This window comes from Chitinophaga silvatica (assembly GCF_003419895.1).
In the GTDB taxonomy this organism is placed as follows: domain Bacteria; phylum Bacteroidota; class Bacteroidia; order Chitinophagales; family Chitinophagaceae; genus Chitinophaga; species Chitinophaga silvatica.
Map to the genome: position 1 here is coordinate 57672 of NZ_QPMM01000018.1, position 57671 is coordinate 115342.

A 57671-nucleotide genomic window follows, 5' to 3' on the forward strand; every position below is an offset into this window, starting at 1 on the left:
AAATATTGTAAGGCTTCAGAATCCTTCACCACAAATGGCAGTACATAATGCGGTTGCAGAATGCTGGTAGTTTGAGAGGTATCTACGACCAGCGGAGAGGCACAGAACGGACAGGAATCGGCTGTTACATTCGGCAACATGGTTGTAGAAGCTCCGCAACCCGTGCATTTTACAACAACAGCATCCTGGGTAGCGCCGGTGTGATTATGCAGATCGGAAATGAATGACTCATAATCGACAGGTGCAATCAGCAGCGGATCGGTAGTATCTTCAATCTGATTAACAGTTCCACAATACTCGCATTGCAGGCTGTTGGTACCTGGAGCATAATGCAGAATAGCGCCACAATTCTGGCACTTCAGGGTATTGACCGTCTCACTTGTTTTTTCCTCAAAAGACATAGGAATATATTGCCAGAGAAAGAAATTCACGCATTAAGCATTGATGCCATTGTGCGTGAACTTCATTCTTCAATTCTATAATTAATTACGGTAAAGGTGGAGGAATAGTTGCCAGAACAGGGGCCAGATCAGGCACTGTAGAAGCAGCCGCCCACGCAGCCATACCATTTTTCCAAACCAGTGTTTGTCCGTTAAGGTTTCCGGCAGCAGCTAATTGGCGAAGTTGCTCCACCTCGAAAGGTCCGTTTTGCTTACCATCAATAGCCACGTAATACGGTCCTACTGTTGGCAATGGCGGAGGAGCTCCGGCCCCACCAGCATTGGCAGCAGCCTGATTATTATTATTCTGGAAGATATTTCCAACCTGTCCCATCATTGCAGCACCCATACCGGCACCCAGACCAGCGGCTGCCAGTCCGCCGCCTGAAGGATTTTCGGCTGCTTTTTCCATTGCACTGGCAGCCTGGAATTGTGCATAGGCACCCAGGTTACCAACAATTCCGATGCTGCTACGTTTATCGAGTGCTGCTTCCACTTCAGGTGGTAAGGAGATATTTTCGATAAGGAACTTGGTAAGTTCAAGTCCGAGTTCATTAAACTCGCTACCTATTTTACCAGTAATCTGCGTAGATACTTCCTCGTAGTTTGCGGCAAGGTCTAATACCGGAATTTTAGCTTCAGCGATAGCCTCCATACCACGGGAAACGGCGAGGTTACGGAGTTGTTCATTGATACCTTCAACAGTAAATTCAGGATTTGTAGCTGCCACTTCTTTCAGGAATTGAGCACCATCTTTTACCCGGAAGCTGTAGCTACCGAAAGCCCTGAGCCTGAGCGGCCCAAACTCGGCATCTCTAAGCATCACCGGATTTTTAGTACCCCATTTCTGGTTAGTGAACTGGCGCATGCTGATAAAGAAGATATCAGCTTTAAATGGACTGTTGAATCCATATTTCCATCCCTGCAATGTGCTAAGGATAGGCATATTCTGAGTAGTCAGCGAATACATTCCTGGTTGAAAGACATCCGCAATCTTACCTTCATTCATAAATACAGCTATCTGAGATTCGCGAACCGTCAGTTTAGCATTCATCTTTATTTCATTCTGGTAGCGGGGAAACTTCCACACAATCAAGTCAGATGAGGGGTCTGTCCACTCAATAATATCAATAAATTCATTTCTGAGTTTATCAAATAGTCCCATAGTTTCAGATTTTATCGTCGCTCAAATTTAGAGAATTATTTTTTCGAAAAAATGATAATAAAAAGTTAATTAATAACCGATGGAAACCAACCATTTTTCTAGTAGCAATGGCCAGGTTGCCCCGGCAGCATTATTTGTTCTCAGGCCATAGCCATGCCCTCCTTTGGGATACAGATGCTGTTCCACGTTTACCTTCGCATTACGAAGGGCTGCAGCCATTACCAAAGCACTATTGGCATAAGGGTCATCGGCCGTTGCAAACAAAAAGGCAGGTGGCGTTTGTGCATCTACCAATAATTCGGGTGTCAATGAATTACCCGGCCCTTTATCCAGATAAGCCGGATAAATAAGCACTGAGAAATTTGGTTTGGCAGAAGCACTATCTGCTTTATCTACCGGCGTATATGTTGGCTCGTTATACCTGGTTGAAGCACGGGCAGTAAGACTGCCACCAGCAGAAAACCCCAGCATCCCGATCTTATCGGGATCGAGTTTCCATTCAGCAGCCCTGCTACGTACTATCCGCATAGCACGCTGGGCATCCTGGAGGGCGCCTGATTCTTTTTTAGGAACCCTGTACTGTAATACAAAAGCGGTATAGCCAAGTTTATTAAGCCATTCAGCCACTTCATAGCCTTCATGATTAATTGCCAAAATAGCATAACCACCACCCGGACAAATTACAACAGCTTTACCATTTCTGTTTTTTGAAGAAGCCGGGAATACTTCCAGAATGGGGTCGGTAACGTCGGTTAGTCTTACAATATTATTACTGGTATCCGGAGTTACTACCGCAGCGTGTTTGGCGGCGGATTCGTCTGGCACTGTATCAGGCCATAAATGGATGGTTGTTTTCTTTTGAGCATTGACTACTACATTCAAACCTAACATCATTAAAATGGTACATAATTGTTTCATAACTGGAATTTACAAGTATGAACAAATGTAATAAATGTCGGGGGCAGATAAAAGAACAGCCTCCCAAAAGGGAAGCCGTAGTTGCCAATCTAACCGACAGGAAATGCAGCTCCTGTCCGGTGTCCTTGCTTAATAGTTAAATATGATTGAGATTTCTCTTGTTAAAATGTGTCGACTGTTGCAATAATTGTTCTGACAACATCAGCTTTAGAAGAATTTGTTCCGGGATGCTGGCAACCGGTTAACTAAGTAAACCGGAGCATAGCAATAAAAAAACTAAACCGCCAGAAGTGCAATCATAAGATTGTTGTTTCATACATCAACTTTATGACAGCAAAACTAGCGGCTAGAGTGCATTTGTGCTTCAGTAGAAACACTGAATTAGAAAAATCAGGACTGTTATTATACAAAAGCGCTGAAGCCGGTAATACCTCTTCCAACTATCAGGGAATTAATTTCTTTAGTTCCTTCATAAGAGTAAATGGCTTCTGCGTCGGCAACGAATCGGGCAACATTATATTCCAGTAAAATACCATTCCCTCCCATTACTTCTCTGGCGCGGCTTACCACATCGCGGGTACGCAGTGTACAAAACACCTTAGCCAGTGAGGCATGTTCATCTGTCAACTGGCCAGCATCCTGGAGTTCAGATAAGCGATAGCAGAGTGTTTGCATTGCAGTAAGATTTGAGAGCATTTCAACAAGGTGGCCCTGAATTAACTGAAATGCAGCAATTGGTTTTCCAAATTGTTTACGCTGGCGAGTATAGGCCAGGGCATTTTCGTATGCACCCCGTGCGCATCCAACAGCTTCCCAGGCAACACCAGCCCTGGTCATACGCAAAACTTTGGCTGTATCTTTAAATGAATTGGCCAGTTGTAAGCGATCTTTTTCGGCAACCTGGCAATTATCGAGTGTAATTAATCCATTCTGAACAATCCGGAGTGCCATCTTATCCTCAATCTTAGCTACACTGAAGCCGGGAGTACCTTTTCTTACAAGAAAACCTTTCACCTGATTATCATCCAGATCCCTTGCCCAAATGATATTTACATCAGCAAAAGTAGCATTGCCTATCCACTTCTTTTGGCCATTAATAACCCAGGTATCCCCTTCCCGTTTAGCCGTGGTAGTGAGTCCGCCTGCTGTAGCAGATCCAACTTCAGGTTCGGTAAGACCGAAAGACCCGATAATGTTTAGCTGTTGCATGCCAGGTAGCCACTCCTGCTTTTGTTCTTCAGATCCCAGCAGATAAATTGATCCCATGGCCAAGCCGCTTTGAACACCAAAGAAAGTGGCAATAGAAGCATCTACCCTGGCCATTTCCATGGCAATAATTCCTTCCATCAAAAAGGACCTGTTAGGGCAGCCATATCCTTTATAGGTAACACCGCAGATATTTAGTTCTCTGAATTTGGGAATGATGTCAAAAGGGAAAGATGCTTTTAACCAATGTTCATTTACTATAGGTTTAATTTCTTTTTCCATGAAAGCGCGAACCTGGAGCTGCAAAGCCCTGTCTTCCTCATTAAGCTTACCGCCAAGGTCATAGAAGTCGCCATCGATGGGTGGAAGTTCCTTTTTCTTACCGGAGCCACCAGTCAACATTTTCATTAAGCCATTCAATTGTGTATCATCCATATGGCCCACAGCATGCATAACCTTGGCGAGGTCCACTTTTTCGGATAATCGGGAAAGTGCTGCCAGATCAATATTTTTTAATAAATGGTATGCCTGCTTAAGTTTAGAGAAAGTTCCTGCCATGACAATTAGTATTTCTTTTAAAAATACAGTGTTTCGGATAGCTTGCAAAGATAAAAGTTGGGGTTTGGTAGGTTTAAAATGAAAAGGGTGCCTCAAAAATTGAGACACCCACTGGTTTATTAAAAAACACAACTAAAAGAAAAATTGAAAGAAAGCAGCAAACAAAAAATAGTCTACTGCTTTAAAACTATCTATCATGGCTGATATTAGAGTTATAACGCAGGATTTTTGCAATCCCTCTATTTTTATTTTCATCAAGATAAGAATGTAAAACAGGTTATTTGAGAATTAAAAATCTACTCTTGATTTAAAATTTATAATTGTTTGATTACATTCGCAGCTACGTATTCATATATCAAAATATTCTGAAGGTTAAATGGTTACGACGCCTTCTTACGCGGCATATAAAGAATTGTTTCATTCGCAGTATAGTGACTTATGTAACTATGCCCATAGTTATTTAAAGGACGATGCTGTTGCAGAGGATGTAGTACAGGAAACATTCATCAAACTTTGGGAAAAGCATCCCGAACTGATAGAAATGCCCAATATCAAGGCATACCTCTACAGAGCCGTCAGGAATAACTCTATATCGGTACTCAGAAAGCAGTCGACTGAAGACAATGGAAATAAAGGCTATGAATGGTTGCAGGATAGTTCAGAAGACCCTGATGCAAATGAAATAGCAGCCAGCAAACCGCATTATGATAAATTAATTTACGAAGCAATTGCGCAATTACCACCACAATGCAGGGAAGTATTCACTTGTTGCCGGGTTCAGGGGATGACGCATCAACAAACTGCACAGAAATTAGGATTATCGCCTAAAACTGTTGAAAACTATATGGGAAGGGCCTTGAAACTGTTACGGAAGTATCTTTATAAATACGGTCTGCCAATTGGAATATTATTTTTATTAAAAATATTAGAGACACATTAGAGGGTTTTACGATAGAAAGACGTTATACAAGCAGAGCACAATATTATTATGGAGCAATTTGACACTTATTACTACGATCTGATGGCCAAAAAGCTATCTGGCCACTGTACTGCAGCAGAACTTTCTGAACTGGAGCAATGGCTGGCTGCTTCCCCTGACCACCAGGCAGAATATGATATTTTGTCGAAACTCTGGCAAGATAGTCTGCCTGTCGCGAAACCAAGAGCATATGATGCGGCCAATGCATGGAAAAAGGTAGAACTGGCAACTGCGCCTGCAGCTGTTATTAAACCTATTTTTAACTGGAAGAAACTTAGTGTGGCAGCGGCTGTGCTGGCTGTTATTGGTTCTGCATCCTGGTTTATCTTTAGCCATAATTCCATCAAAAAACATGAATTGGTGGCGAATGAAGGGAAAATAAAAAGCCTGGAACTTCCCGATAAATCCTTAGTGACCCTTCGCCAGGGCGCCAGAATAAAATATATAAACGGCTATCACAATCAAAACAGGTTAGTGGAACTCGAAGGAGAAGCATTCTTTGAGGTAGCAAATGATCCTGACCATCCTTTTCTTATAAGAACAGCCAATCAATCATTCGTAGAAGTACTGGGTACTTCTTTTACCGTACAAACAGATAAAGATAGTACTGCTGTTATTGTTGCTTCAGGAAAAGTACGACTTGGCGCAGAAAACGATACTGCTGCCGTTATACTCAGCTCCGGCCAAAGAGGTGTATGGGGAAATGGACAAATTTATTCCCGAAATAATACGAACCCCAACTTTATTGCCTGGAAAACAGGGGTTTTGCAATTTAATGACCAATCACTTCTTGAAATATTGCCACAATTAGCCGACTTTTACGCAAAAGATATCAGGGTTGATGCCAACTACAGGGAGACCGCTGCGAAGCAAAAAGCTACGATAACGTTCTCTAATCAGTCCTGTGACGACGTTTTGCATGAATTACAACTATTGCTTGGGTTCAACTATAAACAAACTGAAGACACCATCGTCATCAGTCAGTAGTATAAAAAAGGGCTATTTTCTAATTTTTTATTTGCTGTTCCTTTTTCCAGCAGCCAGCCTAACTGCTCAAACCAGTAAAGACAACCTACTTTACCTTAAATATATACCTCCCCTCAACCAGGGAACTATTCTCTTTTATATTCAGGATCTCCAAAAACAAACCGGGATATCTGTATCCTATAGTTCCAGTTTTCTTCACCTAAATAAAAAAGTACAGTTAACCGGTAAGGAAAATACCACAGGACAGGTACTTGCAGCAATTTTACAGGGAACAGGTATACAGGCAGCATCTTTAAACGGGAAGATTTTCCTGCTTCGGGAACAATCCCAGACACAATATTATACGATCAGTGGGTTTGTAAAAGAGAGCAATAGTAATGAATTGATCATTGGAGCCTCTGTATATGATCCTGTTACCAGAAAGGGAACTGAAACCAATGCATACGGGTTCTATACTTTACAGGTGCCAGATACCTGTACGGGCATTGTATTTTCTCATATCGCCTATCAGACACTTTACCAGCATCTCCCACCACCAGACGATGGGCAGCTGAATGTTTACCTTGCTCCGCATGGAATGCTGCAAACGGTTAACGTAAATGCTGATAGAGGAAACGTTTCATCTCAGGCTGGCTATCTGAATATGCCAGTAGGTTATGTTTCCAATTTCCCGGCTCTGCTTGGAGAGAAAGACGTATTAAAATCATTGCAGCTCTACCCTGGTACCAGTAGTTCATTGGAAAGCAGCAGTAACCTATTGATCAGAGGAGGAGGAAGTGATCAGAATTTATACCTCCTTGATGGAGTTCCTTTATATCATACCGGTCATTTATTCGGGTTATTTTCAATCTTTAATGGCGATGCAGTAAAAGATGTGTCATTGTATAAAGATGCCTTCCCTGCAAAATATGGAGGCAGGCTTTCCTCGGTAGTTGATATCCGTACCCGGGATGGTAATATGAAAGAATGGCATGGTAGTACCACTGTTAGCCCGGTATCGGCAAGTATACTATTGGAAGGACCCATAAAGAAAGACAAGAGTTCAGCATCCTTATCTATCCGCCGCTCACTGGTAGATTTACTATATGGCAGCACCCTGTTAAGCGACTATGGTAAATATTATCTGTATGATGTCAACTTTAAACTAAACCAGGTAATAGATGACAGGAACAGAATTTATGTGAGTTTCTATAAAGGCCAGGATAAGATGTTTGTGAGAAGTAACAACCCACTTATCCAGTTATTTGACGACTATAATTTCGATTGGAGTAATATCTCTGCAGCTGCAAAATGGACCAGAGTAATAAATCCAAAGATCTTCAGCAATACAACTGTTTCCTATAGTCGCTTTTACAATCTCTTTACTCAAAACTCCATCATTCCCCTATCATTTTATGATTCATTATTTGTAAGAGGAAAAGGAGTTTCAAGGATACGTGATATTGCTGCCAAGAATGAAACGGAATATGCTATCAGCAATAACCAGCATATCTCATTCGGATTAGGATATACCTACCACAACTTCGCCCCTACCGCATATCATACCAATATTTCGGCAGGTGATGCCTTACAGCGACAGGCCCCTATTTACTATATGTCGGATGTAACTGCCTATGTAGAAGATGAGCTCAGCTTACTGAACGATCGATTGGTAGTAAGACCCGGACTGCATTTTGGAGCATTGCTACAATATTCTTCAGTTTATGCCAGTGCCCAACCGAGGTTGATGGCCAGATGGCAGTTACCACATTCGCAATACATACAAATGTCCTTTGCGAAAATGACCCAGTTTCTGCATCAGTTAACTACTCCGGTAATTAATCTACCAACCGATTTATGGGTTCCCAGCACTGAAAATATAAAACCAGAGCATGCATATTCGTATAGTTTAGGTTATCAAAAACAGTGGAGTAATTTGTGGAGATTCAATATTAACCTCTATTACAAACAACTCAAGGATCTGGTAACTACCAATACGGTACTGAATATATTTGATAACTCCGATTTGTGGGAGAAGAAAGTAATTGCCGGAAACGGCTACAACTATGGAAGTGAGCTCTTGGTAGAGAAAACTCAGGGAAAGCTGACAGGAGTATTTTCCTATACGCTTTCCTGGGCCTGGAGGCAGTTCGACCGCCTAAATGCCGGCAGAATGTTTCCATATAAGGAAGATCGCAGACATAATTTATCATTGGCACTTAAATATCGTATCAATCCCAAATGGAGCCTTGCTGCTTCCTGGAAATTTGCCAGCGGTGCGCCTTTCACCTTACCAGTACAAATATTCCCGGACTTCGATTGGGCCCGAAATATTAAAGGGTATCTCGATGAGCGATATTCACCATTCTCTACCAACCAGGTAAACTATTTGCCTTACTTTGCCAGATTAAATAACTACCGGTTAAAACCTATACACCACCTGGATATAGGCGGAACCGTAAACTTAGGAAAAGAAAAATTCAGGCATATAATTACCGCCGGGGTATATAATATTTACAACCGAAGCAATCCATTCATCGTAAGCTTTGACCAGTTCTCTTACTTTACGTATGATGAAATTTATCCGCTTCAGTTATATCAATATAGTTTGTTTAAGACGTTACCATACTTGAGTTACACATTGAAATTTTAGATATGAGGTATCTGCATATTATAGGATGCTTGTTTTGTTGGGGAGTAATCACAAGTTGTGAACAGGAGTTGCCATTACCAGCTGGCAATGGAATGCCCCGTGCTGTTGTGTATAGCGAACTGATTGCAGGAACAACGCCAGAAGTAAGAGTTGGAAGAAGTAAAGCCGTAGGGCCAGGTATAGACAATGCTTTTGTTTTTACAACAGACGCTATCGTGCAGCTTCAGGATAGAAACGGTGGCCTGATAGAAACGCTCACCTACTCCCCGGATTCCAGTAATGTAATGGGGCTTTACGTGGGAAAATCAACTATTGATCCGGGTAAAAACTATAAGCTACAGGTTACAGTTCCCGAACTGAAACCGGTTAATGCAATGGCAACCATTCCGCCTCCGTTTAAGGTGGAGCTGCTGGATTCTGTCAGAACCCTGTTAAATGGCAGACCTGTATTAAGGTTTCATTTCACGGTTTCTCCAATTCCGGGAGTAAAGCAGTATATAGTAATGGAAGCATTGAAACAAAGCGTAATTACTGATACTTCATTTACGTATAAGGGAGCCCGTTATAGAAAAAGTGAACACAGATCATGGTTTGATGAGGTTAAGAATAAGCCGGAAGCAGATATCAGGAAGGACAGTATTTTCCAAAATGATTACCTGAGAATTCCATGCTATACCCAGGACGAAACTGCGGATAACAACCAGATAGGGGGATTAAACGAAAACTATAACAGTATTCTGTTTACCCAAAATGGCAAACCATTAACTACGGACTTCTATATCAATGCAACAGCATTGAGCTCCAATCCTACGGAAGCTATTGCTCCGATAGGAAGAGTATTGGTGTATGTTAAATCGGTATCAAAAGAGTACTACGACTTTCTGCTTACCTATGAGAAAGTAAAGCGGAATCCAGGGCTTAACAGCCTTATTCAGGCGATTCAGCTCAGAAGTAATGCCATTGGAGGATTAGGCGTTGTTGGAGGAAGTTATCAGAAATTATATTATCTGTACTACGACAAATTATAAGGAATATAGGGGTTGCAGGTATTCATCTACCTGCAACCCCTGTATTTATTTTACAACATACTCATTATTTGAAGGATCAACATCCGCGGTTCTGTTATTACCCAATACAACTTTCATTATTTTCTGCGTAGCAGGGAATGTTACAGTCACTGTTTTATTACCTTTTTCCCAACAGTCGATGGCCTTATGCACCTTTATTGTACTTCCATTGGCAAACTCGATTGTGAGGTCAACAGGTACAGGTTTATTACCCTTTGAGATAACTTCAACAGAACCAGATTTATTATTCTGGGATACTTTTCCGATTGCCAGATCAGGGAATCCACTATCGAAAAACCAGCTTTTCCAAAACCAATTCATATTACGTCCGGCCCCTTCGTTCATACTATAAAAGAAATCATAAGGTTCAGGGTGTTTTCCATGCCAGCGGGAAATATAAAGATGCAGGGCTTTTTCAAAAAGACTATCTCCCAACATATCCCTTACATAAAAATATCCCAGGGCTGTTTTGCCATAAGAGTTAGTTGCATAAACCGATTCGGTAAGCTGAGTTGAAGGAGTAATAATTGGCAGATCGGTGTAATTACCGGCGAAAGCGCTGTAGGTGTTGATTCCGTAATTATCTATAATAGAAGAATCTATTTTCGGGGTGATCAGCCATTCACCAATAGAGGCCCATCCTTCATCCATCCAGGCATAAAGGGTTTCATTGATTCCCATATAAAATGGAAACATGGTATGAAAGATTTCATGAACGCTCAACTCAATTGCCTCTGCCCTATTGGCCAATGGGTTATCATTTGCCATCATTGGATATTCCATTTGGTCTAACCCGTCGAACACTGTTTCGTGGCTATATGGGAAAGGCCATTTAGGAAAGAAGTAGCTCATATTATATACAGTACCTCTTGCATATTTAATCACTTCATAATAATCGGCATGACTTGGATTAAAGACAGCATCTACCCTAGTGCGGCGTTTGGTAACCGGATCGACCTCTACACTGGTAGATTTCCAGAGGTAGTGATCGCTTAAAGCAAACGCGAAATCAGTCACATTCTTAGCTTCAAAGATCCAGGTATGGGAAGGCTGCTTTTGTACAATGCTCTTGTCTTTCAGCGAGAGGCTATCTATAATATCTATGATGGCATCCTGTTTTTCTGCCAGGTTTATCCGTTGCTGAATTTTGTCGGTATAAATATCCTTTCCGTTCATCAAATCGCCGGTAGCCCAAACCTGAAAGGTGCCGGGGACAGTGATGGATACACGAAAATTGCAGAAATCGTTGTAGAACTCTGTAATTCCTCTATAGCTATTAATATCCCATCCGTTTATGTCGTCATAAACGGCAATACGTGGGAAGAAATAAGCAATAAACCAGGAGCTGCTATCCACAGATCCGGTTCTTATATGTGATCCTTTATTGAGGGTATAGGAAAAGGACATTGAGATCTTTACATTATTCCCGGTTTTTAGTTCCGGAACCCCTACAAAATAGTTAGTACCGGCGATACGGTCCGGATTCGGAGGGTTTATTGAATCATTTATGTTGATGTTTGTGATTTTTACTCCATCGGTTATATCTTCCGGGGAAACAGCCATGTTCCTGATATTTCCTTTTTGATAGAGATTTGGAAATATTTTGAAGTTGAGCATATAGATATTATCAGGACTATTGTTTGTGTAAACAATAGTTTCCTTACCAGAAACTAAATTAGTTGCCGGATCGAAGTTTACCTGAATATCATAGGTAGCTGAATTTTGCCAGTATTTTGGTCCGGGCGCTCCGGAATAACTACGGGTCTGATTCTGATATGCCTTTTCGAAGTTTCTGGGCATATATAAAGGGGTCTGGGCATTGACAGCGAGCATACAAAATAGCAGGCTGCCTAAAAGGATTAATTTTCTCATGGAATAAGCAGTATGCCCAAATTTATGGAATTACCTTTGAATGTTGGTAGAAGTATCTGTACGTTGCTGCACTACCTTAGCAGTGTCATTGGTGGTTTGTAAGCTATCAGCAGAATTACGGAGGGAATCAGTTGCTTCATTATTTTTTTTAGGCAAGGGAATGGTAGGTGCTGTATTACGGCGGTTAGGAGAGTAAGCGGCAACATTTCCATCTTTCTTCATTGCGTTCATGGTTTTCTTATCGAACAAATATTGGGGGTGTTTTTCGGGTCTGAGGCCCTTATCGAATTGAGCCTCTGCGCCAATTGCAGGAGCTTTATAGATTTTATTGGAAGAAAAGCAGGCAACAGCTGCCAGCAATGCTATCAGGGCCAAGTATTTCATACATTATGGTTACTAAGGTAAATACAAGGCAAGGGACGACAGACAGATTAATAACGTTTAACATTAAAATTTATTTCTGAATTTTGGAATATACTATTGCTGTAGTAATTTTAAGCAAAATTCACTGGTTGTCAATCCCGAATTAATATTTTATATCTTTAATTACTATTTTACTATTTTACTATTTCAATCCCGATGAAGACCCTCTGAAAGAGGTGTTGTTCGTTACTATTATCAACATCATACTATGAAAGTATCTACGACCAGCTTCCCTAGCGTTTTTGAGACAGCGTTCGGAAACACAGAAAACTCAAGTAAAGACCTGCTCAACGGATTAAAAATCAAGAAAGATGACACCTGGTATATGGTTGGTAACCTGGCCAAAAGAGGTGGTATTAATCCTGGTAGAGTAACCAATGCCGCTCCAACAGAGGAAGATTATGAGATTTTGTTTAAAGCAGCCATGCTAAACACCATCGACAAGGTACAGCAACCAATAGCCCTGACCGTTGGTTTCCCCTTTTCTACTTACAACATTTACAAAACCGCAGCTGAGCAGTTTTTGAGTAAGCGTCATTTCCTGATTGATTATGACAGCCAGACCTACAACAACAAGGGGTCGTTCAAAAAAGCGATGTTCGACATTGAGAAGTACGAAGTTATTCCGGAAGTTGTGGGAGGTATTATTGGTTTGAAAAAGACCATTAATGAGCCACAGGTAGAAAATTTCATTGCTATTAGCTTTGGTTTTGGAACCATTGAAGGCGGAATGGCAACCGGAGAGGGTTTGGTACATCGTACCTGCTTTAGTTCACATGGTATTCGTTATGCCATCAATAACCTGACCCGTGAGCTGAATCAAAAGCATTATCTGGAAATGAAGAATGAGCACCAGGTTGACGATGCATTTATGAAAGGATCAATTTTCACCAATCGTAAGAGAATTGACCTGAAAGATATGCGTAAAGGAGTACTTACCCAGTATTACAAAGAAGTGGTATCTCCATTGATGCGTGCTTACTTTACTGACCTTGATTTCGAGACCTGCGAAAAAATCTATTTAATGGGAGGTGGCGCACATTACCGCGAACTTACCGATGCATTTGCGGAAGAGTTCAAGGACTTTATCCCGGTTGAAGTAGCTCCAGAACCAGAGAAACTGGTGAGCATCGGATACTTGCATAACTCAATGCGTATTTCAGATAACAAACCGAATCGTTGTGTAGGGTTGGATCTTGGAAATTCAAGCTCTATAATTTCAACATTTGAGGATAATACAGTTCATACACCATCGATTCCTCCGCCATTGCCATCAAGTAATCCTAATCCAGTAACCGTCTAATTTATTCTTGTGATCGATATCAGACATATTTTCCGCAATCTTATAGTTCCAGGAGCTTTTCGTATTCCTAAAACCGTGTCTGTTAATGGTAACATAGATGCATCGGTATCCGGACGGATAGATGGTGATGTGAAAGGCGCAGTTAAAACAACCGGTAAACTGGTTGTTGGTGAAACAGCCAATATACGGGGAGATGTACATGCCATTGATCTGGTAGTACATGGAAAAGTATATGGAGATGTATATGCCAGCAAGACAGCCCACATCAGTAATAAGGCACAGGTGAAAGGAGATGTAAATGCTTTAATGTTAAAAATTGAGGAAGGTGCAGTGATTGGAGGAGCCATCCAAAAGAATATCACTGATATGGAAGCCCATTTGCGAAAGCAGAAAGAGATGGAAGCAGAAGTACCAACCGAGGAACTTAAGGAAGCCCCAACCGAGGAACAGCAAGACAGCTGGTTTTAGTAAATACTTTCATTTAAAAATATAAAGGTGTCTCTATTGTAGAGACACCTTTTTTACATAGTTCGTTTCAGAGGGTCTAACAACTTGGTAAGTCCGTTCATTTTGATCACTAACATAGTTTCCAGCAGCATCCCTAATTTACCTTGAGGAAATCCTTTACGCTGGAACCATTCGAGATAACTTACCGGTAAATCACAAAGCACTACATCTTTATATTTTCCAAACGGCATTTTCATTACAACCAATTGCTTTAATAACTGAGGATCTGGCTGGAACAATTCCATAACATCTGATTTAGGCTGCAAATGTAAGGGATTGCCTGATTTCTCTCTGCTATTTCGTAATTTGTAGTGTATCTAATGAAGCCCCATATGAAGTATATACCCCTTTCCCTGCTTTTATTCTTCGTTTTAAGCTGTGTAGAACCCGGTGGTAAAATCAGCTTTAACAACAATAAAGAGGTTATCAGATCGCTGTTTGAAGCATATAACAATCATGACTGGGCAACAGTAGCCGGCTGTTATGCAGATAGCACCCTGTTTCTTGACGCCTCTTTAGGCGATAGCGCCATTTACCAGACACAGGAAGCTACCATAAAAAGATATCAGGCACTGCACCAAAAATATCCGGATATGAAAGCAGAAATCAAGGATATCTACAGCGATGGAAATCACGTCATCGTTGAGTTTGTTGCAGTTGGAACCGCCCGAAATTCTCAAATGAAACTTGCACAATGTGCAGTATTCACATTAAAGGACGGTAAGATAGTAGAAAACAATACTTACTTTGAACGCAAGTAGTTTAAACTATCTTAATAATCCACCCTGTTGCAATGCATTTGAAACCTTTGCTGCATAAGCCTTGGAGAAAGACTCCAGACTTCCCGGGTTATAAGTTTCTGACTGACCGGACCAAACCAGTTTACCGTTGTTTGTCAGATCATACAGGTTGCTTTCCAGGAAATAAGTTTTGTCTGTAGTATAATATCCAGGAGAATAAACAGATCCGTACATATAACCATAGTAAGGCCAGAAACCACCATACCAGCCATAGGCAGGATAAGGAGCATAGCCAATAGTACCAGGCACATATCTTAATTCAGATTCCTTTCTCAATAAAGAAACAGTCAGAACAGCATCATAACCCTGTGCTTTCATTGTTTGTTCGGCCTGTGCTTTATCGTTGTCGTCTAACGGATTGAATTTAGGAGGAAAGATATCAACGCTTCTACCAGCCATAATACCATGTGCTCTTAAATCATTTACCATCTGTGTTTCTACAGATTGCTTGGCGCCTAAATTTGAAGTAATTGCTGTTACCAGGATATTATGGAACCCCGAAGTTGGGGCTTCAGGAGCTTTCCATGTTCCAGTCATTTGAACAGAAGTACCGCATGCTCCGAATAATATCAGTAAGATGCCCACCAATGCGGAATTAATAATTGCTTTCATAAAACCAAGTTTTAGATCTATTATGAAAACAAGGGTGCTGGAAAAAGGTTTATCAATGGAAATCTATTAACGTTTTCCATTAAAGAAAAATTAATAGTGATATGACCTATTCGGATATACGACGTACTGAAGCGACTCTGTAGAATTCGTACCCGGCTTCAGTTCTGTCGGGTAAGTAATGTTGACGATATGTTTCAGCACCCTGATCATCCATCAGTTCAAAATGATATTTTTTAAGATAGCTGGCAAGCTGGGAAGGATAAAATCCGGTTAGCCATTTTTCCTCGATGTTTGAAACATCCTCTAACAGTTTAGTACCTCCGAAATAAGAAGAAGGGTCATCGAGTAGCTGTTGGTTGACATAGGTAAAAAGAACAGTAGAACCCGGAGCAAAGCGTTTTAGAAACTCGAAAGTATTATCAATTGCCTCCTGGGTCAGGTAGTTTGTAACCCCTTCCCAGATGATGGTGGTTGGCAGGGAAAAATTGAAGTTATTGATAACACTAAGCTGATCCAGGCTTTGTTTATTGAAATCGATCTGATGGTAAAATACTTTTTCAGGAATATGGCGTTTAGACAAACGTTCCAGTTTGTAAGCGGCAGTTAAGGGATGATCAATCTCGATAACTTTGATATTTTTTAAAAAGGGTAATCTAAGGCATCTGGTATCGAATCCGGCACCGAGGATAAAAACCTGTTGATTTCCTTCGAGAATTGCTTTTTCGAGCAGATCGTCGATATACCGGGTGCGGGCAATCCCGGAGGATAGGGCGCCAGGGATTCGTTTTCTGATAATTTTTTCGACCATTGATCTGTAACCCGGAATGAATTTACTTAAATAAACATGCAGTTTTAATTGATTATCAAGGAAATTATGGGCAAAATGGTCGGTAAATAACCTGCTACTCTTAGGGCGGGTAGTTTCAAGGGCTCTGAAAAGCGCCATATATTGCGCCGTTCGACTCGAGACATCATCTTTCATGCTACCAAGGATTTTGTGTCATTAATTTAGTTAAAAAAAATCATTTGTGCCTATTAAAAAAGCATTGGTGAGAGGAGGATGCTGGTGAATATTTGGAATAATTCTAAAAAAATACCTAATTTTAGAAAAAATTCTAAACCTGATTATAAAAATGACCCAGCCATTGAATATTGACAAATTAGATTTACAAATCATTTCAGAAATGTCGGCAGATGCAAGCATTTCTTATGCAGAGCTTGGCAAAAAGCTATTTGTATCTGGGGGAACCATCCATGTGCGAATAAAAAAACTGCATGAAATGGGAGTTATCAAGGGTACCCGTTTACAGGTCAATTTACGGGCGATAGGCTTCGATGTACTGGCATTTATTGGGATATATCTTGAAAAGAGTTCATTATATGAATCCGTTTCCAAACAGTTATTGAAAATACCTCAGGTTGTAAGATTAAACTATACAACTGGTGCTTATAGCATGTTTGCAGAAATAATTTGCCGAGATAGCAGCGAGCTTCGTAAAATATTGCAGGAAGACTTACAGCATATCAAAGGAATTGAAAGAACGGAGACAATTATTTCGTTGGAAGAAAGTTTTTCGAGACCAGTGAATGTAAGTGAAGTGATGTAATTCAAAAGGCAGGAAGTTCCTGCCTTTTTGAGTTATTTATCTTTTCTTCTGGTGCCGGCATAGAGTTCATATTCCAATAAGCGGCAATCGAGCGTACTATTATAAAATTCAATTCTTCTACTTGCCTTAAGGCCTATTTTCTTTGCCAATTCGAGGTTACCGGTAAAAATATAACCATTATATCCCCCACAACGTTGCTTCAGAAAATCACCTATGCGACTATACGTTTCTTCCAATTCCTGGATCTCCCCTAACCTTAATCCGTATTCGGGGTTCATATATACTACGCCCTGTTCATTTTCAGGTACAGGTGTTTGAGCAAAATCGCAGGTTTTGAACGTAATAAGATCAGCAACCCCAGCAGCTTTAGCATTTTTGCGGGCATTAATAACTGCCATTTCGCTTAGATCGGAAGCAATAATTTTTAAACCCGGAACTTCTTTGATTTGGTTTTCCAACTGGCCACGTTCTGCCAGGTAAACCGATTCATCATACCCGATTAAATGCATAAAAGCGTAATTATCGCGGAAAAGGCCCGGGCGGGTATTGGTAGCAATCAGGGCTGCTTCGATAGCCACAGTTCCCGAACCACACATTGGATTGATAAACGGGCTTTTTCTATCCCAGCGGGTAGCCAGAATAGTAGCGGCAGCAAGGGCTTCCAACATGGGGGCACGACCAGGGATTTTGCGGTAGCCATGTCGGGCCAGCGAATCGCCAGAGGTATCCAGAAACACTTCTGCATTTTCGTTCTTCCAGAACAGGTTAATAACAGCACCGCTTAATTCGGCACCAGTACTTGGGCGTTTGCCGGTTTTTTCTCTCAAACGATCTACAATAGCATCTTTCACCCTAAGATTGGCAAACATGCTATTATTGATAGTTTCATTCAATACATTACTGGTAATGGAAAGGTAGCTATCGGGAGGTAAGATTGTTTCCCAGGGATAGCTGTGAAGTTCCTGATAAATATCGTCGGCATTCTGAGCCGTAAATTGTTTAAGGCTGTAAAGCACCTGGCTACCACATCTAAGATTCAGATTGAGCCTGATGCATTCATTGATGGAAGCCTGAATCCGTACACCGGTTACAAAGGTTTCTTCTATATTAAAGCCCAATTCCCTGATTTCCTGTTCAAGGAATGGGGTTAATCGTTTGTTGCAGGTAACGGTAACTGCCCCTTTTTTAGTATATAAAGACATAAGGCGGCAAATTTACCACCTTTTATATTTAATTCCAGATACCATTAGAGGCAGTTAGAATAATAGGTTCCTTGTCGGTAACCATAATGGTATGTTCGTGCTGCGCAACAAAACCTCCTTTGTTACCTACCAGCGTCCATCCATCGCTTAACTGAGCAGCCAGATTAGATCGAGTAGAAATAAATGTTTCTATAGCCACAACGCTATTTTCCTTAAATCGCTGGCGATTATAGCGGGAATAGCAATTGAGCACATCTTCCGGCTCTTCATGCAAAGATCTTCCAACCCCGTGTCCTCCAAGATTTCTGATAACGGTGAAACCTGCACTTTGTGCTTCCGTTTCAATTAAGCGGCCTAATTGCCTGATGCGTACACCGGCGCTAATGCTCTGAATAGCTTTGAACAGAATATTTTTGGAAGCATCCACTAATTTCTGGTGAGAGTGAATGTCTCTACCCAGCACAAAAGAGCCGCCATTATCGGCCCAGAAGCCGTTTAGTTCGGCAGATACATCAATATTCAGCAGGTCACCTTCTGCCAGGTATTTATTGGCCGAAGGAATCCCGTGAGCCACTTCATTATTGACACTGATACAGGTACAACCAGGAAAACCGTAGGTTAACAATGGAGCCGATCTGGCACCAAAAGATTGTAATACATCCAAACCATAGTTATCCAGCTGCTTTGTGGTTATTCCCGGGCGGGCATATTCCCTCATTGCCTGAAGTGTGTAGGCCACCACTTCACTTACTTTTTGAATCCCTTCGAACTCAGCCTGGTTTGTAATAGACATATAAATTAATTTATGAGTGATGACAATACTCCCCTTAAAGATTTCTATCTATACAAAAATATAAAATCCGGGTATCATAAAATTGATAAATACCCGGAAGGAATGGAATCTGTGAGCCAAACCCCATTGGCGGAGAGATAAAACCGGTACCCATCCTTAAACATCGCTTTACTGTCAACAACCAGAATTACGGGTTCTCCTCTCCTGCTTCCGACCTGTTTTGCCGTTTCTAAGGTTGCACTCAGATGTATATGCTGCCTGTTCATCCGCTTAATACCATTTTCAAAAATTGCCTCCAGGAATTGTTGTACCGTGCCATGATACAAGACATCAGGAGGAATCACAGGTTCCAGGTTTAATTCTACTTCAATCGAATGGCCCTGACTTGCCCGGATACAGCTTTTATCTGTATTCCAGGCAAATCTTTGTTTATCATTTTCGCTTACAACCTGCTCTAATTGCTCAAATTTAAAATGGTAGTTATGCTTATTGCAGAGATTTATCAGCTCTGTAACATTAGCCCATCCTTCTTCATCCAGCTGTAGCTCTACAGCCCCCGGATTGTGTCTGAGCAAATAGCTTAGAAGTTTACTTACTTCAATATTTTTCATGTTGATTTTAATTGATCTCTAACCACCATTAACGCATATCCCAATAGGTTCCGGCCTTTCCAGTTCTCAGGATTATTTATATCCGGGTGGCTGGCAGACATCCCAATACCCCAGATGGAGTCGTAAGGAGATGCTTCTACAAGAATCTTATTACCTGTATTCAACAGGAAGTTTTTTAGTGGTTGATGTTGTGAAAATTTGTGGTAGTTTCCTTCAACCACCATATTAAATTTCTGGTTATCCCAAACCCCGGCATCGAAGTTACTCACTTTGCGGCCCAGGCTTTTCACACTGGATGGAGAGGGAGTTTTCAGTATTTTTTCAAATATCTGCCGGTCATTGAACAGTTTAGCTTTACAAGCCATCATCCAGTGTTCGGCAGTGGGATATAAAATTCCATCTACCAAAAAATCAGATAGCCACCATTGGCTAAAGCAACTTTTTGTGACCCTGTTTTCTTTATCGGGGGTATGCCCCCAAAAGAACAGGAAATCTAATTCTTTACCCTCCTTCAGTTGTGTAATTGTCCATTCATTATTGTACACCATATGCTTCATAAACGGTTTTAAATGCGTTCTTATTTACTTGTTTTTCGGAACTATCATAGATCGCAAATACTATTTCTTCAAAAGCACCTTTGAAGATTGGGTTCTTTAAAAGATGCTGCGCAAACCACTCTGCAACTTCAGTTGGGTCTTGCCTGAATACCCCACAGCCCCAGGCTCCAAGCACCAGGGTAGTTTGGCCATGGATCAGTGCTAATGAAAGCAGCTTCTCAATTCTGGAAAGCATTGTAGGTGCAATCATTCCTAGTTTTTCAGGTTCATTGGATTGAAGGGCACCACGATTTACAGCCGGAGAAGTAAGAATTGCCACACAATAAGGTTCATCAAGCAATTCATCTCTGTCGTTTCTGAATACTGGTACATTAGGGGAATAGATCATCTGATCGGAGTACAAACAAGTACCTAAAGCTCTGTTGGAATCGTACATTTCCTGTTTTGCTTTCAGGGATGGATAAAGGCCGCTCGCTCTTGACAATGCTTCTTCCTGCGCCTGTGCCCCACCTAAAAAGCCACCACCTGGATTTTTAGCTGAAGCAAAGTTCAGGCAACAAACATTCTTTTTTTCTTCTTTTACAACTAATCTGCGTGCTGCAGCAAAGGTAGTTTCATCGGTAACGGATATACGACAATTATTAGTCATACCAGTAGCCAATAGCCTATCACGTTCTATGAAAACCTTTTCAAAATCGCCTGTTTTATAATGAATAGTTCCATCAATACTGGTTTTAAGATCAATAGCGATTTCTACTTTTTGATTATTTCTATCTACATAAAAACCCTTTTCCAGGATGTCTAAAGTTTCATAGGCAGTTGCTACTCTTTTGTTTCTGTTCATAGTATAAAAATTTTTACCGGGGCAAAATCAACGTAGGTTAACACAATCCGGTTTGCGGTTACAAAATTGTTTACGTCATTATGACGCAAAGTAAAATCAAAAAAATGGAATTTCCAATAGTTGATTGGAAATTCCGGTAAATGGTATAATTATTTACTTATCTGAACAGGAAGCTGGCAAGGGCAAGATTCTACAAGAGTATCTATTGGTGATTGAACGCTTTAAACAGAATTCTTCAACACAACAATAAGCATCTTTCGGGGTTAACATTTATAAAACTAATTTTCATGAAAGTTTTAATGGTCTTAACCTCACATAGCGAACTAGGCAACACAGGAAAAAAAACAGGATTCTGGATAGAAGAATTTGCTGCACCATATTATGTTTTGGCGGATGCTGGAGCTGAAATCACCCTGGCATCACCTAAAGGAGGTCAACCTCCTATTGATCCCAAAAGTGAGCTGGCCGACTTTCAGACCGAGTCGACCCGGCGGTTTAACCAGGACGAAGCATTGAAGAATAAGCTTGCTCATACAAAGAAACTGACTGATATTTCGGCAGAGGATTATGATGCAGTTTTCTATCCTGGCGGCCATGGACCGTTATGGGATTTAGCCAATGATCCTAATTCTATTGCATTGATTGAAACATTCTATGCCCAGCATAAGCCTATTGCCTTTGTGTGCCATGCCCCCGCTGCATTGGCCAAGGTAATGACACCTGACGGACAACCTTTGGTTAAAGGAAAAGAGGTCACAGGATTTAGCGATACTGAAGAAGAAGCTGTAGAACTTACAAAGGTAGTTCCGTTTTTGGTTGAAGATAAGCTCAAAGAGCTTGGTGCTTATTATAGCAAAGGGAAAGACTGGCATCCGTATGCATTAAAAGACGGGTTGCTGATTACAGGTCAGAACCCAGCATCATCGGCCGATGTAGCAGGGATATTATTGGAAACATTGTCCTGAATTGGAATGAATATAAAATGCCGTCTCTTTCAGGTAGAGACGGCATTTGAATTTACTGAATTTTATAAGCATCATTCTGCTCCATATTTCTATTGGAATTCATTTCCGCTTGTGGGATAGGCAGAATAGTTTTGAGATTTGGATAATCGATCTGAATAGTTTTGGAAGAACGATACTTAGTAAAGCTCTGTTTATTCCTGGTAAGGTCAAATAACCGGTGGCCTTCGAATGCCAGCTCTTTTCTTCTTTCGAGCAGGATCAATGCTTTGAGTGGATCGCCGGTTGCAGTAGCTGGTTTATAATCGGCATCTGCTCTGCCTCCAACAACATCCAAATCGGCAGCTGCCAGACCATCCTGATTTTTATGTGCCCTTGCTTCTGCCCTGTTTAAATATACTTCAGCCAAACGAATGATTCGGGAAGGTTCTTCAAACGTCGTATTATTTGTATACTTGTTGATCAGCCAGGCAGGATTTTCGCCCGATTTACGGGAACCCTTTACCACAAATCCTCTCCTGGCGTCGGTTGCTGTATAGGTGCTATATAAATTTTCAGTTGCCAAACCGTCTCCATAGCTACCGGATTGCCAGTAAAAATTTGCCAAAGCGTCACTACCTAAATTATCCGTCTGATTGAACTGAATCTCGAAAATAGCTTCACTACTGTTTTGTTTTTTGGAATCCTCAAACATGGCAGTTCTTGTCAGCAAAGAAAAGCCACCATTTTTGATCACATCAGTTGCAAGAGAATCAACAGCCTCCCAATCTTCCCGATAAAGCTGCACTCTCGACAATAAGGCCTTTGCCCCATAATAGGATACCCGTCCTCTGAACGAAGCTTTAAATCCAACCGGTGTTTTAGGCATTAGCGACATTGCGGTATTAAAATCAGCCACTATTTGCGTGTATACTTCTTTAGCAGTATTACGTTTAGGAGAAATCACCTCGTTCTTATCTGTACCACTTTTTAAAACCAATGGCACACCCAGGTGTGAAGCATCTGCAGTGTAGTTATAAGGTAATGCAAAAAATCTCATGAGATCGAAATACGCCAATGCTCTTAATGCATAAGCTTCACCAATAATAAATTGAGCTTCAGCTTTATCGGCATCCGCATAATTATTAGCTTCAGCTTTTCTGATAATGATATTTGCATTCACAACAACTCTATAGAGCTGATTCCATAAGCTGGCAGCATAACCTTCTGTAGCCACAGTGATATACTGATCATAGGATAAAAAGCGGCCCTGATTTTTGGAACTTATGAAAACGTTATCACTCATTACATCAGGAAGTACCATAGCATTTCTACCATATAAACCCGCACTTTGCATCAGGTTGTAAGTACCTGTAATAGCAGCTCTGGTAGTAGGCAAATCTTTGATCACCAGCTCAACATCCGTTTGTTGTTGTGGATCAATTTGTAAGAAACTTTTGCTGCAGGAACCTGTAAACAACATCCCTGCTATGGCAAATAAATATATAGACTTCTTCATAATTGCTAGTTGTGTTTCGGGTTAAAATTTGATATCAAGGCCCAGTACCAGTGTTTTATACATTGGAGCATTCTGGTCTGTTTTTCCATCAATTCCCACTTCAGGATCAAAGTTCATTCGTTTGTCTTCCATATAGGTATATAGGTTACTAGCCCGTGCATATACACGAACAGCAGACATATGGGCAGCTTTTAGTAAATGCTGAGGTAAGTTGTAAGACAGTGTTACATCACGCAGGCGGATATAGTTACCGCTATAGAGGAAACGGGTAGAATTATAATCAGAAGAACCAGATTGAGAACCTTTGTAATCTATCTTTGGAACGTCGGTGATATCATTTACATTCTGCCAACGATGCAGGTAAGTATATCTTGGCAGGCTTGAAGCACCATTAAAACCGGCATTTCCATCACCATTTGCATTAGAGCCCCAGTTATCGTAGATTTTATTACCATAATTGAAGAATACAAGGAAACTAAGATTGATACCTTTCCATGTAAGCGTATTGGTTAACCCACCAAAGAATGCAGGTAATGCGCTACCCTGATTGTACTGAGCCGCCTCACCATAGTTATTGGTAGTTTTTGTTTTAGTTTCATCGGTATACCAAAGTGCTTCACCAGTTTGACGATCAACTCCAGCATATCCCTTGATATAAAGTTGGTAAAAATCTCCACCTACATACCTGTTATAGCTGTCTTTAATGAATGGATTAATGAGAGAGGTAATACGATTTTTTAAAGTAGAAATATTGAAGCTGGTATTCCATCCAAAACCATTGTTTTTCGTAACAATATTTTGTGTATTGATTGTGAATTCCCAACCGCTGTTTTTCATCTCTCCAATGTTAGACATTAGTGAGGTAGTACCATTTGTTGCTGATATTGGGAAATCGAGCAGCAGGTCGGAAGTTTTCCTTGTATAATACTCCACAGTACCCGTAATTCTGTTTGCGAACAACCCGAAGTCGAGCCCCACGTTGAATGGTGAATTTTTCTCCCAGGTCAGGTAATCGTTTCCGAACTTGGAAAATGCGTATCCTGGCATGAGGTTATAATCACCAGAGCTATACAAAGCGCGGGATATGAAATTATCGACGTCCTGGTTTCCGTTTACCCCATAACTGGTGCGTAAGCGAAGTTCAGATATCGATTTTACTGAGCGGATAAATGCTTCATCAGAAATATTCCAGGACGCCCCAACAGACCAGAAGTTTCCGAATCTGGTTTTATTTCCGAATCTGGAAGAGCCATCACGTCTGGCCGACGCGCTGAGATAATACTTAGATTTAAAATTATAGGCAGCATTGGCAAAAACGGAATTCAGGGAATTCGCTGTTTCACTTGAACCGCCTGAAGTAGCAACAGCAGCATTATTTAAAGTAGTAGTACCCGGAAGGAAGTTCTGCATACTGGTACTGTTTCCGGAGGCAGTAACTTTTTGAGCTTCGTAGCCCAGGTAAGTATTCAGGGCATGTTCCCCGAAGGATTTATTATAACGTAAGATGCTGGTGTTTACCCAATTCAGGGTACGAACGGTGGAATAGCTACCTACACCGCCATTTGTTCTGGCAGTTCCGATGCCACCTTTGTAAAAGACCTTGTTATCATTATAATCAAAATCAAAACTAGTCTGATTCTCCAAAGTCAGGTCTTTTGTAAAGCTATACTTTGCACTGGCAATACCTACAGCTCCATAATCGGAAGTTGCATTAAAATTTTCTTTTACGACTGCTAAAGGATTATAATTATTAAGATAGCTCAGATCGTAGGTGCCATCGGGGTTGTATACTCTTAACCAGGGTTGATAACGTTTATACATTCTAACAGGATTACCGTTAGAACCTTCGTCTGGTTGCGTAAACATCTGGCGGTAGCTCAATTGTAAACCCAGGTTGAACGACAGTTTATCAGTTGCCTGGTTACTTAATTTAAAGTTACCGGTATAACGTTTAAACTCACTTCCTTCGAGGGCAGCCTTGCTTGTATAATAGCTTCCCGAAGCATAGAAGGTAGTTTTCTCGGTTCCACCGCTGGCAGAAAGATCATATTGCTGAAATTGGCCCTGGCGGGTAAGCACATCAAACCAATCCGTATTAACAGTAGTATCTACATCGGCCCCCTTCAGATCAGATAAGAATTTAGCTTCAGTAACACCCGCATTCTTAGCACCTTCCCGAAGTAATTCAATCATCTCTGAGGTGTTCAGCGGGTACAAATCTTTGGTGAGGGTTACTTTATTGAAACCATATTGAGCGGCCGCATTAAACTTTGTTTTACCGCTTTTTCCTTTTTTGGTTGTAATAAGCACAACACCGTTGGCAGCGCGGGAACCATAAATTGAGGCAGCCGAAGCATCTTTCAATACAGTAAATGATTCAATATCCGCATTATTTAGGGCAGCCAGATCTGTAGCGGCTAATGGAATACCATCTACAACATATAGAGGGGCGCTACCAGCATTTACGGAGCCAATACCTCTGACCCTGATATTAGGTGCGGCGCCAGGTTGTCCGGACCCATTGCTGGCAATAACACCTGCCACATTACCCTGTAGGTTTTCCTGCAAAGTAGCCCTGGTAGATCCTTCATAAGCTTCTGGCTTAACAGTGGCAGCAGAACCGGTAAATGAGCCTCTTTTTTGCGTTCCATAAGCCACTACAATTACTTCATTCAGCGGATTGAGTCCATCTGGTAATGAAAACGAGAGTGACTGATCATTTTGGGTAACAGTGATAGCTTTAGTAACTTTTTCGAATCCTATGTAGGAAGCTATAAGGGTATATGTTTGCCCAGCCTTTAGTCCTTTGATCACAAAAACGCCTTCTGTATTGGTAGTAGCGCCCATAGTTGTTCCACTAACATGAATGGTAGCACCAATAATAGGGTTTCCTTTAGTATCGGTGACCTTTCCGCTGATACTATGCTCTTCTTGGATGCTGGTAGCCATACTGGATAAAAAGGCGTCCTGCACCGGATTATAGATAATTATATGATCATTCACTGTCCGGTATTTCAGGGGAGTACCGGCGAGGAGTAACTGCACCTGTTCTTCAACGGAGCGGGTACCTTTAGGGATAGAGATATTATTATAGGTACTTACCTGCTCCTGGTTGTAGAGGAAGCGGATTTCTGTCAGATGCTCAATTCGGGTGAGTGCCGATTTAAGGGATTCGTGCTGAACAGAAAAGGTAACTTTGGTAGCTGCAATTGACTGCCCATGGCTGGGAGCCGCAACCAGTAGTTGGGTACTGGCAAGAGTAATAAAAGCAGCCATTACATTTAATCTCATAAATTGTTGCAGTGTTCTTTGGTTGATAACCGCCCTTCGCTGTACCAACGGGGATTTCTCCGGGATTGGCTCTCCAGGCAAAAAATTAAAATTTTGCATAAATTGCAATTGGTTTTAAGAGTTCTACAAATAATTAAGACCGTTTAACGATTCTGGTGGCAGCCAGGATCGTTTTTTTATTCTTTTTAGTATTAGGCTATAGACATTATTGATTTCTTTTTTGAATGATCACAGTACTGTCCTGAATAGAAAAGGAGGATTGGTTGAATTCACAAAGCACTATTAAAATCTCTTCCAGGGAAGACTGATTTTTAAATGTGGTGGTAAATCTGTTTTTTTCCAATTCAGCATCTTTAAATATGATGTTTATACCATACTGGGCCTTTAAAACTTTGGCAGCTTCGGCATAGGTAACATTATTAAAGATCAGGTCTTCTTTTACCCAATCGGTAATACTTTCAGCTTTTATGGTATCATTTCTTTCGAAAAGCGCAGATTGACTTACCTTAATTTGCTGATTCGATTCAATAATCCCTAATTGCTTGCCGGCAGATTCAACTTTTACCTTTCCTTTTTCTACCGTAATGGTTACCTGTTTTTCATTGGGATCGGCTTTAATATTGAAAACAGTGCCCAATACCGTAGTAGAAACGTTTCCTGAATGAACAATAAACGGTTGTTTGCTATTCGCTACAATATCAAAATAGCCTTCTCCCCATAACTGCACTTCCCTTCGTGCGCCATCGAAGCTCGCAGGGTATTGCAGCCTGCTACGCTCGTTGAGCAGCACAGTGCTGCCATCGGGTAGTTTTATAAAGTGTTTCTTTACCTTCTCAGATTTATTCACCGGAGTTTTGGCAATGATCTTTCTATCATTAACATTTATCCAAAACCAGCTTCCAACAGCTATACACAGTAAAACTGCAGCGGCAGCGGCATAATACCACGACCTACTCCCGGCAGGTTTGAGTATCGCAGAATTGTTTTTCTGCTGCAATATTTTTTCATACAGCGAATCATACGATGGCTGCATATGTATTTCATCAGGCAATGTATCCCTATCTGCATCAAAGTCTTGATAGAACTTATCTATCATTAGCTGTTCCTCTTCACTACACTGTCCATCCTCGTATTTTTGAAGGAGTTCAGCCAATTTTTTTGCATTCATAAAGTGGAGGTCTTTCTATCTAAACACATGACTTAAACTTTACCGCCATTCTTTGACTCATTTTTTTTGAAGTTTTTTTGGAATAAGGATTTATCATTTTTTTTGAATACTTTTCAGGCGTGAACCTGTAATATGTCGCGCGTACCCATGACTAAATCGATAGACCAATATGCCAATTATACGGATGAACAGCTATTAACTGCATTAAGGCAGGACGATGGTCTGGCATTTAAGGCTATTTACAACCGGTATATTGATGTACTTTATCGGGCTGCCTATAAGCGATTGCAGTCGAAGGAATCGGCCGATGATATTTTACAGGAAATATTTGTCAGGTTCTACGAAAAGAGGAATACTTTATCACCCACCCTTCCGATTAAGCCGTATTTGCTGACCAGCCTGAAAAACCGTATTCTGAATGAATTCAGGAACCGGTTGATTCATGCCTCCCACCATGCTAATATTGCTGCCACACAGGACACCTCTTTATCTATCTACCCAACTATTGATGTAAAAGCGCTGGAACAGCGATTCAGGCAAACGCTTACACATATACCGGAAAAATGCAGAGAAGTATATGAACTAAGCAGGTTTGAATATCTTACCAACAAATCCATTGCCGAACGATTAGGTATTTCCGTTAATACCGTTGAAAAGCATATTGGTAAAGCGCTCGCTATTCTCAGAAAGGAATTTAGCGGTCAGGAACTCGTGGTATTGCTTTTATTACTGGGAGAAAATATTTAGATTTTTTTTGTATGTTGATGAGCAGAGAATAGATTCTCTGAATTTTGACCTATAAAAATATATTCCACGTATGGATCAGTTTAACATTAACCGCCGCAGATTTCTGAAAGGCGCTTCGGCTACACTAGCCTTATCGGCAATTGGGGCCAGTGCACTAGATTTTATCTATCCTGCCAAACCACTAAGAGTAGCACTAATAGGTACTGGCTGGTATGGGAAAAGTGATTTATTCAGGCTTATACAGGTTGCACCGGTAAAGGTGGTAGCCTTGTGTGATGTAGATCAGCAGTTACTTACTGCCGCTGCCGAAATGGTAAGACAAAGGCAGGCTTCCCATGAAACCCCACGATTATATAAAGACTACCGCAAACTCCTGTCCGAAAATCAGCTTGATATAGTCTTAATTGGAACTCCAGACCACTGGCATGCATTACAGACAATTGAAGCGCTTAAATCGGGCGCCAATGTATATGTACAGAAGCCTATCAGCGTAGATGTTCTGGAAGGAGAAGCGATGTTGGCAGCTGCAAGGAAATACAATAAAGTAGTGCAGGTAGGAACACAGCGCAAAAGCACTCCCCATCTGATAGAAGCAAAGAAAAACATCGTAGATGCAGGACTGTTAGGGAAAATTTCCCATGTTGAGATGTGCTGCTATTACCATATGCGTAATAACGGTAACCCTCCGTTACAGGAAGTACCTGATTATTTCGATTATGAAATGTGGACCGGCCCGGCTCCAATGCGACCATTCGACGGGATGCCGCATGTACGCTGGTGGAGGACTTTTATGGAATATGGAAATGGTATTATGGGCGATATGTGTATTCATATGTTCGATACTGTTAGATGGATGTTGCAGTTAGGATGGCCTAAACGTATCAGTTCCACTGGTGGGATTTATGTACAGAAAGAAGGAAAATCAAATATTGCAGATACCCAAATGGCGGTATTTGAGTATGATAATTTAAACTGTGTATGGCAACATCGCAGCTGGGGAGCACCTGCCGACCCGAAATACCCATGGAGCTTTAAATTGTATGGCGAAAAAGGAACCCTTATGGGCAGCCCTATGTCGTACGATTTTATTCCTGAAGGTAATGGTACACCTATCCATAAAGATGTAACCTACGAGAGAGAGAAATATCCGGAAGATGTAACAGAGCCTAGTATTGAGCTTCATGCGGCACCAGCTACGCGGTTACATATGCTCAATTTCCTGGAAGCCATTCAGAAAAACAGCAGACCTGTTGCGGATATTGAAGAAGGACATATATCCACAGCCAGTTGTATTTTAGCCAATGTTTCCATGCAAATAGGCCGACCGGTTGTTTATGATCCAAAACAAAAAATTATAGTTGGTGATCCGGCTGCCACAGCATTATTAAAAAGACCTTATCGAAGTCCATGGATTCATCCATTTGCATAAATGAAAGAGCCCGGATTTTATCCGGGCTTTTTACATTGCATCAAAAAATCAAAACCTATTTACGTAAAACTTTTACTTGTGCAGGGGCTTTAATATCGCTCACTATTTTGCCATCTGCGGTTTTGGTATGCTTTATTTTTACTATCCCATACGGAGTTGGGAAAGTTCCTTCAACAAAAGATAAATCACCCATGTGAGGAACAATCTTCAATACTTTACAACCAGGTTCAACAACACTTACACCCAATACATGCTCTGTCAGCCAGGCGGTAGGACCAGATGCCCATCCATGGCAAAGGCTATGACGAAATCCTTTATAGCAATAGGCACCATAATCGCCATGAATATCTTTCTGCCCGGGTTTAACCATTTCATCGATTCTTGAAGCATTCGGGAGCCAATCCATATTAAAATCCTCCCAAAATGTAGTAGCTCCGAGATCTAGCATTGCACCCCAGTAAGTTCTGATATCGTTTATACTTCCCTGGTAGTCGCCCGCTTTAGCTTTAGCCTGTAGCATATAATAGCCGTAGAAAGTGGAAAAGTCTTTCACTCCACCTACCGATAAAACTTCATTATTAATCTTTTCAGCAGGAACCATGTCAGCTAATGCAATCAATGCAGCTGCTTGTTTAGAACCATTGATGGCCGGCACATATTTCTTCAGCTTTGCGATTGCTTCATCACAATTCTTTGCGGTTTCCAGGTCATTTAACCGTCTGCTCAAATCAGCCCCAGCTTTCAGGGTCATTACCATCATTGCCTGTAATCCGGCATGAATAGCCGGTTTATTTTCGCTGGAAGGCCAATCCAGGAAGCGGGTTCCATCATCCAGTTTTTCGCTGTTGGTAACCGGATCAATTTTACTGATGAAGTGCGCCAATAATCCTTTCAGGTACACCCCTTGTTCTTTAAGGTACTTCATATCACCGGTATGCATAAACCAGTCGCGTTGAATCAGCACCCACCACATTGAGTAAGAAACCATTCCGTTCATGTACCCAGGCAGCGGAGTAATATCTCTCGACAGATCCAGTGATTTAGGTACTACTTCATTATTACCAAATACAGCACTGATCGTTGAAGTTTCGGGATGCATATCCCCAATCCATACAAGTCTGTCGCGCTTAATGCCATCCCATAAATAGTCCTGCATGTTGAGATGCACAGTGTAGGCACCTGTTAACCAGATTTTGTTGAGTAGCGGGTCACTGGAGTTGAAACTTCCCTGATAAGGAATATCCCTGTAAACAAAGATGGCTCTAACTTCTTTCAATTGTAACTGAACATCAGCATCAACCAAATCTATTCTAACAAATCTGAAACCAGTATTACCTATTTCCAATTTACCCAGCCAGGGCACCTCTACAATCATATCACGCATAGCATGATCATTAGTTGCATTTTTCTCCGGCTCAATATCACTCATGGCTTCACTAACAGATTCACCAAAGCGTACACGCAGTTTTATTGGTTTATTGACCTTACTCATTCCGGTCACCAGTTGCAGGCCACCATGAATTTCTGTACCAAAATCGAACAGAATACCCGGACGGACAGAAGAAGTGCTGGTTAAGACACACATATTCTTGTTGGCCAGATCAGCTTGTCCGTTACCTTTAGTAAGGAAGCGTTCCGCATTATGGATATTAGCACCTTCTTTAGAGGATTGCCATACAATTTTTACTGGAGACAAATATTTTCTTACAGTTGGTGTTGTTTCCAATGTGGCAAGCCGGCTGTTGTCGAATACAGGAGGTAATTGTTGGGCATTAGCTAAAGCAGTACTAAAAACCAATGCAGCTACAGGTATTATATTTCTTACTTTCATTGTTTGTGATTAATAATTAACAGAAACCAGGCTTACAGGACCAACCAGGCCAGATGGCTGATAGTTGTCTGTTGGTTTGTAAGGATTTACATTAGACCATGTTTTACGTTCAGCCGCCGGTAGTTTGCTATCGCCAATCAATCTGTTAATCCAGGTATTTACTACTTCAACCTCTAATTTATTAGAACCTTGTTTTAAAGCTTTCCTTACATCAACCCGGTAAGGGGAGGTCCATACAGTACCAAGATCAACTCCATTCAGTTTTACCTTTGCCATTACATTTACAGTACCTAAGTCTAAATAACACGCAGAAGCTGAAGGCAAAGCATCTACATTAAATGAAGTTTCATAAACAGCAGTACCGGAATATGATTTAATACGTTCATCGCTATTAGTTGTCCAATCTGTGAGCGTATTAAAAGTAACCGGACCGGCAGGACCACGTTTAGCCGCATCAAAAGTCACCACCCATGGATTTGATAATTCAAGTACCGGAGTAGCAGCAGGAAAATTTTTTCTGACAGAAGTACCATTAGCGGTAGTTTTCTTTCTGAAGAAAATAAAGCCACTTTGTGCAGGTGCCAACGTTAACGGCACAACGGTGTGGTTGCCCTGAGCAGTAAATTGCGGCAACTCTCTGGTATCTCCATTTACCGCATCCCACCATTCTGGTTGGCGGCCGGTTACACGAAATGCCGGATCAAGAGAGATTTCGTTTGCCGATTGGTTGGTCACGAAATATAATTCCCCTTCAGGAGTAGTACGATGGATATATAATACCTCAGCAGGCAACTGCATTACATCAGGTTTCAGCTTCACTACATCTAAAGCTTCTTCCATTGTCATTCCGCTAAGTACCGTACCCAGACCAACTTTTCGCTGACGTTCATTGCTGTTTCCCCAAAGAGAGGCAGCCAATTGTTGAACCTTCGTATCGGCAAGCGGATAGTTTTGTAAGCTTGGAGAGCGTTTAGGAGCCGGACCGAGAATAACAGCACCTTGTTTTACCAGTTGAGAAATTTTCTCTAACAGTTCAGGCCTCATTGTTTCCAGTTTTGGCAGCACCAGCATACTATAGCTCATACCATCAGGTAGTACCAATCTATTATTTTTAACCTGAACGCGGGTTAAGATTACTTCGGCATTGATATAGTCGAATGAGTATCCTTTTGGTAATTCAGGATCTCTTACACCTGTCATTTTAGGAGCATCTTCTCCGATGAAATATGCAATATCATTAACGACCTTACCTTGTTGGAGCAAATAGTTACATCTTCTGATGTAATCTACAAATGCTTTGCCCTGATAGAACCAGGTATTTTTACGATTGAATTCAGTACCGAAACCGGCATTAACGCCTGGTTCACGATCTTCATACGGTTGTTCTATAAATACGTGAAGTAAAGTATGGTTGATTCCTTCGGTAAATGACCAGTCACCTCGTCTTTTTAACAAAGCCGGATATCGTCCGTATGCATTACCACCAGCGGTAAAGGATTCGGCGGCTACTCTTGTTTTTCCATAGATATGAGCGGCAGAAGAGGCGGCTCGGCATTCTATATTTCCTAAGGAGCCTTCATTCCAGAATTCACCAGCTATCTCGTCTGACTGGCCTCCGTATTTCAGGAACTCACTTGGGAAGCCCCAATGGCCGTAGTTTTCCAACCAGATTTTCATACCGTCTTTATTACTAACCTTACGTAAACCTCCTACATATTTATAAGCGACACGGTCGGCAATCAATCTTCTTAAATCCCATAAAAAGCGATCGGATTGTTCGGGAGAGCCCACTACTCTACCAGAAAGAACAGGTAACCATGGTAATGGATCATAGCCATACGTCTTCTTAAAATCATCAGCCATTCCATCGGTCCAGTTTTGAGAACCGGTTTCATAGCTATCGGCTACTACCCATTTCAATGCTTTTCTGTCGGCAGGCGCCATACTGTTTTTGATCTTCCCGATAAATGAATTGTAATGATGCTGCATATAGGCATCGTTCATTTTGTCGAGCTCCAGCCCCATACCTTCCGGTGATGCAGGGCCATTGGTTACACCGGTCGGTAGCATTCCGTATTGTATTACAATCCAGTTACCGGCGGGAACTTTCCAGGAAAGTACGCCATTGGCAGAAACCTGTTTGGTGAGATCAATAGCTTTGGAAGGATCAACAACCATTGCGGAATTGTTGACTTGTTGTTGTTGTGGCCATTGATATTCGTTCCAGAGAGGCAAAGGAGTCTGGAACATTTTTGCCAGTTGTTTTTCTTCGAATCTTTCAATTCTTGGTGCCGCCAGCAGCTTAATTTCTGCGAGTGAAGCATGACCATCCAAAATGGTTAATCGAAAATTCTTTCCTTTTACTTCAGCAAAGGATACAGCCACAGGGGCGTAAGGTTTGAAACCTACGTTCCCCTGCGGATTGCTGCGATCCAGTTCAAAAGTAGTCACTGTTCGATAATCATTGCCTTCCTTAACCTGCAAGGCTAGCTGGCCTTTAGCCGGTTTATGAGCCGGATAGATCACCAGGCTTCTTACAGAGAAGGCGTTATTGACCTCAAAATCGATATAATTACCTTTACCTAATGTTTTATCTGTTTGTGCTTCTTCAGCAGTGTTTTCATCAATCAGCTGCTTAATACTTCTGAAATTCGCATTTGAAGTAAGTACAGGAGCATACTTTGAAATGCTTTCTTTATCGGCTTCCGGTTCGGGGAAAGCTACAACTGCAACCTGTTGAAAATCTTTTTCAACGGGAGAGAGTTTGATTTCAGTTTGTTGTCCGCCTGGTACTGTAAATTCATTCCCAGCCAGGTAACGCATAGATTGGGAAGGTTTAATCCAGGGCCCACCACTTTGGCTCCAGCCAGGGCTGTTGAACATTCCGATGTCGATCCCCTTTTCTGTTGCGGCTTTAATGGCAGCATGAGTTACATTCCACCATTCATCAGAAAAGAGTTTGACATTTCCATAAGGAACTTCTTCTTTAGGATAGCCGATATTACCGATAAATGCGCGTCCAATGCCTACTTTATGCATCGCTTCAATATCTTTTTTCACGCCATCTACAGAAATATTATCACTCATCCAGTACCAGTAAACACTTGGTTTAATATTTTCAGGAGGAACTGTAAATCCCTTTAGGAAAGTTGACTGTTGTGCGTTGGCGGCCAGGCATCCCGACAGTAATCCCACAGCCAGGCTGTATGTAAATGATTTTCGTAATTTCAGTTGATTCATAAGTAGAACTTTGATTTCTCGCAGAGGGGCATAAGGAGGCTAAGAAGCATAAGAAATTATTGAGTATTCAGATAAACACAATAATCTTTGCGCCTTTGCTTCTTTGCGCCTCTGCATGGAATTCCCAAAATATAAAAGAGTATTAGTATAACTGTCCTGTACCTCCCTGTAGTAAGGGATTATTGGCATTTAAATTACCTGTACGGCCAAGCCATTTCATGATGATTTGCATCCAGCTGTCGCGTGGTAGCTTTAATACAAATCCATGGTCACCTTCAGGATATAAATGCATTTCTGCAGGTACGTGAGCATGACGGAGAGCCTGATAAAAAGTAATGGCATTATCTACATCCACCACTTTATCGTCTTCTGTATGAAAGATGATTGTCGGGGGTGTTTGTAACGACACCTGACGATCATTTGAGTAGTATTTAATCGTCTCCTCAGTTGGATTCTCGCCCAATAAGTTTTTGCGGGAACCTGCATGAGTAAGATATTTTTCCATGCTAATAACAGGATACACCAAAATCATAAAGGCAGGACGAAGATTAATGCCGGCATTCTCTTTTAATACCGGTCTGTCGAAATGTGTTCCAACCGTTGAAGCCAGATGGCCACCGGCAGAAAATCCCATGATGCCAATACGATTTGTATCGATATTCCATTCAGCAGCTCTGGACTTTACAATTTTAAATGCTTCCTGAGCATCCTGTAAAGGGCCGCTGCTTTTATCCTTCATTGTTTTATCAGATGGCAGCCTGTATTTTACTACAAAAGCAGCAATACCTTGTTTTACAAAGAAATCTGCCATATTGGTACCTTCTCCTTTGTATACTACAGTTTTATAGGCACCGCCTGGATAAATGACAACAGCAGTTCCGGTAGCTTTCTCTTTAGGGGGAAGAAAAACTGTAAGCGTAGGTTCACTAACCAGCCAACGGTTATCATCTTCATCGATCTGCTCAGCATTAGCTCCTGCAATACCACCCGGAGGTAACCCCCGGTATAAAGGAATTACTGTTTGAGCGTGAGCATAAGCCGATAAGAGGCAACTGATAAGCAACAAGGAGAAACGCATCATAGCATTGGTTTATATCTTAAATGGTAGCGTCATGAGTAGCGGAATAGTATTTCAGCTCAATCAGATCATTGGGCAGAGGTTTACTATTCCAGGTGTTATGAATTGCCAATGCTGCTCCCATTGCAGTAGCTTGCGCCATAGAGGCTGCAAATATTTCAATATCAGGGAATAATGCAGCAAGTAGGTTCATATAAATTGCATTTTTGCTAAAACCACCATCAACGAATATACGTTTTACAGAAGCACCATCCAATACCAGTTTAGTTGCTATATACTGTTCATTGGCAATATCCAGCATTAATTGGTGATAGGCTTCAATATCAGAGGTAAAATTACTTAAATCTCTTTGTGCGAATACCGACGACTGCATTAACTTTTTATCTGGAGCCCTGTGAGTATCCTGCTTATTTTTTTCCTGCAGTAAGCGGATAATTTGCTGATCATATTCGATTGTCCGATACCGGGCTGGTTGCTGGTTGAAATGGGCAGCGATACGTTTTACCTGTTGCTCATGTTCATAGCCGGCAAACAAACGGGAAGCCTTTACAGGTTTTCCCTGAAAAGTCATATAGCATAAACAATCTGCCGTTAACTCATCGTTAGTTAGAGGTGTGTCATTGAAGGGATTCAGACTAATACACCATGTGCCGGTAGAGATTAGTACAAAAGGTTCATGAAAATTTACGAGATAAGGTATAAGTGCAGCACTGCTATCATGCAGACCAATACCTACTGAATAATTACTTCCCGGGAAAGTTGCGGGTAATACGTCAGAAGAAATAAGGAGAGGTGCCAGCTTTTCCAGCACCCCTTCCTTTGTTACCCACGTATGATAGTTATTTTGTTGAAAGTTCCATAAGTTGGTATGGCATCCGATACTGGTAATATCCGTGCATGCCTGCCCGGTAACCAGATAGCTCATATATTGAGGCAGATGCAATGCATACTTAACCTTATTATAGATTTCAGGTTTGGTATATTTTAATCTGTAGAGCTGCATTCCACTGTTCAGGGAACCCAGAACCGGAGATGCTGTTTCTACTGAAAAAGCCGTTTTCCCACCATAAGAATTATAAAACTGCTCGCTTAGCGTTTCCGGATATTCTTTCAGATAATTATACAAAGGTGTCAATGGTCTTCCTTCTTCATCAATATACACAAAACTAGCACCATATGTAGAAAAATTTATTGCCTTCACCACTACATCTTTACGTCTGAATACCTCACGCAGGGAATCAAACACAGATAATCTCAGGCTTTCCAGGTTTTCACAAGGATCGCCATCTTCATCAGTAGTTTCAGTAAACCTGGCTGTTTTCTCAAGAATTATTCTGTAATTTTCATCAAACAGAAACAGCTTCTTATTGGTTTTGCCAACATCAAAGATGGCTATAACGGGAATTTGACTCATAAATACACTAAAAATTACAAACCAGTTGCTATTGTTTTGGCTCCTCTTTCTTTTATCAAATGTTCACGAACTTTCTCAGAGCGATACAGGGCAATAGGATTTAATGCACCACCTGTTCTTTTTCTTGCTTCAGCCACCAAAGAACGGACATCTGTACGGAAAGCCTGTTGCAGTAATTCCTGTGCAGTAACTACGTCATTTTGCAGTTGTGCTGCCAATAGCTTCTTACGATCCACCAATAAAGCCTGTGCATAGGTAATCATAATGGCCTCAACTGACTGCAACAAATCTTCGAGCGGATCTTTTACATTATGAGAGGCATCGATCATCCATCCCAAATCTGTGTTATGATTCATACCTCTTGCGTCCATACCTTCAATTAATTCATTGAAAATAAGGAACAACTGATAAGGTTTCATACAACCTACTGTCAGATCATCATCTCCATACTTGGAATCATTGAAATGAAAACCACCTAATTTGCCTTCCATCAGCAACAGCGAAACTATTTGTTCGATATTCGCATTGGGGAGATGGTGTCCCAGGTCCACTAATGTATAAGCTTTAGGGCCCAGTTTTGAAGCATAGAGTAAAGACTGTCCCCAATCTCCTACTGTAGTTGAATAAAAATTTGGTTCAGCTGCCTTGTATTCAACAAACATTTTCCAGTTTTCAGGCAGATGGGTATAAATTTCCTGTAATCCTTCCAATGTATTCTGGAAAGCATGGCGGAAATTTAACTGACCGGGGAAGCAGGAGCCATCAGATAACCAGATAGTTAGTGATTCGGAACCTAATTCTACCCCATGTCTGATCACTTCAATATTATGATCGATTGCTTGTTTGCGAATGTCTTTATTTACATTCTGGAGAGATCCAAACTTGTAGCTTAGTGCCTGACCTGGCTGATCCTGGAAAGTATTGGAATTCATTGCATCAAAGCGAAGGCCATGTTGTGCAGCCAGGGCTTTGATATGAGAAGGATTAGACGGAATATCCCATGGAATATGCAGGCTAATGGCGCCGCTAGATTGATTTAACTGATGCAGCAATCCTATATCCTCAATTTTCTCTTCCAGATTGCGAGGTTCTCCCCCACCAGGAAATCTTCCAAACCTGGTGCCACCAGTACCTAAGGCCCAACTTGGAATAGCCACCTGAAATGCTGCTAATTTCTCCAATATTCCTTCAACGTCTTTGATTTCACCAGCAAGGTATTCAAAGGCCCTCTTCTGAGAAGGGGCCAATGAATCGTTATGTTCTGCTATTTTATATTTTTCAATTAGCATCGTTGTTTGTTTGTGGGTCAGAAAAGATAATTACTTTATCTCACAAAAGCCATAGCTACACCTCCATCAACATTCAAAACATTTCCTGTTGCTTTATTTAGGAGTCCACCTACGAAGGCAAAGCATGCATTTGCGATATCTTCAGGAACAATGATCTCATTTAACAGCGTTCTTTTGGCATAGAAAGCAGGTAATTCTTCTACTTTAACACCATAAGCTTTAGCTCTTCCTTCAGCCCATGCACCGGCCCAGATTTTACTATCAGAAATTACAGCATCCGGATTCACAACGTTTACGCGGATATGATCCTTACCTAATTCAGCAGCATTTAATCTGCTCAGATGCAATTGAGCTGCTTTAGCAGAACCATAGCCAGCGTTATTAGGACCAGATACCAGTGCATTTTTACTTACTATATTCAGTACATCCCCACCGGTGCCTTGTTTCTTCATAATATCAGCACCTAACTGAGTTACGAGGAACTGACCTTTCACCAGTACATCATATAGCAGATCCCAATCTTTTTCTGTATGTTCTTCCAATGGTTTGGAAATTGATAATCCGGCGCAATTCACTACGATATCTACACCTCCAAAAGCCAGAACAGCTGTGTTATAAGCCTTGCGGATTGTGGCAGCATCAGTTACATCCAAAAGTTCTGCGGCAAAAACATCCTTACCGAATAAACGGCCAAAATCTTCTTTTGCAGAAGCTAAGCGTTGAGAATCATTATCGTTAATGACAACAACAGCACCTTCTTCAGCAAATTTCTTAGCGATAGCTTTACCAATACCACCAGCGCTACCAGTTACCAGGGCTATTCTGCCGGTTAGTGCTTTAGGTTTAGGCATTCTTTGCAATTTGGCTTCTTCCAGGAGCCAGTATTCGATATTAAAGGCTTCCTGGCGAGGCAGGGAAGTATATTCAGAAACAGCCTCCGCACCTTTCATTACATTAATAGCATTAATATAGAATTCGGCGGCTACTCTTGCAGTTTGTTTATCTTTTGCGAAAGTGAACATACCAACACCGGGATAGAGAATAACTACCGGGTTAGGATCACGCATAGCAGGGCTATTAGGATGTTTGCTGGCATTATAATAATCTGCATACATCTGGCGATAAGCTTCAAATAAAGGAGCCAGATCAGCTTTCAATGCATCTACATTGCTTAAATCAGCATCCGGAGCTAAATTCAGGACTAATGGGCTGATTTTAGTTCTGAGGAAGTGATCGGGGCAACTGGTTCCGAGAGGGGCCAGACGATCCAGGTCTTTAGAGTTGGTAAATTCCAATACTCTTTCATCATCGGTGAAATGACCGACCATGCGTTGATAGGAAGAACAGAATCCACGTAATACCGGAGCCAGTGCAGCGGCTTGGTTTTTACGGGCATCGGGAGCCAAAGATTGAATTTTGGCACCGCCAAAAACCGGTGCTTTCTTACCTATGTTCTCTTCCAGATAAGCAGCGCAACGTTCGATCACCTCCAGGGTATTGATATAGCTTTCGTAAGCAGTATCACCCCAGGTAAACAGGCCGTGAGAGCCCAGCATAATACCGCGGATGCCTGGATTTTCGTCGAGACATTGTTTTAATTGCAGGCCAAGATCGAAGCCTGGCTTTTGCCATGGTACCCAACCGATGCTTCCACCAAAGAGTTCCTGAGTGATACGCTTGCCGTCTTTGGCCGCAGCTATAGCGATAGCGGCATCGGGGTGCAGGTGATCGATATGTTTAAAAGGAAGAAAGCCATGTAATGGGGTATCAATGGATGGAGCTTTAGAATTCAGATCATAGATGCAGTGATTAAACAGTTCTACCATCTCATCTTCATGCTGAATACCTTTATAGATATTCTTCAGGCTACGAAGACGATCAACATATAAGGCAGCCAAACCACTTTTTTTCAAGGTGCCTAAATCTCCACCCGAACCTTTTACCCACATTACTTCTACCGGTTCTCCTGTTAGCGGGTCCTTAGCCATAGCTTTACAGGAAGTGTTGCCACCCCCATAATTAGTGAGGCGCAGATCGGCACCGAGTAAGTTGGAACGATAGATCAGCAAGGCAACTTCATCACCAGCCATAGAGGCAGCTGTTGCTTCATCCCATAAATAGCTGACATGCTTGAATTGAGTAGTAGTTCCATTTAAAGACATACTATATAATTTTTAACGTTTTTAATTTGCAAATGTGCAGGTTAGTTACTGAGAGAATTACCATACCCTACAAGCACTACAGATAAAATGATTGTGAATATACCGAGGGAAATAGTCATTAAGGTTTTGCGGCTTGCACTCTTCCATTCTTTCAAAATAAAGCCCCAAACACCAGAGATGAGGATAATGAAAGCCATATGCAGGATCCAGGAACTGGCATCGTTGCCTAATTTGCTTTCGCCCATACCATAAAAGAAGAATTGCAAAAACCATGTTGTACCGGCCAACGCCGCAAAGAAATAATTTCGTCCTAATGGGGTTGATTTATTTGTATAATCACCAAAGGATTGGTTACGTTTATTCAGGAAAATACACCAGATCAGATTAGTTGTCAATCCTCCTAACATAATCACAACAAAGATCACATTATTTTTATAGAGAGGATTCGCATTATTTGCTACAGCAGCATCTCCCATACTTTTACCAGCAGAGATGGCGAAGCTCATACAAGCACTCAATATACCAGATACAATAGCAACTGCAAGGCCTTTACGTAAGTTAAACTCCTGGATACTTTCAGTTTTTTGTTCATGAGATAATTCTTTCTCCTTCATCATTCCTGCTTTACCGGAAATTCCAATACCAACGAGGCAAACAAGAGTACCCAGCAATACAAACAATCCTCTGCTACTATGAAGCATGGCCGTTAAGTTATTCGGATCATCAGAGAAAAACTCGCGGTATATAGGTGGTATTAAAGCCCCAAAAGCAGAGCAGAAACCTAAGGCTACAGCCATCCCCAGAGACATACCAAGGTAGCGCATGGATAAGCCGAAAGTTAAACCACCAATTCCCCATAATACACCCAGGAAGTAAGTCCAAAATAATATACTACCAGAAGTAGCACCAATAATATCCATGAAACCTGGTACTGTGAGCCAGGCAGCAATAAATGGAATAAGCAACCAGGAAAAAACACCTCCTACTATCCAATAACTTTCCCAACTCCAGCCTTTCACTCTCTTGTAAGGAATATAAAAACTACCCGAAGCGAAACCGCCGATAAAATGAAATAAAACACCCAATAAAGCTTGCATAATGTTTCTAATATTTATAACGTGGAGAACTATTGAGCATAAAAATAGGACAAGCAATTTTTTAAACTGTCATGTACTGTCATGCTTTCGCTAATTCGTTTTTATTATTGAATTTAATCCTTATCATTGCTGGAAATATACTTATTCATATAGCCAATTACACCGCCGCCACGCATGAAACAACATCCTATCTTCAAGTATTTATATATAGATGATTTTTCTGCAACACCTAAATATTATCAGCTCGCTAACTCAATTATTAAAGCGATTGTAGATAAAAAAGTGCAGCAGGATGATATCTTACCTTCTATCAACGAGGTAAGTTACGCTTTCGAAATATCCAGAGATACGGCAGAAAAAGCATACAAGTATCTTAAGGGTTTGGGGATCCTTGGCTCTGTGCCTGGCAAAGGGTACTACGTACAGCAAACAAATCTCGATCAGCGATATAAGGTATTACTTCTTTTCAATAAATTAAGTGAACATAAAAAAATAATTTATGATTCCTTTGCTGATAAGCTAGGTAAGCAGTCAAATATTGATTTCTACATCTACAACAGTGATTTCAGTCTTTTCAAAAAACTCCTGTCACAGAACCTGAATGAATATACTCATGTTGTGATTCTTCCTCACTTCCGGGAGAGATGGGAGCATGTAGATGAAGTTATAAATACTATTCCTAAGGAAAAACTGATACTGCTCGACAAAAAACTTAAAGGTGTAACCGGTGATTATGGCGCTGTATATGAGAATTTCCAGGAGGATATATATGGAGCATTGGAACAGGCAAAGGATAAATTACAAAAATATCATACACTTAAAATAATCTTTCCGGAGAACACCTATTATCCTGAAGAAATTTATGAAGGCTTTGTACAATTCTGCCAGAATTACGCCTTTAACAGTAAAAAGGTAGATGATATTACCGAGGAAGAAATGCAACCAGGCGATGTATATATTAACATGCGGGAGAGTGATCTGGTATTGCTGATAGAACGTGTTATTTCAATGGACCTAAAAATCGGTAAGGATGTGGGCGTGATCTCCTATAATGAAACACCTTTGAAGAAATTCATTCTCAATGGGATAACTACTATTTCCACTGATTTTAAGAGTATGGGAGAAATGGCAGCACAATTGATTCAGGAAAACAGTCGTGCACAGATAGAAGTTCCATTTTATGTAACAATGCGATCTTCTCTTTAAATGTAATAAATAATAGGATTTCAAAAGGGAAGTTTGTAAAACCAGATTATGAATCGATTTTAAAAAAAAATTATTAATAATATTTCCTATTTTAGATTTCTATCATACCAAGTACATTCATATATATATTTTTTTATCTTGAATATACTTGCATAATGATTATTGAATAAATTTAAATCTTATCCCAGTTGTAGATTACCTGATCTGCTGGTATTGTATGTTAACATTAACCTATTTGCTGCTTGTTAATTTTTGAGTGAACCCTTATATCGATATTATTATGATTGAGCATCTATTGTTCCAATTAAAATGCAGGTATTCGAATCAGAAAACAATATACTTATTCCACATCTTTTTAATTACACTGAGTACAATTATTGTTTATTGGACAGTATATAAACTACAGTTCATGATAGGTTGGGATGATCAGTGGTTTATATTTAATGATTATACTGAAAGTGGATTTAATTGTGAAAACATTTCTGCTATTCTTTGTGAAAATTATCGGCCATAATCCAGGCGACTTAGGTGAAGATATTCGGTCAATGACTTTGCCAACAGGTGCTACAAGAAATACGACAGGAGGAACTGGTCCTCAAAAGGCAGGATCTTGTAATTAAGTATTTTATCTAAATACCAAATAATTACACAATGAAAACATTACATATATTAATACTATTGGGGATTGCAAATGTGATAAGTTTAAATTCTATGGCTCAAACTTCTAATGAAAATGTTGTAAGGGCCTTTTTAAACACAATTTTCACTACGCAAGAAGTCGATGAAATTGTAGTCGCTAATAAATATTTTTGTTTTGATCCTCTAAATGAGAATTTAAATGAAGTAAAGAAGCTGGAAAGACATAAAATATTTAGTGCCTTCCTAAAAGAAACTAAAAATAAGTATCAGGATTTATATAATGACACTATACCGATAATCCCTTATTCTCAACTTCCCTCATCATACAAAGTACCATTTGATAAGAATATACAAAATGAAATCGTAGCGGTAAAATTCAGAAACGAAAAAATAATGTATATCTGGCTCAAAAATAGTAAAATAATGGCCTGTGATCTGTATATCCAAAAGGATGCAGATTCGGCCTACTTTATTACCTTCTAATCAGGTAGAATCATATTTTTCTCAGTATAAAATTTCATTTGTGTCAGCCAAATACAAATTAGGCATTGTTATTCCTTGTTTTAATGAAGGAAAACGAGCCAATCTGCAATTATTTCGTGAATATATTAATGAATCTAAAGATTACATTTTTTGCTTTGTCAACGATGGTAGTACAGATAGAACACATGAAATATTAGCCATTTTGAAGGATGAATTTCCTGACAAGGTAGTGGTATTCAACAATTCTATTAACCAGGGAAAAGCAGAAGCAGTTAGAGTTGGTATGAATTATTTTTTGACTTGCAAAATTACATACATAGGATTCATCGATGCTGATCTTCCTACTCCAATGTCAGAAGTAGAAAGATTATTTGAGATAATAACAACCCAGAAGCAGTTGAATTTAGTTTTTGGATCCAGAGCAACTTTGCACAATCCTCATATTAAGAGAAGCAGATTTAGGCAATGGACAGGAAAGCTTTTTGCTAAACTAGCCAGACGGGCCTTAAAAATGGATATATATGATACCCAATGTGGACTTAAAATATTTCATTCCGATTTAGCAGCGCTGGTTTTTAAGTATCCTTTCCGTACAAAATGGTTATTCGATGTTGAAATATTTGCCAGGGCAAAAAACATTTATGGAACATCCCGCTTATCAGAATTGGTGCAAGAAGTTCCTCTTTATAGATGGGAAGAAATAAAAGGATCGAAATTAATTATTCTTGATTATATAAAAATTCCATTTCAATTTATGATTTTGGCAATAGATATAAAATCAAATTTCCTTAAACGAAGATTGCAATAAATTTTGGTACTCTCTTATATCGATACTGTTTCAATAATTATCAATTTAATAGAAAGAAGTTAAATCATGCTAAAAAGGTATAAGATTGCGATCGACTCTCCTTACTTTGCATTGAGCATTCATTTATTCTGTGTTCTGATACTCTATACTATCCTCACGATAACGGGTGTATTCCACCATTTTCCAAGTAATCAAAATTTGATAAGGAATGATGCTATTTGGTATTTAAGTATAGTAGAGGATGGTTATTATTACTCTGAAGGGAGAATGAATTCTATGGCATTTTTCCCTTTTTTCCCATATGTATGGAAGTTTTTGGATTTAACACCAATCGGTATCAGTATTTTAAATGGCTTTGTATTTCTACTTGGAACAACTTTAATTATCAGGCATTTAAACTTATCATTTTTAAAAGCGCTTATTATTATTTCAACTCCATCGCTTTTTTTTTGTTATATCCCATATTCAGAAGCTTTTTTTTTCTTAGGATCCACATTTATTTTGATCGGCATTGACAAACAGAAATTCCCATACATAGCTATAGGTACTATAATAACGAGCCTTACACGTTCTGTTGGCATAATTTTCTTTCCTGCTTTAATATATCTTCTTGTAATTAATTGGAAGAAAAATGATCCGGAAGCTAATAGCAAATGGATATCTAACACATTATGGCCATGTGTGATTATTATTATGTCTACAATCCTAGTATTGTTTTTTCAATATATTGAAACTGGAGAATGGTTAGTTTTTTTTAAGGTACAACAAAGTTGGAACCGTAGCTTGAGCCTTCCCAAACTTCCTTTCACCACAATGACAGGAACAAAAATATTATGGCTTGATGGGCTGGCACTTTTAGTTTCAATTATTTCTTTTTGCATACTCTTAAAATCCACTATCTATTTTTTCCTTAAAAACAAGACAGTACCATTTAGTCCTAGTACCTCCTTCTCATTGGTATATTTAACAGTTATTGGATTCATATGCAGCTTCTTTAGTGGATCTTGGGAAACTAATTCAGGCACCTCTTTAATGAGCATTAACAGGTATATTTTTGCGGGTCCTTTTTTTATCATATTTACTAGTGGGATAGCTAGTCTAAACACTATTCAAGCCAAATTTAAAAACAGCTATTTGTTACTTTTAATGACAATTATTTCCTGGTTATTTCTCGGATTATCAACTAACTTATATGAGGACAAATCCTATTGTTATACAATAGTTTACTTTTTCATTATGACGTTATATCTATACTTATATCACATCCACAATATACACAAATTACTATATATCTTACTTTATATTGTCAACCTATTTATACAGTTGTTTCTATTGAATTTATATTTAACTGGAAGCTGGGTAGGATAATAAGACATCCCAAAATGACTAAGATGCCTTATTATTTTGCAGAAACAGATTGAGTTATTTTTTGCTTAATGCAGTTTTAATTGCTGCTTCCGCCAGTGGTTGCATTACCAGATATCCAGCTTTGTTTGGATGTACTCCGTCATAAGTCAACTCAGCTTTCAGTCCTTTTCTTTCATCCACCATAGCGGAGAAATAATCCAGATATACAAAGCCATTCTTTTCAGCATATGCTTTAACCTTAGCATTTAATTCTGCTATTTTCGGGATAGGTTCTAATCCCGGGCGCCAAGGGTAATCGAATACCGGCAGAACAGAAGACAGTACTACACGGATTTTATTAGCTTTTGCCAATTCAGCCATTGAAACGATGTTGCCATAAATAGTTTCTACAGGTGTATAACCAGTGTTACCTGCAATATCGTTTGTACCAGCCAGAATTACAACAACAGAAGGTTTCAGATCAATAACATCGGGTCTGAAACGAATCAGCATTTGTGGAGTAGTTTGTCCGCTAATCCCTCTGTTGATATATGGCTTGCCATTAAAGAATTCAGGCACGGTATTCAACCATCCGATGGTAATGGAGTTACCCATAAATACAACTCTCTTTTCTCCGGCTGCCGGTGGAACAACTTTCGAATTTGCTTCAGCAAAACATTTCAGGCAGGCCCAATCCTGGTTCATTCTTTCTTCTTCCTGCTTTTTCTTACGTGCAGCTTCAACATCGTCACTGCTTTGTGCCCATGCGGCACTTCCTATTAGCATCATTGCCAGCAAAGGCAAACAAAATTTTTTCAATTTCATGGATACTGATATTTCTCTTTTGTGTACAAAATAGATAAAAATTTGAAGTTTAGTATATCCTTCAATTAATAATATGCAGACTGGCCAACATTTGCGAAGCGCAAAAACAGGACAGTGCAGGACAGTGCAGGATGCAACAGGACAGGAAATTTTTTTTTTGAAATTAAATTAGACGACCGTTAAAGTAATACAGATTTCTCTCAACTTAATTCCACTTGTTATGATCAAAGTACCCGTTCTTTGTCGTAAAGGCACTCTTTTTCCAGTTCGCCACGTGGCTATATTAATTACAATGATTTGTAGTTGCGTGACTGTTTATGCACAAAAAAACAGTATAAGCGGACAGGTTACAGATGCCGGCACCTCTTCACCTTTACCTAGTGTAACAATTGGGATTAAAGGTAGTTCTACAGGCACATTTTCAGATGCAAACGGAAGATATACTCTCTCTGCATCGTCAAACGATTCGCTCGTTTTTACTATGATTGGTTATCTTCCTAAAACAATCCACGTTGGCAGTCGTACTAAAATCAGTGTACAACTGGAGCCCAGTAACAAAACACTTAACCAGGTAGTAGTAGTTGGTTATGGTACACAACAAAAGAAAGATGTTACAGGATCAGTAGGACTGGTTTCAATGAAAAACATTAAAGATATGCCTGTAACCGGGCCCGATCAGGCATTAGCCGGGCAGATTGCAGGTATACAGGTAAGCACCTCTAATGGTATTCCGGGTGGGGGCCCTCAGGTACAAGTTCGTGGTATTGGAGCCGTTGGAGCAGGAAGTCAGCCACTTTACGTAGTGGATGGATATCCGTTAGCAACTTCCTCAGATCAGGTAGCAGATCCGATGAATGCTATTAACCCACAGGATATTGAATCGATGGCAGTTTTGAAAGATGCATCTGCTACTGCTATTTACGGTTCAAGAGGAGCAAACGGAGTTGTGCTGATCACTACCAAAAGAGGCAGTGCAGGCGTTCCAAATGTTCAACTATCCGCTAATTACGGCATTCAATCTATCCCTCAAAAAGGAAGGCCCAATCTCATGAACGGCCAGGAATTCGCTCAGTTCAGAAAAGAATCAATAGAAGATAATATCCGCTTTACGGAACACAGAGAACCTACGCTGGATGATATTCCTGAAATATATCGCGATCCATCTAAAATTGGAGAAGGTACTAACTGGTTTAACGCAATTACCAGAGTATCAGCGGTGCAGGATATCAATGTAAGTGTTGCAGGAGGTAATGAAAGAGTGAAGTCTTACATTTCTGCCGGGTATTATAACATGGATGGCGTTGTGATTAACTCAGGCTATCGCAGATATTCGGTGAGAGCAAATGTAGATGCGAATTTATCAGACAGGTTTAAAGTTGGATTTAACATTGCACCCTCCTACTACACCCGTAAAGGAAATACAACAGGTGAAGGAAGAGGAAGTTATTTTGGAATAGCCAGCCCTATTGAGCCAATATACAATGCCGATGGCACTTACAATGCTTTCATACAGAGCCCTGGCACCTTTGGATTACCAAATCCGGTGATGTTCCTCAATGAGGTTAAAAATGAAAATACAAATCACAGGATTTTATTTAACACTTATGGAGAATGGGAAGTAATTAAAAATCTTAAACTGAAATCAACCTTTAATGTCGATTATCAGGAAGATGTATACAATTATTTTATTCCTTCCACTATTGGTAGCACCAATGCTGCTCCGCCAAGCATACCAGTTGGCGTGTATGCCAACAATAACTATCTGAACTGGCTAAACGAAAATACACTCACCTATCAATACAATACCAGTAACGGACATGCCTTCACTGGTTTACTAGGATATTCTGTACAGTCTCAACGTCAGTATGGTGCAGGTTTTACAGGAAACAACTATCGTGACGATGATATTAAAACCTTAAATGGAGCGGCTACTATTACAGGTGGTACTGATATTGCCGATTGGGCTTTGCTTTCTTACCTGGCCAGAGTAAACTATGCATATAAAGATAAATACCTGGCTACTGCTACCGTAAGAAGTGACGGATCTTCAAGATTCGGACCCGACAACAGATGGGGTACTTTCCCTTCTGTAGCCCTGGGTTGGCGCGTTTCACAGGAAGAATTCATGAAATCTTCAAAGCTGATCAGCGACTTAAAAATCAGAGTATCCTATGGTTTCTCCGGTAACTTCAATATCGGTAACTACTCTTATATGAGTAATATCGGAACAAGCGATTATGTATTAGGTGGAGGATTGGCAGGTGGAAGAGTAATGAATTCTCTTGGAAATCCAAATCTTGGATGGGAAAAGATGAAAGAATTGAACATCGGAATTGATGTTGGATTATGGAAAGACAGGGTTTACCTCACAGCAGATATCTACAAACGTAATACACAAGACCTATTATTGAACGTTGAAATTCCACAATCCAGCGGCTTTGGAACTGTTACCATGAATAAAGGTGACATGGAAAACCGAGGATTGGAAATTGGAATCAGCAGCAGAAATATTGAAACTAAATCCTTAACATGGACCACCAACTTCAACATTTCTTTCAACAGAAATAAAGTGCTGGCATTAGGAAAAGACAATGCCCCTATTTATTCGGGAAACAGTAGTGAAGGAAATCCGACCAACGTATCCATGGTGGGTAAACCTTTGGCTATGTTGTTTGGATATGTGTTCGACGGAATATATCAGAACCAGGGAGAAGTAGATAAAGGACCGGCATTTCCGGGCGCTATTCCAGGAAACATCAGGTATAAAGATATCAGTGGAAACGGCGTAATTAATCCGCGTGAAGATTTCGATATCATAGGAAATCCCTATCCTAAATACAATTGGGGATTAACGAATACACTTACTTACAAGAAATTTGATCTTCGTGTACTTGTAGTTGGATCAATGGGAGCAGACAGACTTCATGCAACCAATGATTACAACGGAAACATAGATGGAGTATTCAATGTACGTAAAGATGTAGCTAATCGCTGGAGGTCAGAAGAAAACCCTGGTAATGGAAGAATTCCTACTACCAATGGTTCCGGACGAGGCCGTGTGATGTACAGAGATGTTAGTTCTCTGACAATACAAAAGAATGATTATGCCTGGATAAAAAATATTGCAATAGGGTATAGTGTGCCAAAGTTTTCATTTGTGCAGAGTGCCCGTGTTTATATAAGTATACAGAATGCCTTCCTGTTTACCAATTATGATGGTAACCCTGAAGTGACCAACTATCTGGGCAAAGGAGGTAGCGGCGCCCTGGTACCGGGAATTGATTATTCTAACTACCCGGTTCCGAGAATTTTCTCTTTTGGTGCTAATCTTAGTTTCTAACTTCTTTAAACACGATGCATTATGAAATCAACGATCTTATATACTGCTACATTATCCTGTTTTTTTCTGTTTGCCTGTAATAAGCTGTTAGATGTAAAGCCTAATTCATTTTCCAGTGGCAATAATTATTATAATACAGAAGAGCAAATACTCCGGGCTGTGAATGGTTGCTATGGCACCTTACAATCGCTTTACACCAGTGATTTCTGGGCTATGACAGAGATGCGTGCAGATAACACAAATTATCAGTACGATGAAAGTGACAGAGGTGCGCAACAAAGAGAGGAAATAGACGAATTTCTGATCACTCCAAGTAATAACTATATAAACAGTGTCTGGGCTCAGCTATATTATAACATTCAGCAAACCAATGTTATTATCAGCAGAATAGACAATGTGAAATTTAAAAGTGATGCAACCAAGGCCCAGTATCTTTCAGAAGCAAAGTTCCTGCGTGGATTTTATTACTTCCATCTGGTACGTTTGTTCGGAAGTGTTCCTTTGAAAATAAAAGAAGTGACCGGGCCGGAAGATGCTGCCACAGCTAAAAAAGCAACAGTAGATGAAATATATTCGCAAATCATTGCCGATGCAACAGATGCTGCAAACAATCTGCCATCAAGCTTTACTGGCGCCAATAAAGGAAGAGCAACAAAAGGAGCTGCTCTCACATTATTGGGAGAAGTATATCTGACAAGGAAAGACTATCCTAAAGCAGTGAGTACCTTGCAGGAAGTGACCAAGTTGAATTATATTCTGATGCAGGAATATGGTGATTATTTTGATCCTGCTAAAAAATCAAGCAATACGGAAGCAGTATTTGAAGTACAATACAATTCAGGATTAGAAACAGAAAGCAGCAACTTTATTTTTATGTTTGGTCCGCGTAACGGTAAAAAAGATTTAACCGGTTTTAACGGTAATCTGGGAGGAAATAATATTCCAACACCTAGTATCGTAAATGCATACGAACCAAATGATAAAAGAAAGGCGGCCTCCATCTCAATGTATGATAGCCCTACCAATGCTTCCTTTGCAGAATCAATTGCATTCGGAGGTAAAATACCGTTCATCAAAAAATTCTACCATCCACCCTATGCGTTAGATGGCCGTGCCAACGAAAATTGGCCAGTGTATCGTTATGCGCAGGTGTTATTAATGCTTGCTGAAGCGATTAATGAAAGTGGAACAGGAGATCCATATCCATATTTAAATTTAGTAAGACAACGTGCCGGATTAGATGGAGTAGGCGGATTAAGTCAACCTGCCCTAAGGGATACTATTTTTCATGAAACCCGTGTTGAACTGGCATTTGAGGACAATCGCTGGTATCAGTTATTAAGAACAGGAAAAGCAATCAGTGTAATGACACAACACGGAATTGATGAGAAGAAAAGGTTGACCAGATTAAGTCCGGCATCTTATAACATCAAAGATTATCAATTACTTTATCCTCTTCCGGAAAGGGAATGCCGTTTGAATGGTTTTGATCAGAACGAAGGCTGGTAAAAAAAATGAGAAAAAAGAAGAAACGTTTGCTATCTTACTGCAAGCTACATATTCAGCTATAGTGAACGTTTCTATCATCCCGGAAATCTATTCAAGTACATATTTATGACCGCGTTAAGAAAAAAGCCCGTGCAGCTGCTGCTAGGTGTATCCGCTGCCTTAGTCACGACCCTTGCCTGCATCAATGCCAACAACAGTGCAGAGCAAGCGACTGGCAACCCGAAGATCGACAAGCTCAAACTGCCAGACAATTTCAAAGCAGAAAGACTGTATAGTCCAGGCGACAATAAGCAAGGCTCCTGGGTATCCATGACTTTCGATGATAAGGGCAGAATGATTGTGTCTGACCAGTATGGTTATCTTTATCGCCTGCACTTACCTGCAGTTGGTGAAGATTCTTCCAAGCTAAAAATTGAGCAACTAAACATCGGTAAAGATACCAGCGCTCAGAAGGTATCAATGGGTTATGCTCATGGACTGCTATATGCGTTCAATAGTTTGTATGTAATGGTAAATCACAATTCGGATTCCCGTTTTGAGAAAACAAGTGGATTATACCGTTTACAGGATACCGATGGAGATGATCAGTTTGATAAAGTTACCCTTATCAAAACCCTACAGGGTGAGGGAGAACATGGACCGCACAGTATCATACTGTCTCCTGATAAGAAGTCGATTTACGTTGTAGCCGGAAACTTTACAAAGATTCCAATTATGGATAACTACAAAGTTCCGCGTGTAGATGCTATAGACAATATATTCCCGTATCTGAAAGATCCTAACGGTCATGATAATACTGTTGGATATCATGGAGGTTGGGTAGCTCATATGGATTCTACCGGTAGCAATTGGGAATTAATCAGTTCCGGTTATCGTAATCCATTTGATATTGCGTTTAATGAATCCGGCGATTTGTTTACCTATGACTCAGATATGGAATGGGATTTTGGTACACCGTGGTATCGCCCAACCCGTATTTGCCAGGTAACAAGTGGTAGTGAATACGGATGGCGTCCGGGTACCGAAAAATGGTCGCCTGCCTATCCAGATAACTTACCTCCATTAATCAATATTGGCCAGGGTTCTCCTACTAATCTTATCAGTGCAGCAAATGCCAGATTCCCTGAAAAATATCGTAAAGGATTGCTGGCTTTCGACTGGAGTTTTGGAATTATATATGCAATCGGTTTACAGCCTCAGGGAGCATCCTATAAAGCAACCGCTGAAGAATTTGTATCCGGCTCTCCTCTCCCTTTAACTGATGGAGCAATCGGACCAGATGGGGCATTATATTTCCTTACCGGAGGAAGAAGACTGGAATCTGATCTTTATCGTGTATACTATAAGGATAATAAAGAAAGTAATTCACCGCTGAAAGTGGCGCCTATCACAGAAGAAGCTAAAATCCGCAGACAACTGGAAGGCTACCACGGTGGTGCAAAAGCGGGAGCTATAGATTTTGCATGGCCATATCTTAAGCACCAGGATCGTTTCATTCGCTTTGCTGCCAGAATTGCTGTCGAAAATCAACCAACTGCTCAATGGCAAAGTAAAGTATTGCAGGAAAAAGATCCTGTAACACTTATCCAAAGTGCTATAGCATTGGCCAGACAATCCAAGGAAAATGTTTCAGCTCCATTACTGTCACAGTTAATGACAATCAACTACGATCAGCTTACCGGTGATCAGCAAATTGATTTGCTCAGAGCATTTGAACTTGTATTTACCAGATTAGGTAAGCCTGCAGGTGCATTGCAGAATCAGGTTGTAGCTTACCTGGATGCACATTATCCGGCTAAAGACAATGAGCATAATAAATCGCTCAGTAAACTATTGGTATACCTGGATGCACCTAAGTCTACAGAAAAAACAATGGCCTTACTGTTAAGTGCAAAAGACGATTCAACTTTGCAACAAACTGCCATGCAATCGGCAGATCTGATCATGCGTAATCCGCAATATGGTCTCGACATTGCAGGCATGCTTTCTAAAACACCGCCATTACAACAAACCTGGTATGCAACAGTATTAAGTCAGGCTAAAAATGGCTGGACTCCGGAACTGCAGGAACAATATTTCACCTGGTATATAAAAGCCTTCACCTACAAGGGAGGACATAGTTTTGCCGGATTCATTAATAATGCCCGCACCAATGCTATGGCTCATTTCCCTAAGAAAGACTATGCCTATATGAAAAAGCTGGATTCAGTTGCCAATATGGGTAGTATGCAGATGGAAGGATATGCACAACCTAAAGGTCCGGGTAGAAACTGGAAAGTAGATGAAGCATTGAAAGCAGTAGAAGGTGGCCTTGCCAACAGAAATTTTGAGCAAGGAAAGGCAATGTTTAATACTGTATTATGTAGCGCATGTCATGGTATGAAAGGAGAAGGAGGAACTGCCGGTCCGGATCTTACTCAGCTTGGAACTCGTTTCTCAGACAAAGATATCCTGGAAGCTATCATTGATCCAAGCAAAACTATCTCTGATCAATATGCCGCTACCGTTTTTGCACTGAAGAAAGGTGGTTCAGTAGTAGGTCGACTGGTGAGTCAGGATGCTGAGAAATACGTTGTCTCACAAAATCCATTTGCGCCGCAACAAACACGTACTTTATTGAAGAAAGAAGTTGCTAACATTAAAACTTCAAATGTTTCTGTAATGCTGCCTGGGCTGATCAACAGATTAAATGAAGAGGAACTGAAAGACCTTCTTGCTTACCTGAAATCAGGTGGTAACAGTAAAGACAGCGTTTTTGTAGCTACGAATCAATTAACGAATAAGTAATCAATACAGGTATGGATGTAAAAAAGAAGCCCTGGCACGAAAAGGTTTCTCATTACTCCCAATTAGGAGGAATAGAGACTTCGATACTGGATAACGGCGCCGGAAGAGGAACAAGGATTGCGTGGGTTAATACCGGAACCGGGTTACGTTATAAGGTAGTAATAGATCGTGCTATGGATATTGTTGATGCATTCTATCAACATTACAGTCTTGCCTGGATAAGTCATAATGGTGTAACAGCACCTCGTTATTCACTCAACAAAGGTCTGGATTGGCTCCAGACCTTTGGCGGTGGATTAGTAACCACCTGCGGGCTCTCTCACGTTGGTGGCCCCGAAAGTGACGAATATGGAGAAAGAGGATTGCATGGGCCCATCAGTAATAGTCCGGCTGAAATCATTTCCATTATTCAACCTGATCTGGTAGCCGGAAATCTGGACATGAGCATCACAGGAATTATCAGACAAACCTCTGTACTGGGGGATCAACTGATCCTAAAACGTACCATTTCCGGTACACTTGGTGAAGCCTCTATTCGTATACACGATGAAGTAATAAATGAAGGCAATACAGTAGCACCACATATGTTATTGTATCACCTGAATTTTGGTTATCCGTTGGTAGACGAAGGAGCTGAAATCTGCTGGAAGGGGAAATGGAAATCAAGAGACGGTAACCCGGATATAATTTTCAGGGAAGATAATAACTACCACCTATGTTCAGCGCCGTTAGACAGTCATGCCGGCTCAGGAGAAGAGGCAGCGATTATAGATCCGGTTACAGATAGTAACGGCTGGTGTACCTGTGGTATTTACAACCCAGGATTGCAGATTGCATTATCCGTACGTTTTAAGAAGGCGCAATTGCCAATACTTACTAACTGGCAACATTGGGGTAAAGGGGAATATGTAACGGGATTAGAGCCCGGAACACATCCTCCTACCGGGCAAGCCAGGGCCAGACGTGAAGGGAATCTGATTTTTCTGGCACCCGGAGAACGCAGGAACTACGAGTTACAGTTCGATATACTTTCTACACCAACGGCCATCTGGCAATTCCGAACAGAACTTTCATCAACTACATAATTAAAGTCCATGGAAAAATTAAGCTTAGCTGAAAAAGCATTAGAGCAAGGCAAGGGAATACTCCGACTGGCGCCTACCTGGGTTCCACGTTCGTTTTGTGTTCCTGGCAGAAGGATCAAATTACATCCGGATGATTATTACGTTTTAGGAGGCGAACGGGGAGGTATTGATGAGCGTTGGCTATCAAGTACCACTCCGGCTAAAAACGGTCCTTTAACAGGCGAAAATGAGGGATTAAGCCAAATCGTATACAACGATGGCAGCACAACCCATCAAATTCTGTTAAAAGATGCAATTGATGAATTAAAAGATAAATTACTTGGAAAACGAATCTGGGATACCTACCAGGCATGGCCGATGTATTCCAAATTCTTTGATAATATGGGCCCACTCCCCCATCATATTCATCATAATGATGAAAAAGCAGCATTGATCGGTCAAGCAGGTAAACCCGAAGCCTATTACTTTCCACCACAACTGAATAATCATGGAGGTGATTTCCCTTATACATTCATGGGAATTGCACCAGGTACAACCCGTGAGCAAATCAAGGAATGCCTGATGAACTTCAGTAAAGGTGATAATAAGATCACTAATTATTCCCAGGCTTACCGCCTCGAGCCAGGTACAGGCTGGGATGTACCTCCCGGATTATTACATGCGCCAGGTAGCTTGTGTACCTATGAGCCGCAAAAAGCATCAGATGTTTTTGCCATGTACCAATCATTGGTAAATGAGGCAATTATTCCTGAAAACCTTTTATGGCAAGGAACACCAGCCGAAAGCATTGGCGATTATGATGCATTGCTGGATGTAATAGATTGGGAACTGAATGTAGATCCAATGTTATTCCAAAACCGTTTCATGCCGCCTGTTCCGGCAGTTACTAACGCTAAAGGTTACACTGAAAACTGGATTTGCTATAAATCGGCAGATTTCAGTGCCAAAGAATTAACTGTGGAACCAGGAGCAACAGTAGTAATCAAAGATAGCGCAGCATATGGATTGATAATGATGCAGGGAAGAGGAACAATGGGCGTTTGGGAGATAGAAACCCCTGCCCTGATTCGTTACGGCCAGTTTACCAACGATGAATTTTTCGTTAGCGAAGCTGCTGCTGTTGCCGGTGTAACTATCACCAATGCATCAACAACCGACCCAATCGTGATGCTGAAACATTTTGGTCCGGGTAATCCAGATATTAAACTCTGATAAAAAACCTGCGTTATGAAAGACAATAATTTTCCAAAGCTCCACAATGCTACCTGGCCAGGTATAGTAGGAAAAGGAGATAGTTCACAACCTATCATCCCTTTCGATACCCTGTTGCAGATGACTGCAGCCGCAGAAGTA

45 protein-coding genes (2 of these 45 cut by a window edge) are annotated in these 57671 nt (G+C 40.6%); 20 read left to right on the top strand and 25 right to left on the bottom strand.

Going from position 1 to position 57671, the window contains the following annotated elements:
* From DVR12_RS26235 to DVR12_RS26250, 4 genes are all read right to left on the bottom strand, one after another.
* Positions 1-401, bottom strand: partial view of a zinc finger domain-containing protein gene (locus tag DVR12_RS26235; RefSeq protein WP_116978782.1) — the start only. The gene continues 721 nt to the left of window position 1, outside the view; 401 of the gene's 1122 nt are visible here — the first part of the coding sequence; it begins with the start codon at positions 399-401; the stop codon falls past the left edge of the window.
* An 85-nt stretch (positions 402-486) separates the two neighbouring features.
* The gene (locus DVR12_RS26240; protein WP_116978783.1) at positions 487-1605 is read right to left on the bottom strand and encodes an SPFH domain-containing protein; all 1119 of its coding nucleotides are present in this window, start codon (positions 1603-1605) and stop codon (positions 487-489) included.
* A 69-nt stretch (positions 1606-1674) separates the two neighbouring features.
* On the bottom strand, positions 1675-2523 hold the full coding sequence (locus tag DVR12_RS26245; RefSeq protein ID WP_116978784.1) for an alpha/beta hydrolase: 849 nt from the start codon (positions 2521-2523) through the stop codon (positions 1675-1677).
* A 402-nt stretch (positions 2524-2925) separates the two neighbouring features.
* Positions 2926-4287 carry an acyl-CoA dehydrogenase family protein gene (locus DVR12_RS26250; protein WP_116978785.1) on the bottom strand — a complete coding sequence of 454 codons (1362 nt, stop codon included), beginning with the start codon at positions 4285-4287 and terminating at the stop codon, positions 2926-2928.
* Positions 4288-4663: 376 nt separating this feature from the next.
* On the opposite strand from DVR12_RS26250, the gene DVR12_RS26255 reads away from it, so the two are divergent.
* Genes DVR12_RS26255 through DVR12_RS26270 form a run of 4 tightly spaced genes read left to right on the top strand, consistent with a single transcriptional unit; the run spans position 4664 to position 9913 of the window.
* Entirely contained in the window at positions 4664-5227 is a 564-nt protein-coding gene (locus tag DVR12_RS26255; RefSeq protein WP_116978786.1) for an RNA polymerase sigma-70 factor, read from the top strand.
* 48 nt (positions 5228-5275) lie between these two features.
* Positions 5276-6253: a FecR family protein gene (locus tag DVR12_RS26260; RefSeq protein ID WP_116978787.1), complete on the top strand. Its 978-nt coding sequence runs from the start codon at positions 5276-5278 to the stop codon at positions 6251-6253.
* 31 nt (positions 6254-6284) lie between these two features.
* Entirely contained in the window at positions 6285-8885 is a 2601-nt protein-coding gene (locus DVR12_RS26265; protein ID WP_158563379.1) for a TonB-dependent receptor, read from the top strand.
* A 2-nt stretch (positions 8886-8887) separates the two neighbouring features.
* Entirely contained in the window at positions 8888-9913 is a 1026-nt protein-coding gene (locus DVR12_RS26270; protein ID WP_116978789.1) for a DUF4249 family protein, read from the top strand.
* 45 nt (positions 9914-9958) lie between these two features.
* Here the strand turns inward: DVR12_RS26270 and DVR12_RS26275 are convergent, their stop codons facing one another.
* Entirely contained in the window at positions 9959-11824 is a 1866-nt protein-coding gene (locus DVR12_RS26275; protein ID WP_116978790.1) for a M1 family metallopeptidase, read from the bottom strand.
* 30 nt (positions 11825-11854) lie between these two features.
* Entirely contained in the window at positions 11855-12208 is a 354-nt protein-coding gene (locus tag DVR12_RS26280; protein ID WP_116978791.1) for a hypothetical protein, read from the bottom strand.
* Positions 12209-12455: 247 nt separating this feature from the next.
* On the opposite strand from DVR12_RS26280, the gene DVR12_RS26285 reads away from it, so the two are divergent.
* Complete coding sequence (locus tag DVR12_RS26285; protein ID WP_116978792.1) at positions 12456-13550, top strand: ParM/StbA family protein; 1095 nt, start codon at positions 12456-12458, stop codon at positions 13548-13550.
* 9 nt (positions 13551-13559) lie between these two features.
* On the top strand, positions 13560-14018 hold the full coding sequence (locus DVR12_RS26290; RefSeq protein ID WP_158563380.1) for a bactofilin family protein: 459 nt from the start codon (positions 13560-13562) through the stop codon (positions 14016-14018).
* A 53-nt stretch (positions 14019-14071) separates the two neighbouring features.
* On the opposite strand, the gene DVR12_RS26295 is transcribed toward DVR12_RS26290, so the two are convergent.
* Positions 14072-14302, bottom strand: coding sequence for a DUF3820 family protein (locus DVR12_RS26295; protein WP_116978794.1), 231 nt, complete (start codon positions 14300-14302; stop codon positions 14072-14074).
* A gap of 87 nt (positions 14303-14389) precedes the next feature.
* On the opposite strand from DVR12_RS26295, the gene DVR12_RS26300 reads away from it, so the two are divergent.
* Positions 14390-14818: a nuclear transport factor 2 family protein gene (locus tag DVR12_RS26300; RefSeq protein WP_158563381.1), complete on the top strand. Its 429-nt coding sequence runs from the start codon at positions 14390-14392 to the stop codon at positions 14816-14818.
* A 6-nt stretch (positions 14819-14824) separates the two neighbouring features.
* Here DVR12_RS26300 and DVR12_RS26305 read toward each other — a convergent pair whose 3' ends face one another.
* Both DVR12_RS26305 and DVR12_RS26310 read right to left on the bottom strand, forming a co-directional pair.
* A complete protein-coding gene (locus tag DVR12_RS26305; protein WP_116978796.1) occupies positions 14825-15469 on the bottom strand; it encodes a DUF4136 domain-containing protein in 645 nt (214 codons plus the stop codon).
* A 106-nt stretch (positions 15470-15575) separates the two neighbouring features.
* Positions 15576-16451 carry a class I SAM-dependent methyltransferase gene (locus DVR12_RS26310; RefSeq protein ID WP_116978797.1) on the bottom strand — a complete coding sequence of 292 codons (876 nt, stop codon included), beginning with the start codon at positions 16449-16451 and terminating at the stop codon, positions 15576-15578.
* A gap of 151 nt (positions 16452-16602) precedes the next feature.
* Here DVR12_RS26310 and DVR12_RS26315 point away from each other — a divergent pair, with 151 nt between their 5' ends.
* A complete protein-coding gene (locus DVR12_RS26315) occupies positions 16603-17076 on the top strand; it encodes an Lrp/AsnC ligand binding domain-containing protein (protein ID WP_116978798.1) in 474 nt (157 codons plus the stop codon).
* A gap of 32 nt (positions 17077-17108) precedes the next feature.
* Here DVR12_RS26315 and DVR12_RS26320 read toward each other — a convergent pair whose 3' ends face one another.
* From DVR12_RS26320 to DVR12_RS26340, 5 genes are all read right to left on the bottom strand, one after another.
* Positions 17109-18278, bottom strand: coding sequence for a THUMP domain-containing class I SAM-dependent RNA methyltransferase (locus tag DVR12_RS26320; RefSeq protein ID WP_116978799.1), 1170 nt, complete (start codon positions 18276-18278; stop codon positions 17109-17111).
* A 28-nt stretch (positions 18279-18306) separates the two neighbouring features.
* Positions 18307-19071, bottom strand: coding sequence for a type I methionyl aminopeptidase (map, locus tag DVR12_RS26325; protein ID WP_116978800.1), 765 nt, complete (start codon positions 19069-19071; stop codon positions 18307-18309).
* A gap of 74 nt (positions 19072-19145) precedes the next feature.
* The gene (locus DVR12_RS26330) at positions 19146-19682 is read right to left on the bottom strand and encodes an RNA 2'-phosphotransferase (protein WP_116978801.1); all 537 of its coding nucleotides are present in this window, start codon (positions 19680-19682) and stop codon (positions 19146-19148) included.
* Positions 19679-20239 (bottom strand): NADAR family protein, encoded by a 561-nt coding sequence (locus tag DVR12_RS26335; RefSeq protein WP_233522470.1) that lies wholly within the window; start codon positions 20237-20239, stop codon positions 19679-19681. Before DVR12_RS26335 ends, DVR12_RS26330 begins: the two co-directional genes overlap by 4 nt.
* Positions 20217-21083, bottom strand: coding sequence for a TIGR02452 family protein (locus tag DVR12_RS26340; RefSeq protein WP_116978802.1), 867 nt, complete (start codon positions 21081-21083; stop codon positions 20217-20219). The genes DVR12_RS26335 and DVR12_RS26340 overlap by 23 nt, the downstream gene beginning before the upstream one ends.
* Before the next feature lie 287 nt (positions 21084-21370).
* Between DVR12_RS26340 and DVR12_RS26345 the strand changes: the two genes are divergently transcribed.
* Positions 21371-22048 carry a type 1 glutamine amidotransferase domain-containing protein gene (locus DVR12_RS26345; protein ID WP_116978803.1) on the top strand — a complete coding sequence of 226 codons (678 nt, stop codon included), beginning with the start codon at positions 21371-21373 and terminating at the stop codon, positions 22046-22048.
* Positions 22049-22100: 52 nt separating this feature from the next.
* On the opposite strand, the gene DVR12_RS26350 is transcribed toward DVR12_RS26345, so the two are convergent.
* The 3 genes from DVR12_RS26350 to DVR12_RS26360 form a co-directional block, all read right to left on the bottom strand.
* Entirely contained in the window at positions 22101-23543 is a 1443-nt protein-coding gene (locus DVR12_RS26350; protein ID WP_116978804.1) for a RagB/SusD family nutrient uptake outer membrane protein, read from the bottom strand.
* 21 nt (positions 23544-23564) lie between these two features.
* Positions 23565-26933 (bottom strand): SusC/RagA family TonB-linked outer membrane protein, encoded by a 3369-nt coding sequence (locus DVR12_RS26355; protein ID WP_116978805.1) that lies wholly within the window; start codon positions 26931-26933, stop codon positions 23565-23567.
* Between the two features lie 106 nt (positions 26934-27039).
* Positions 27040-28002, bottom strand: a complete 963-nt coding sequence (locus tag DVR12_RS26360; protein ID WP_116978806.1) for a FecR family protein — start codon at positions 28000-28002, stop codon at positions 27040-27042.
* 132 nt (positions 28003-28134) lie between these two features.
* Here DVR12_RS26360 and DVR12_RS26365 point away from each other — a divergent pair, with 132 nt between their 5' ends.
* A complete protein-coding gene (locus tag DVR12_RS26365) occupies positions 28135-28749 on the top strand; it encodes an RNA polymerase sigma-70 factor (protein WP_116978807.1) in 615 nt (204 codons plus the stop codon).
* 70 nt (positions 28750-28819) lie between these two features.
* Positions 28820-30178 carry a Gfo/Idh/MocA family oxidoreductase gene (locus tag DVR12_RS26370; RefSeq protein ID WP_116978808.1) on the top strand — a complete coding sequence of 453 codons (1359 nt, stop codon included), beginning with the start codon at positions 28820-28822 and terminating at the stop codon, positions 30176-30178.
* Positions 30179-30233: 55 nt separating this feature from the next.
* On the opposite strand, the gene DVR12_RS26375 is transcribed toward DVR12_RS26370, so the two are convergent.
* The 7 genes from DVR12_RS26375 to rhaT form a co-directional block, all read right to left on the bottom strand.
* The gene (locus DVR12_RS26375) at positions 30234-32009 is read right to left on the bottom strand and encodes an alpha-L-rhamnosidase-related protein (protein ID WP_116978809.1); all 1776 of its coding nucleotides are present in this window, start codon (positions 32007-32009) and stop codon (positions 30234-30236) included.
* Positions 32010-32018: 9 nt separating this feature from the next.
* Positions 32019-35249 carry a glycosyl hydrolase gene (locus DVR12_RS26380; RefSeq protein ID WP_116978810.1) on the bottom strand — a complete coding sequence of 1077 codons (3231 nt, stop codon included), beginning with the start codon at positions 35247-35249 and terminating at the stop codon, positions 32019-32021.
* A 142-nt stretch (positions 35250-35391) separates the two neighbouring features.
* Complete coding sequence (locus DVR12_RS26385; RefSeq protein WP_116978811.1) at positions 35392-36330, bottom strand: alpha/beta hydrolase; 939 nt, start codon at positions 36328-36330, stop codon at positions 35392-35394.
* A 16-nt stretch (positions 36331-36346) separates the two neighbouring features.
* Positions 36347-37741 (bottom strand): FGGY-family carbohydrate kinase, encoded by a 1395-nt coding sequence (locus DVR12_RS26390; RefSeq protein WP_116978812.1) that lies wholly within the window; start codon positions 37739-37741, stop codon positions 36347-36349.
* Positions 37742-37755: 14 nt separating this feature from the next.
* On the bottom strand, positions 37756-39030 hold the full coding sequence (locus tag DVR12_RS26395) for a sugar isomerase (RefSeq protein WP_116978813.1): 1275 nt from the start codon (positions 39028-39030) through the stop codon (positions 37756-37758).
* Positions 39031-39065: 35 nt separating this feature from the next.
* On the bottom strand, positions 39066-41192 hold the full coding sequence (locus DVR12_RS26400; RefSeq protein WP_116978814.1) for a bifunctional aldolase/short-chain dehydrogenase: 2127 nt from the start codon (positions 41190-41192) through the stop codon (positions 39066-39068).
* Positions 41193-41233: 41 nt separating this feature from the next.
* A complete protein-coding gene (gene rhaT / locus DVR12_RS26405; RefSeq protein WP_116978815.1) occupies positions 41234-42289 on the bottom strand; it encodes an L-rhamnose/proton symporter RhaT in 1056 nt (351 codons plus the stop codon).
* Positions 42290-42463: 174 nt separating this feature from the next.
* Here rhaT and DVR12_RS26410 point away from each other — a divergent pair, with 174 nt between their 5' ends.
* The 3 genes from DVR12_RS26410 (at position 42464) to DVR12_RS26425 (ending at position 45425) form a co-directional block, all read left to right on the top strand.
* Positions 42464-43495 carry a GntR family transcriptional regulator gene (locus DVR12_RS26410; protein WP_116978816.1) on the top strand — a complete coding sequence of 344 codons (1032 nt, stop codon included), beginning with the start codon at positions 42464-42466 and terminating at the stop codon, positions 43493-43495.
* A 651-nt stretch (positions 43496-44146) separates the two neighbouring features.
* The gene (locus DVR12_RS26420) at positions 44147-44617 is read left to right on the top strand and encodes a hypothetical protein (RefSeq protein WP_116978818.1); all 471 of its coding nucleotides are present in this window, start codon (positions 44147-44149) and stop codon (positions 44615-44617) included.
* A gap of 40 nt (positions 44618-44657) precedes the next feature.
* The gene (locus DVR12_RS26425) at positions 44658-45425 is read left to right on the top strand and encodes a glycosyltransferase (protein ID WP_158563382.1); all 768 of its coding nucleotides are present in this window, start codon (positions 44658-44660) and stop codon (positions 45423-45425) included.
* 1422 nt (positions 45426-46847) lie between these two features.
* Here DVR12_RS26425 and DVR12_RS26435 read toward each other — a convergent pair.
* Entirely contained in the window at positions 46848-47597 is a 750-nt protein-coding gene (locus DVR12_RS26435; RefSeq protein ID WP_199417211.1) for an SGNH/GDSL hydrolase family protein, read from the bottom strand.
* Positions 47598-47817: 220 nt separating this feature from the next.
* Between DVR12_RS26435 and DVR12_RS26440 the strand changes: the two genes are divergently transcribed.
* The 6 genes from DVR12_RS26440 to DVR12_RS26465 all read left to right on the top strand — a co-directional run.
* Complete coding sequence (locus tag DVR12_RS26440) at positions 47818-50937, top strand: SusC/RagA family TonB-linked outer membrane protein (RefSeq protein ID WP_116978821.1); 3120 nt, start codon at positions 47818-47820, stop codon at positions 50935-50937.
* A gap of 21 nt (positions 50938-50958) precedes the next feature.
* A complete protein-coding gene (locus DVR12_RS26445) occupies positions 50959-52446 on the top strand; it encodes a RagB/SusD family nutrient uptake outer membrane protein (protein WP_116978822.1) in 1488 nt (495 codons plus the stop codon).
* 105 nt (positions 52447-52551) lie between these two features.
* Positions 52552-55233 (top strand): c-type cytochrome, encoded by a 2682-nt coding sequence (locus tag DVR12_RS26450; protein WP_116978823.1) that lies wholly within the window; start codon positions 52552-52554, stop codon positions 55231-55233.
* 11 nt (positions 55234-55244) lie between these two features.
* Positions 55245-56318, top strand: coding sequence for an aldose 1-epimerase family protein (locus tag DVR12_RS26455; protein WP_116978824.1), 1074 nt, complete (start codon positions 55245-55247; stop codon positions 56316-56318).
* A 9-nt stretch (positions 56319-56327) separates the two neighbouring features.
* The gene (locus DVR12_RS26460; protein WP_116978825.1) at positions 56328-57530 is read left to right on the top strand and encodes a cupin domain-containing protein; all 1203 of its coding nucleotides are present in this window, start codon (positions 56328-56330) and stop codon (positions 57528-57530) included.
* 15 nt (positions 57531-57545) lie between these two features.
* On the top strand, positions 57546-57671 hold the beginning of the coding sequence (locus tag DVR12_RS26465) for a sugar phosphate isomerase/epimerase family protein (RefSeq protein WP_116978826.1). Its footprint extends 915 nt past the window's final position; the window shows 126 of its 1041 coding nt (coding positions 1-126); the start codon lies at positions 57546-57548; its stop codon lies beyond the right edge, outside the window.

Bases quoted from the DNA above. Each gene is read 5' to 3' on its own strand.
- DVR12_RS26240 (WP_116978783.1), bottom strand. From the start codon at position 1,605: ATGGGACTATTTGATAAACTCAGAAATGAATTTATTGATATTATTGAG.
- DVR12_RS26245 (WP_116978784.1), bottom strand. From the start codon at position 2,523: ATGAAACAATTATGTACCATTTTAATGATGTTAGGTTTGAATGTAGTA.
- DVR12_RS26250 (WP_116978785.1), bottom strand. From the start codon at position 4,287: ATGGCAGGAACTTTCTCTAAACTTAAGCAGGCATACCATTTATTAAAA.
- DVR12_RS26255 (WP_116978786.1), top strand. From the start codon at position 4,664: ATGGTTACGACGCCTTCTTACGCGGCATATAAAGAATTGTTTCATTCG.
- DVR12_RS26260 (WP_116978787.1), top strand. From the start codon at position 5,276: ATGGAGCAATTTGACACTTATTACTACGATCTGATGGCCAAAAAGCTA.
- DVR12_RS26270 (WP_116978789.1), top strand. From the start codon at position 8,888: ATGAGGTATCTGCATATTATAGGATGCTTGTTTTGTTGGGGAGTAATC.
- DVR12_RS26275 (WP_116978790.1), bottom strand. From the start codon at position 11,824: ATGAGAAAATTAATCCTTTTAGGCAGCCTGCTATTTTGTATGCTCGCT.
- DVR12_RS26280 (WP_116978791.1), bottom strand. From the start codon at position 12,208: ATGAAATACTTGGCCCTGATAGCATTGCTGGCAGCTGTTGCCTGCTTT.
- DVR12_RS26285 (WP_116978792.1), top strand. From the start codon at position 12,456: ATGAAAGTATCTACGACCAGCTTCCCTAGCGTTTTTGAGACAGCGTTC.
- DVR12_RS26295 (WP_116978794.1), bottom strand. From the start codon at position 14,302: ATGGAATTGTTCCAGCCAGATCCTCAGTTATTAAAGCAATTGGTTGTA.
- DVR12_RS26300 (WP_158563381.1), top strand. From the start codon at position 14,390: ATGAAGTATATACCCCTTTCCCTGCTTTTATTCTTCGTTTTAAGCTGT.
- DVR12_RS26305 (WP_116978796.1), bottom strand. From the start codon at position 15,469: ATGAAAGCAATTATTAATTCCGCATTGGTGGGCATCTTACTGATATTA.
- DVR12_RS26310 (WP_116978797.1), bottom strand. From the start codon at position 16,451: ATGAAAGATGATGTCTCGAGTCGAACGGCGCAATATATGGCGCTTTTC.
- DVR12_RS26315 (WP_116978798.1), top strand. From the start codon at position 16,603: ATGACCCAGCCATTGAATATTGACAAATTAGATTTACAAATCATTTCA.
- DVR12_RS26320 (WP_116978799.1), bottom strand. From the start codon at position 18,278: ATGTCTTTATATACTAAAAAAGGGGCAGTTACCGTTACCTGCAACAAA.
- map (WP_116978800.1), bottom strand. From the start codon at position 19,071: ATGTCTATTACAAACCAGGCTGAGTTCGAAGGGATTCAAAAAGTAAGT.
- DVR12_RS26330 (WP_116978801.1), bottom strand. From the start codon at position 19,682: ATGAAAAATATTGAAGTAAGTAAACTTCTAAGCTATTTGCTCAGACAC.
- DVR12_RS26335 (WP_233522470.1), bottom strand. From the start codon at position 20,239: ATGAAGCATATGGTGTACAATAATGAATGGACAATTACACAACTGAAG.
- DVR12_RS26340 (WP_116978802.1), bottom strand. From the start codon at position 21,083: ATGAACAGAAACAAAAGAGTAGCAACTGCCTATGAAACTTTAGACATC.
- DVR12_RS26345 (WP_116978803.1), top strand. From the start codon at position 21,371: ATGAAAGTTTTAATGGTCTTAACCTCACATAGCGAACTAGGCAACACA.
- DVR12_RS26350 (WP_116978804.1), bottom strand. From the start codon at position 23,543: ATGAAGAAGTCTATATATTTATTTGCCATAGCAGGGATGTTGTTTACA.
- DVR12_RS26355 (WP_116978805.1), bottom strand. From the start codon at position 26,933: ATGCAAAATTTTAATTTTTTGCCTGGAGAGCCAATCCCGGAGAAATCC.
- DVR12_RS26360 (WP_116978806.1), bottom strand. From the start codon at position 28,002: ATGAATGCAAAAAAATTGGCTGAACTCCTTCAAAAATACGAGGATGGA.
- DVR12_RS26365 (WP_116978807.1), top strand. From the start codon at position 28,135: ATGTCGCGCGTACCCATGACTAAATCGATAGACCAATATGCCAATTAT.
- DVR12_RS26370 (WP_116978808.1), top strand. From the start codon at position 28,820: ATGGATCAGTTTAACATTAACCGCCGCAGATTTCTGAAAGGCGCTTCG.
- DVR12_RS26375 (WP_116978809.1), bottom strand. From the start codon at position 32,009: ATGAAAGTAAGAAATATAATACCTGTAGCTGCATTGGTTTTTAGTACT.
- DVR12_RS26380 (WP_116978810.1), bottom strand. From the start codon at position 35,249: ATGAATCAACTGAAATTACGAAAATCATTTACATACAGCCTGGCTGTG.
- DVR12_RS26385 (WP_116978811.1), bottom strand. From the start codon at position 36,330: ATGATGCGTTTCTCCTTGTTGCTTATCAGTTGCCTCTTATCGGCTTAT.
- DVR12_RS26390 (WP_116978812.1), bottom strand. From the start codon at position 37,741: ATGAGTCAAATTCCCGTTATAGCCATCTTTGATGTTGGCAAAACCAAT.
- DVR12_RS26395 (WP_116978813.1), bottom strand. From the start codon at position 39,030: ATGCTAATTGAAAAATATAAAATAGCAGAACATAACGATTCATTGGCC.
- DVR12_RS26400 (WP_116978814.1), bottom strand. From the start codon at position 41,192: ATGTCTTTAAATGGAACTACTACTCAATTCAAGCATGTCAGCTATTTA.
- rhaT (WP_116978815.1), bottom strand. From the start codon at position 42,289: ATGCAAGCTTTATTGGGTGTTTTATTTCATTTTATCGGCGGTTTCGCT.
- DVR12_RS26410 (WP_116978816.1), top strand. From the start codon at position 42,464: ATGAAACAACATCCTATCTTCAAGTATTTATATATAGATGATTTTTCT.
- DVR12_RS26420 (WP_116978818.1), top strand. From the start codon at position 44,147: ATGAAAACATTACATATATTAATACTATTGGGGATTGCAAATGTGATA.
- DVR12_RS26435 (WP_199417211.1), bottom strand. From the start codon at position 47,597: ATGAAATTGAAAAAATTTTGTTTGCCTTTGCTGGCAATGATGCTAATA.
- DVR12_RS26440 (WP_116978821.1), top strand. From the start codon at position 47,818: ATGATCAAAGTACCCGTTCTTTGTCGTAAAGGCACTCTTTTTCCAGTT.
- DVR12_RS26445 (WP_116978822.1), top strand. From the start codon at position 50,959: ATGAAATCAACGATCTTATATACTGCTACATTATCCTGTTTTTTTCTG.
- DVR12_RS26450 (WP_116978823.1), top strand. From the start codon at position 52,552: ATGACCGCGTTAAGAAAAAAGCCCGTGCAGCTGCTGCTAGGTGTATCC.
- DVR12_RS26455 (WP_116978824.1), top strand. From the start codon at position 55,245: ATGGATGTAAAAAAGAAGCCCTGGCACGAAAAGGTTTCTCATTACTCC.
- DVR12_RS26460 (WP_116978825.1), top strand. From the start codon at position 56,328: ATGGAAAAATTAAGCTTAGCTGAAAAAGCATTAGAGCAAGGCAAGGGA.